At 65.4% G+C, this 57069-nt stretch carries 54 protein-coding genes (1 of these 54 only partly in view); 11 read left to right on the top strand and 43 right to left on the bottom strand.

Going from position 1 to position 57069, the window contains the following annotated elements:
* The 9 genes from LH475_RS08205 to hrcA all read right to left on the bottom strand — a co-directional run.
* A protein-coding gene (locus LH475_RS08205) for an alpha/beta hydrolase-fold protein (protein ID WP_196843767.1) crosses the window boundary here: on the bottom strand, window positions 1–1099 show its 5' portion. Its footprint begins 242 nt before the window's first position; 1099 of the gene's 1341 nt are visible here — the first part of the coding sequence; the start codon lies at window positions 1097–1099; the stop codon falls past the left edge of the window.
* A 157-nt stretch (window positions 1100–1256) separates the two neighbouring features.
* On the bottom strand, window positions 1257–2174 hold the full coding sequence (era, locus tag LH475_RS08200) for a GTPase Era (RefSeq protein WP_196843768.1): 918 nt from the start codon (window positions 2172–2174) through the stop codon (window positions 1257–1259).
* The gene (locus LH475_RS08195; RefSeq protein ID WP_196843769.1) at window positions 2171–3529 is read right to left on the bottom strand and encodes a hemolysin family protein; all 1359 of its coding nucleotides are present in this window, start codon (window positions 3527–3529) and stop codon (window positions 2171–2173) included. Before LH475_RS08195 ends, era begins: the two co-directional genes overlap by 4 nt.
* A complete protein-coding gene (ybeY, locus tag LH475_RS08190; RefSeq protein ID WP_196843770.1) occupies window positions 3529–3993 on the bottom strand; it encodes an rRNA maturation RNase YbeY in 465 nt (154 codons plus the stop codon). The genes LH475_RS08195 and ybeY overlap by 1 nt, the downstream gene beginning before the upstream one ends.
* On the bottom strand, window positions 3990–5003 hold the full coding sequence (locus LH475_RS08185) for a PhoH family protein (protein ID WP_297413395.1): 1014 nt from the start codon (window positions 5001–5003) through the stop codon (window positions 3990–3992). The genes ybeY and LH475_RS08185 overlap by 4 nt, the downstream gene beginning before the upstream one ends.
* 61 nt (window positions 5004–5064) lie before the next feature.
* Window positions 5065–5442 (bottom strand): HIT domain-containing protein, encoded by a 378-nt coding sequence (locus tag LH475_RS08180; RefSeq protein WP_297413355.1) that lies wholly within the window; start codon window positions 5440–5442, stop codon window positions 5065–5067.
* 19 nt (window positions 5443–5461) lie between these two features.
* Window positions 5462–6202, bottom strand: a complete 741-nt coding sequence (locus LH475_RS08175) for a 16S rRNA (uracil(1498)-N(3))-methyltransferase (protein ID WP_196843772.1) — start codon at window positions 6200–6202, stop codon at window positions 5462–5464.
* A gap of 1 nt (window position 6203) precedes the next feature.
* The gene (dnaJ, locus tag LH475_RS08170) at window positions 6204–7310 is read right to left on the bottom strand and encodes a molecular chaperone DnaJ (RefSeq protein ID WP_196843773.1); all 1107 of its coding nucleotides are present in this window, start codon (window positions 7308–7310) and stop codon (window positions 6204–6206) included.
* 69 nt (window positions 7311–7379) lie between these two features.
* The gene (gene hrcA, locus LH475_RS08165) at window positions 7380–8399 is read right to left on the bottom strand and encodes a heat-inducible transcriptional repressor HrcA (protein ID WP_196843774.1); all 1020 of its coding nucleotides are present in this window, start codon (window positions 8397–8399) and stop codon (window positions 7380–7382) included.
* A 227-nt stretch (window positions 8400–8626) separates the two neighbouring features.
* Between hrcA and LH475_RS08160 the strand changes: the two genes are divergently transcribed.
* Window positions 8627–9109 (top strand): DUF4870 domain-containing protein, encoded by a 483-nt coding sequence (locus LH475_RS08160; protein WP_196843775.1) that lies wholly within the window; start codon window positions 8627–8629, stop codon window positions 9107–9109.
* Between the two features lie 88 nt (window positions 9110–9197).
* The gene (locus LH475_RS08155; RefSeq protein ID WP_297413352.1) at window positions 9198–9569 is read left to right on the top strand and encodes a DUF4870 domain-containing protein; all 372 of its coding nucleotides are present in this window, start codon (window positions 9198–9200) and stop codon (window positions 9567–9569) included.
* A 28-nt stretch (window positions 9570–9597) separates the two neighbouring features.
* Here the strand turns inward: LH475_RS08155 and hemW are convergent, their stop codons facing one another.
* From hemW to LH475_RS08135, 4 genes are all read right to left on the bottom strand, one after another.
* Window positions 9598–10821, bottom strand: coding sequence for a radical SAM family heme chaperone HemW (gene hemW / locus LH475_RS08150; RefSeq protein ID WP_196843776.1), 1224 nt, complete (start codon window positions 10819–10821; stop codon window positions 9598–9600).
* Window positions 10822–10882: 61 nt separating this feature from the next.
* Window positions 10883–11533, bottom strand: a complete 651-nt coding sequence (locus LH475_RS08145; RefSeq protein WP_196843777.1) for a DUF1990 family protein — start codon at window positions 11531–11533, stop codon at window positions 10883–10885.
* Between the two features lie 5 nt (window positions 11534–11538).
* Window positions 11539–13389, bottom strand: a complete 1851-nt coding sequence (lepA, locus tag LH475_RS08140) for a translation elongation factor 4 (protein ID WP_196843778.1) — start codon at window positions 13387–13389, stop codon at window positions 11539–11541.
* Between the two features lie 222 nt (window positions 13390–13611).
* The gene (locus LH475_RS08135; RefSeq protein ID WP_196843779.1) at window positions 13612–14841 is read right to left on the bottom strand and encodes an amidohydrolase; all 1230 of its coding nucleotides are present in this window, start codon (window positions 14839–14841) and stop codon (window positions 13612–13614) included.
* A 78-nt stretch (window positions 14842–14919) separates the two neighbouring features.
* Here LH475_RS08135 and LH475_RS08130 point away from each other — a divergent pair, with 78 nt between their 5' ends.
* From LH475_RS08130 to LH475_RS08115, 4 genes are all read left to right on the top strand, one after another.
* Window positions 14920–15645, top strand: coding sequence for an alpha/beta hydrolase (locus LH475_RS08130; protein ID WP_196843780.1), 726 nt, complete (start codon window positions 14920–14922; stop codon window positions 15643–15645).
* A gap of 52 nt (window positions 15646–15697) precedes the next feature.
* Window positions 15698–16729, top strand: coding sequence for a S66 peptidase family protein (locus LH475_RS08125; RefSeq protein WP_297413346.1), 1032 nt, complete (start codon window positions 15698–15700; stop codon window positions 16727–16729).
* A 339-nt stretch (window positions 16730–17068) separates the two neighbouring features.
* Window positions 17069–17332 carry a 30S ribosomal protein S20 gene (gene rpsT / locus LH475_RS08120; protein ID WP_104191850.1) on the top strand — a complete coding sequence of 88 codons (264 nt, stop codon included), beginning with the start codon at window positions 17069–17071 and terminating at the stop codon, window positions 17330–17332.
* 193 nt (window positions 17333–17525) lie between these two features.
* Window positions 17526–18227 (top strand): hypothetical protein, encoded by a 702-nt coding sequence (locus LH475_RS08115; RefSeq protein ID WP_196843781.1) that lies wholly within the window; start codon window positions 17526–17528, stop codon window positions 18225–18227.
* 63 nt (window positions 18228–18290) lie between these two features.
* On the opposite strand, the gene holA is transcribed toward LH475_RS08115, so the two are convergent.
* The 5 genes from holA to LH475_RS08090 form a co-directional block, all read right to left on the bottom strand.
* Entirely contained in the window at window positions 18291–19346 is a 1056-nt protein-coding gene (gene holA / locus LH475_RS08110; RefSeq protein WP_196843782.1) for a DNA polymerase III subunit delta, read from the bottom strand.
* Between the two features lie 37 nt (window positions 19347–19383).
* A complete protein-coding gene (locus LH475_RS08105) occupies window positions 19384–21855 on the bottom strand; it encodes a ComEC/Rec2 family competence protein (protein ID WP_297413339.1) in 2472 nt (823 codons plus the stop codon).
* Window positions 21852–22562, bottom strand: a complete 711-nt coding sequence (locus tag LH475_RS08100) for a helix-hairpin-helix domain-containing protein (RefSeq protein WP_196843784.1) — start codon at window positions 22560–22562, stop codon at window positions 21852–21854. Before LH475_RS08100 ends, LH475_RS08105 begins: the two co-directional genes overlap by 4 nt.
* A gap of 135 nt (window positions 22563–22697) precedes the next feature.
* Entirely contained in the window at window positions 22698–25256 is a 2559-nt protein-coding gene (leuS, locus tag LH475_RS08095) for a leucine--tRNA ligase (protein ID WP_297413393.1), read from the bottom strand.
* 120 nt (window positions 25257–25376) lie between these two features.
* Complete coding sequence (locus LH475_RS08090; protein WP_297413336.1) at window positions 25377–26909, bottom strand: anthranilate synthase component I family protein; 1533 nt, start codon at window positions 26907–26909, stop codon at window positions 25377–25379.
* 90 nt (window positions 26910–26999) lie between these two features.
* On the opposite strand from LH475_RS08090, the gene LH475_RS08085 reads away from it, so the two are divergent.
* Entirely contained in the window at window positions 27000–27635 is a 636-nt protein-coding gene (locus tag LH475_RS08085) for a DedA family protein (RefSeq protein WP_196843786.1), read from the top strand.
* Between the two features lie 3 nt (window positions 27636–27638).
* On the opposite strand, the gene cydC is transcribed toward LH475_RS08085, so the two are convergent.
* The 4 genes from cydC to LH475_RS08065 all read right to left on the bottom strand — a co-directional run bounded on the left by cydC (window position 27639) and on the right by LH475_RS08065 (window position 33591).
* Window positions 27639–29348 carry a thiol reductant ABC exporter subunit CydC gene (gene cydC, locus LH475_RS08080; RefSeq protein ID WP_297413333.1) on the bottom strand — a complete coding sequence of 570 codons (1710 nt, stop codon included), beginning with the start codon at window positions 29346–29348 and terminating at the stop codon, window positions 27639–27641.
* Complete coding sequence (gene cydD / locus LH475_RS08075; protein ID WP_297413331.1) at window positions 29341–31056, bottom strand: thiol reductant ABC exporter subunit CydD; 1716 nt, start codon at window positions 31054–31056, stop codon at window positions 29341–29343. Before cydD ends, cydC begins: the two co-directional genes overlap by 8 nt.
* A gap of 95 nt (window positions 31057–31151) precedes the next feature.
* Window positions 31152–32156 (bottom strand): cytochrome d ubiquinol oxidase subunit II, encoded by a 1005-nt coding sequence (gene cydB, locus LH475_RS08070; RefSeq protein ID WP_196843789.1) that lies wholly within the window; start codon window positions 32154–32156, stop codon window positions 31152–31154.
* A gap of 22 nt (window positions 32157–32178) precedes the next feature.
* Window positions 32179–33591, bottom strand: a complete 1413-nt coding sequence (locus tag LH475_RS08065; protein ID WP_196843790.1) for a cytochrome ubiquinol oxidase subunit I — start codon at window positions 33589–33591, stop codon at window positions 32179–32181.
* Between the two features lie 129 nt (window positions 33592–33720).
* On the opposite strand from LH475_RS08065, the gene LH475_RS08060 reads away from it, so the two are divergent.
* The gene (locus LH475_RS08060; RefSeq protein ID WP_297413329.1) at window positions 33721–34107 is read left to right on the top strand and encodes a BlaI/MecI/CopY family transcriptional regulator; all 387 of its coding nucleotides are present in this window, start codon (window positions 33721–33723) and stop codon (window positions 34105–34107) included.
* 27 nt (window positions 34108–34134) lie between these two features.
* Window positions 34135–35124 carry a M56 family metallopeptidase gene (locus LH475_RS08055; RefSeq protein WP_196843792.1) on the top strand — a complete coding sequence of 330 codons (990 nt, stop codon included), beginning with the start codon at window positions 34135–34137 and terminating at the stop codon, window positions 35122–35124.
* Here LH475_RS08055 and LH475_RS08050 read toward each other — a convergent pair.
* The 5 genes from LH475_RS08050 to LH475_RS08030 form a co-directional block, all read right to left on the bottom strand.
* Window positions 35121–36044: an ABC transporter substrate-binding protein gene (locus LH475_RS08050; protein WP_196843793.1), complete on the bottom strand. Its 924-nt coding sequence runs from the start codon at window positions 36042–36044 to the stop codon at window positions 35121–35123. The genes LH475_RS08055 and LH475_RS08050 overlap by 4 nt on opposite strands.
* Complete coding sequence (locus LH475_RS08045) at window positions 36028–36783, bottom strand: ABC transporter permease (protein WP_196843794.1); 756 nt, start codon at window positions 36781–36783, stop codon at window positions 36028–36030. The genes LH475_RS08050 and LH475_RS08045 overlap by 17 nt, the downstream gene beginning before the upstream one ends.
* Window positions 36780–37466 carry an ABC transporter permease gene (locus tag LH475_RS08040; protein ID WP_196843795.1) on the bottom strand — a complete coding sequence of 229 codons (687 nt, stop codon included), beginning with the start codon at window positions 37464–37466 and terminating at the stop codon, window positions 36780–36782. The genes LH475_RS08045 and LH475_RS08040 overlap by 4 nt, the downstream gene beginning before the upstream one ends.
* Window positions 37463–38398, bottom strand: a complete 936-nt coding sequence (locus LH475_RS08035; protein ID WP_297413325.1) for an ATP-binding cassette domain-containing protein — start codon at window positions 38396–38398, stop codon at window positions 37463–37465. Before LH475_RS08035 ends, LH475_RS08040 begins: the two co-directional genes overlap by 4 nt.
* Before the next feature lie 205 nt (window positions 38399–38603).
* Window positions 38604–39281, bottom strand: a complete 678-nt coding sequence (locus LH475_RS08030) for a TetR/AcrR family transcriptional regulator (RefSeq protein ID WP_297413323.1) — start codon at window positions 39279–39281, stop codon at window positions 38604–38606.
* 147 nt (window positions 39282–39428) lie between these two features.
* Between LH475_RS08030 and LH475_RS08025 the strand changes: the two genes are divergently transcribed.
* A complete protein-coding gene (locus LH475_RS08025; RefSeq protein WP_196843877.1) occupies window positions 39429–40451 on the top strand; it encodes a phosphatase domain-containing protein in 1023 nt (340 codons plus the stop codon).
* A gap of 137 nt (window positions 40452–40588) precedes the next feature.
* Here the strand turns inward: LH475_RS08025 and LH475_RS08020 are convergent, their stop codons facing one another.
* The 7 genes from LH475_RS08020 to hisD all read right to left on the bottom strand — a co-directional run bounded on the left by LH475_RS08020 (window position 40589) and on the right by hisD (window position 47436).
* Window positions 40589–41398 (bottom strand): ABC transporter permease subunit, encoded by an 810-nt coding sequence (locus tag LH475_RS08020; RefSeq protein WP_196843798.1) that lies wholly within the window; start codon window positions 41396–41398, stop codon window positions 40589–40591.
* Complete coding sequence (locus LH475_RS08015; RefSeq protein WP_297413320.1) at window positions 41395–42207, bottom strand: ABC transporter permease subunit; 813 nt, start codon at window positions 42205–42207, stop codon at window positions 41395–41397. Before LH475_RS08015 ends, LH475_RS08020 begins: the two co-directional genes overlap by 4 nt.
* Window positions 42204–43016: an ABC transporter ATP-binding protein gene (locus LH475_RS08010; protein WP_196843879.1), complete on the bottom strand. Its 813-nt coding sequence runs from the start codon at window positions 43014–43016 to the stop codon at window positions 42204–42206. The genes LH475_RS08015 and LH475_RS08010 overlap by 4 nt, the downstream gene beginning before the upstream one ends.
* A 153-nt stretch (window positions 43017–43169) precedes the next feature.
* Window positions 43170–44210 carry an ABC transporter substrate-binding protein gene (locus LH475_RS08005; protein ID WP_297413318.1) on the bottom strand — a complete coding sequence of 347 codons (1041 nt, stop codon included), beginning with the start codon at window positions 44208–44210 and terminating at the stop codon, window positions 43170–43172.
* A 310-nt stretch (window positions 44211–44520) separates the two neighbouring features.
* Window positions 44521–45558: a quinone-dependent dihydroorotate dehydrogenase gene (locus LH475_RS08000; protein WP_297413316.1), complete on the bottom strand. Its 1038-nt coding sequence runs from the start codon at window positions 45556–45558 to the stop codon at window positions 44521–44523.
* Between the two features lie 6 nt (window positions 45559–45564).
* Window positions 45565–46095: a transcriptional regulator NrdR gene (gene nrdR, locus LH475_RS07995; protein WP_196843801.1), complete on the bottom strand. Its 531-nt coding sequence runs from the start codon at window positions 46093–46095 to the stop codon at window positions 45565–45567.
* A gap of 12 nt (window positions 46096–46107) precedes the next feature.
* Entirely contained in the window at window positions 46108–47436 is a 1329-nt protein-coding gene (gene hisD, locus LH475_RS07990) for a histidinol dehydrogenase (RefSeq protein ID WP_196843802.1), read from the bottom strand.
* A gap of 159 nt (window positions 47437–47595) precedes the next feature.
* Between hisD and LH475_RS07985 the strand changes: the two genes are divergently transcribed.
* Window positions 47596–48117 carry a flavin reductase family protein gene (locus tag LH475_RS07985; protein WP_366145592.1) on the top strand — a complete coding sequence of 174 codons (522 nt, stop codon included), beginning with the start codon at window positions 47596–47598 and terminating at the stop codon, window positions 48115–48117.
* Between the two features lie 66 nt (window positions 48118–48183).
* Here the strand turns inward: LH475_RS07985 and LH475_RS07980 are convergent, their stop codons facing one another.
* The 9 genes from LH475_RS07980 to LH475_RS07940 form a co-directional block, all read right to left on the bottom strand.
* Entirely contained in the window at window positions 48184–48993 is an 810-nt protein-coding gene (locus LH475_RS07980; protein WP_297413311.1) for a lysophospholipid acyltransferase family protein, read from the bottom strand.
* Window positions 48994–49057: 64 nt separating this feature from the next.
* Complete coding sequence (dnaE, locus tag LH475_RS07975; protein ID WP_297413309.1) at window positions 49058–52588, bottom strand: DNA polymerase III subunit alpha; 3531 nt, start codon at window positions 52586–52588, stop codon at window positions 49058–49060.
* A 48-nt stretch (window positions 52589–52636) separates the two neighbouring features.
* A complete protein-coding gene (locus LH475_RS07970) occupies window positions 52637–53587 on the bottom strand; it encodes an RluA family pseudouridine synthase (protein ID WP_297413307.1) in 951 nt (316 codons plus the stop codon).
* Complete coding sequence (lspA, locus tag LH475_RS07965) at window positions 53584–54228, bottom strand: signal peptidase II (RefSeq protein ID WP_297413305.1); 645 nt, start codon at window positions 54226–54228, stop codon at window positions 53584–53586. The genes LH475_RS07970 and lspA overlap by 4 nt, the downstream gene beginning before the upstream one ends.
* Window positions 54218–54844 carry a DivIVA domain-containing protein gene (locus LH475_RS07960; protein ID WP_196843806.1) on the bottom strand — a complete coding sequence of 209 codons (627 nt, stop codon included), beginning with the start codon at window positions 54842–54844 and terminating at the stop codon, window positions 54218–54220. Before LH475_RS07960 ends, lspA begins: the two co-directional genes overlap by 11 nt.
* 157 nt (window positions 54845–55001) lie before the next feature.
* Window positions 55002–55295: a YggT family protein gene (locus LH475_RS07955; protein WP_196843807.1), complete on the bottom strand. Its 294-nt coding sequence runs from the start codon at window positions 55293–55295 to the stop codon at window positions 55002–55004.
* A gap of 8 nt (window positions 55296–55303) precedes the next feature.
* Window positions 55304–55846: a cell division protein SepF gene (gene sepF, locus LH475_RS07950; RefSeq protein WP_196843808.1), complete on the bottom strand. Its 543-nt coding sequence runs from the start codon at window positions 55844–55846 to the stop codon at window positions 55304–55306.
* A 32-nt stretch (window positions 55847–55878) separates the two neighbouring features.
* Window positions 55879–56586 (bottom strand): YggS family pyridoxal phosphate-dependent enzyme, encoded by a 708-nt coding sequence (locus tag LH475_RS07945; protein ID WP_297413302.1) that lies wholly within the window; start codon window positions 56584–56586, stop codon window positions 55879–55881.
* 92 nt (window positions 56587–56678) lie between these two features.
* Complete coding sequence (locus LH475_RS07940) at window positions 56679–56921, bottom strand: hypothetical protein (protein WP_297413300.1); 243 nt, start codon at window positions 56919–56921, stop codon at window positions 56679–56681.
* Between the last annotated feature and the right edge of the window lie 148 nt (window positions 56922–57069).

Genomic DNA, 57069 nt, shown 5'->3' with positions numbered 1-57069 from the left:
GCGCGGCGAGGAGAGCGGTCGGTGCTGCTGCGGCGTAGGCGGCGGCGCTGCCGCCGAAACCGGCTGCCACCGTATGCGCCTCGCTTCCGTATTTGGGAACGAGCTCTCCCGCGATGTCTAAAATCGTACCGAACAGCTGCGGATGCGCGGCTCCAAGCTGAATTGAACACGTGCCACCCTGGGAGAATCCGGCGATGGTCCAGCCATTCGGCTGGTCCCTCACATGCAGGTGCGCGCGGATCCAGGCCGGAACATCGATGGTGAGATAGCTGTCTACCTGGCCGAGCGCAGAATCCACGCACATTGGATTGCTTTTAGGAGAACCGAGCTGGTCGGGAACCACGACGATGGGGGCCAGGCCGGAGTGTGCCTGGGCGTACCGGTCGAGAATATCGGCCAGACCGCCGGCCGTGAACACGTCGCTCGGGCTGCCGGGTTGGCCCGAGAGCATCTCGACCACGGGTAGCGCGGGCGCTTTGGTGCCCGTTGCCGCTGGCGGCAGGTAGACCATGGCGGAGCGGGCGGCGAATCCTGAAACCGTCCCCGGGATGGTGACGGTGCCGACGGTGCCGGTTGAGGAACCGGTGCTGCCAGTGGTGCCGGCCACGTGCGTGCCGCCCTGCCCGCTGGCGAGCGCCCGGTCAAGTGGTGCGTAGGTGGCCAGACCGAGAGCCACGCGCAGGGTGGGAAACTGGCCAACATCGGCGTTGATACCGGTCGCGGCGCTCAGCAGGCAGAGCGGTAGGGCACAGATGGCGACTACTTGCCGCCATCGAACCTGACCGCGCAGGTTCAGCAGCACAATCGCGACGCTGGCAAACAGAGCGGTGGTCCAGAGCCGGGTGCCGATGGACAGTGACACTCCCCACGGATCCCAGACGTCACTGACGAACCAGGCCAGCACCCAACCGGAGGCTGCACCGATCACGGCGCCGATAACGGTAACGACGGCGCGACGCACGCCGGTCGGACCGAGCAGCACGAGCAGTAGCGCGAGGCCGGTGACGCCGTAGAGCGTCGCGAGGAACGGAGCGTCGGTGAGGTTGACATCGAGCGGACTGACATCGAGCGGACTGACATCGAGCAACAGCGAGTTCATCCGGGGCCTCCGAATTCATTGTGGCATTGCGGAGTCGTTCCGCGCCCCTCGCGGCTACTTTGTCGGCCGCAACCCGGGTAAGCCACGGCTCGATTGCAGCCTACTCACAGCCAGAGTACGGAAGCCGCCCAGCCGCGGGTACCAACCGGCTGATTCGCTAGAAGCCGAGGCGGCCGAGCTGCTTCGGATCGCGCTGCCATTCCTTGGCGATCTTTACCCGCAGCGACAGAAACACGCGCTTGCCAACGAGCGGTTCGATCTGCTTGCGGGCGCGGGTGCCGACATCCTTCAGTCGGCTGCCCGACTTGCCGATGATGATGCCCTTCTGGCTGTCTCGTTCCACGAACAGGTTGGCGTAAATCTCGACCAGTTCCTGATCGTCCCGCTCAATGATGTCGTCGATGGTCACCGCGATCGAGTGCGGCAGTTCGTCGGTGACACCCTCCAGAGCGGCCTCGCGGATAAATTCGGAGATGCGCGATTCGAGTGTCTCGTCGGTGACCGCGTCAGCCGGGTAGAGCGGTGCATCCGCGTACGGCAGGAGGCGCAGCAGTTCGGTCGCGAGGGTATCCAATTGGATGCGGCTGGTCGAGGAGATCGGCACGATCGCCTCCCAATCCCGCAACTGCGAAACGGCGAGCAGCTGATTGGCGACGTTGGTTTTGGAGGATGCGTCAATCTTGGTGACGATGGCGACCTTTTTGGCTCGCGGGAAGGCATCCAGTTGCTCATTGATGAATTTGTCGCCCGGGCCGATCGGCTCGTTGGCCGGAACGCACAGACCGATCACGTCGACGCCGGCGAGGGTCGCCGTAACGAGGCTGTTGAGGCGCTCGCCGAGGAGAGTGCGGGGGCGGTGGATGCCGGGGGTGTCGACCAGAATGAGCTGACCGTTCTTCTGATGCACGATGCCGCGAATGGCGCGGCGCGTGGTTTGCGGCTTCGACGAGGTGATCGCAACTTTCTCACCCACCAGTGCGTTCGTCAGGGTGGACTTGCCCACGTTGGGGCGTCCCACGAACGAGACGAATCCCGCACGGTACCCGGCGGGGTGGGGCTCAATTGTTGCGGTCATGACCGTTCTCCTTCATCATCTGACACGGTGCGTGCGCCTGTGTTGCTACTGCTGCTGTAACTGCTCGGCGCCGTGAGGAATGCGGTCTGCGCCTCAATCAAAGCTTCATCGCGTTCCACCAGCACGGTGCTGATGCGCTTGCGGCGGCCTTCGGTGCGCTCGGCGGTGAGGTTCAAGCCACTCACCGTGGCGACCGACCCGGCCACGGGCAGTCGTCCGAGGGCCTTGGCCAGCAGGCCACCCACCGAGTCGACATCGTCGTCGTCGAGTTCGAGATTGAACAGCTCGCCCAGCTCGTCGACCGGCAGTCGGGCGCTCACCCGAAAATGCCCGTCACCGAGGTCTTCGAACTCGACCACGTCGCGGTCGTATTCGTCGGAGATATCGCCGACGAGCTCCTCAATCAGGTCTTCGAGGGTGACCAGTCCCGCGATTCCGCCGTACTCGTCAACCACCATGGCCAGGTGGTTGGACTCCAGCTGCATCTGCCGCAGCATGTCGTCGCCCTTCTTTGACTCGGGCACGAAGACGGCCGGCCGGGCCAGATCGGCCACGGTGAGCTGGAGGGCGTTCATCGGTCGCTCAAACACCAGCCGGGCGACGTCGCGCAGGTACAGAATGCCGGCGATGTCGTCGACCTCACCGCCCCGAACGGGCACGCGGGAGGTGCCGCTGCTCAGGAACAGGCCCATGGCCGCATCAATGCTCGCGTCGGCGTCGATGGTGATCATATCGGTGCGGGGAATCATCACTTCGCGCACGACCGTCTCGCTGAACTCAAAGATGGAGTGGATGAGTTCGCGGTCGTCTTCCTCGATCACGTCGAGCTCGGTGGCCTCGTCCACCATGCTGAGCAGCTGGTCTTCGGAGGTGAAGGTGGCGAGCTTGGTGCGGCCGGGAGTGACCCGGTTGCCGAGGGCGACGAGGGCGTTGGCGATCGGGCCGAGCAGCACGCGCACGAAGTGCACGACCAGGGCGCTTGCGGTCAGCAGGTTGATCGGATGGGCACGTCCAACGCTGCGCGGGCTCGCGCCGACCAGCACGAACGATACCGAGGTCATGATGAGCGCCGAGAGCATGAGGGCAAGCCAGAGGGCGTCGATGGTAGTCGCGAAAACCAGGGTCACCAGAACAGCCGCCGTGGTCTCGGCGGTGATTCGAATGAAGTTGATCGCGTTCAGGTGCGCGCCGGTATCGTCGGCGATGGCCTGCAGCGACCGTTTGGCGCGATGATTCGCCACCAGGCTCGCGATATCGGCCCGAGATTGGGACGTGATCGCTGCGTCAACGGCCGCCATGAGCCCGGCGAACACCACCAGGATCACGGCCGCATAAATAAACCACACGATGTGCATCAGGGGCGTTGTCGTTCCTGCACGGAGAAGCCGATGAGAATGTCGCGCTGGATGCCGAACATCTCTTTCTCTTCCGCCGGTTCCGCGTGGTCGAAGCCGAGCAGGTGCAGCACGCCGTGGGTCGTCAGCAGCAGCAGCTCGTCGAGGGTGCTGTGGCCGGCGGTCTCGGCCTGGGACTGGGCGACCTGCGGGCACAGCACAATATCACCGAGCAGTCCGGGCGGGGTCTCCTGCTCCTCGGTACCGGGGCGCAGTTCGTCCATCGGAAAGCTCAGCACGTCGGTGGGACCCGGTTCGTCCATCCACTGCACGTGCAGCTGCTCCATGGCCCCCTCGTCGACGAGCACGATGGCGAGCTCCGCGTCGGCGTGTACGTGCATGGTGTCGAGCGCGAAGGCAGCGAGACGCAAAATGGCGGACTCATCGACCGGAATGGCCGACTCGTTGTTGATTTCGATGCTCAACTGGAACTCCGTTTCGGGTTGCGGCCGGGCGTGCCGACGCGCTGGGCGCCGCGGGTGGCAAATTCTCGGGCTTCAGCACTCTCCTGGCGAAGAGCCTGCTTCTGCGCGTCGTACTCGGTATAGGCGTCGACGATGCGGCCGACGAGCGAGTGCCGCACCACGTCGGCGCTGGTCAAATAGGCGAAGTGGATGTCGTCGATCCCGTCGAGCACGCGGGTGACCAGTTTCAGGCCGCTCGTGCCAGCCGGCAGGTCGATCTGGGTGACGTCGCCGGTGATGACCATCTTCGAGCCGAAGCCGAGGCGGGTCAGGAACATCTTCATCTGTTCCGGCGTGGTGTTCTGGGCTTCGTCCAGCACGACGAAGCTCGCGTTGAGGGTACGGCCACGCATATAAGCGAGCGGGGCCACCTCGATCGTGCCAGCGGCGAGCAGCTTGGGTATGAGTTCGGGGTCGAGCATTTCGCCGAGTGCGTCGTAGAGCGGCCGCAGGTAGGGGTCGATTTTGTCGGTGAGGGTACCCGGCAGAAAGCCGAGCCGTTCACCGGCCTCAACGGCCGGCCGGGTCAGGATGATGCGATCGACCTCCTTGTTCTGCAGGGCGCGCACCGCCTTCGCCATGGCGAGGTAGGTCTTGCCGGTACCCGCCGGGCCGATGCCGAACACGATCGTGTTGTCGTCGATCGCGTCGACGTAGTCTTTCTGGCCAACCGACTTGGCCCGGATACTCTTGCCCCGCGCGGTCAGAATGGGGGCGCCGAGCTGCGCGGAGGGGCTCACGGAGCTGTCCGCGGCGAGCATCCGTGCAGCCGTGACGACCTCGGTCTCGTCGAGGTCGTGGCCGGTGCGGAGGGCCATCTGCATTTCTTCGATCAGGCGCCGCACGGCCAAAACGTCGTCGGCCCTGCCGGCGAGGGTGACCTCGTTGCCGCGCACGTGCACATCGACGTTCGGGTACGCGCCCTCGATGGTACTCAGGTAGCGGTCTTCGGGCCCGAGCAGGCGCACCATGGCGACGCCGTCGACGGTGAAGCGCAGTTCGGTGGTGTTGTTGGAGCCGGCGTTGCCGGGTTTAGAGGGCGCCAAGGGAGTCCTCCCCCAGCGAGTCGGCCGGTTCCGGGCTGCCCAGGACGTGGGCGTGCACGTGGAATACGGTCTGGCCGGCGGCCGCGCCGGTGTTGAAGACGAGGCGGAACTGCCCGTTGGTTCGTTCTGCGGCGATCTGCTCGGCCACGGCGACGAGTTCGACCAGCAGGGCCGGGTTGCCGGCCGCGAGCTCGGCGACATTCTGGTACTGCGGGTCTTTCGTGGTGACGACGACGTGGACCGGGGCTTTCGGGGCGATGTCGAGAAAAGCGATGATGTGTTCGGTCTCGGCCACGATCGTCGCCGGAATCTCACGCGCGACGATACGGCTGAAAATGGTCGGTTGGGCACCAGAAGAAGACATGCCTCTATCTTAAGCGGCGCTACCAGCGGCCAAGGGTCGCATTGAGGATTGCGAGGGCGGCCGGTCCGGCGGTCGACGTGCGCAGCACGGTGTCGCCGAGGCGCACCGGGGTCGCGCCGGACTGTTCGAGCAGGATTAGTTCGGCCGGGGAGATCCCGCCCTCCGGGCCGACGACGAGCAGAATGTCGCGGTCGTCGGTGGGCGCGGCCACCTCGGTGAGGCGACCGGTCGCGAACGGGTCGAGCAGCAGCATCCGGGTGGTGGCGGCCAGCCCGGCCAGGTGCTTGGTGCTGGCGAGCGGAGCGACACCGGGCAGCCAGGCCCGAATCGACTGTTTGCTGGCCTCGCGCACGATGCTGCTCCAGCGTTCGTGGCCCTTGGCGATCTTGGGCCCCTCCCATTTGGTGATGGAGCGGGCAGCACTCCAGGGGATGACTCCATCCACGCCGAGTTCGGTGGCGGCCTGAATGGCCAGCTCGTCACGGTCGCCCTTGGCGAGGGCCTGCACCAAACGGATGCGCGGCGTCGTCGCCGCCGTCTCGATCGCGTCATCGACGCGCAGGGTCAACACCATAGCCTCCGCAGAAAGCACCGTGCCTTCCAGGAGCAGCCCGGCTCCATTACCCAGGCGGAGCCGGTCCCCGGGACGAACCCGGCTGACCGTGACCGCGTGGCGCGCCTCCGCGCCGTCGACGGTCACGACCTGCCCCGGGCGGCTGTCCGCCGCCCGGAGCGTTTCCTGCAGGTAGAAATGTGCCACGTTAGCCGAGGAACCGGTCGCGCAGCTTGGCGAACAGTCCCTGCTGGTACTGGCTCAGGCTGGGCGCGGGGGCCGCATATCGGGCGGCGAACTGCTCGATCAGATCGCGTCCCTTGTGGTCCAGTTTGGTCGGCGTGACCACGTGGATGCCGATCTTGAGATCGCCACGGCCGCTGCCGCGCAGCTTGGTGATGCCGCGGTCCTTGATCGTGAGCACCTCGGCGCTCTGCGCGCCGGGGCGAATCTCCACCTCGATGTCGCCGTCGAGCGCCTTCACGGTGACGCTCGTGCCGAGTATGGCGCTGGTCATGGGCACGTCGAGCGAGCACATCAGGTCGTCGCCGTCGCGGCTGAACACGTCGTGGTGGCGCACCTTCATTTCGAGGTACAGGTCGCCGTTGGGACCGGCGGCCGGGCCGGCTTCGCCACTGCCGGGCATCTGCAGGCGCAAGCCGGTATCGACCCCGGCGGGGATGTCCACCGGAACAGTTCGGCGGGCCCGCACGCGGCCCTGGCCGGAGCAGGTCATACACGGCGTCGCGATGATGGTGCCGTAGCCGCGGCAGGAACCGCACGGGCTCGACGTCATCACGTTGCCGAGCAGGGAACGCACCGCACGCTGGATGCTGCCGGTGCCGTGGCAGATGTCGCAGGTGATGGGTGACGTGCCCGGGGCACAGCAGGAGCCCTTGCAGGTGTCGCAGACGATTGCAGTGTCGACCGCGAGGTCGCGGTGCGTGCCGAAGATGACCTCATCGAGGTCGAGTTCCACCCGAATCAGGGCGTCCTGGCCACGTTCGCGGCGGGAGCGCGGGCCGCGGCCGCTGCCTCCGCCGCCCCCGCCGAAGAATGTCTCGAAGATGTCACCGAAGTTGCCGAAGTTCTGGCCGTCGAAGCCACCGTTCTGGCCGCCCTGGTCGTACTTTTGGCGCTGTTTGGCGTCGCTGAGCACGTCGTAGGCGTGGGTGATGCTCTTGAACCGTTCCGAGGCTTCGGCGCCGGGGTTCACGTCGGGGTGCAATTCGCGGGCGAGGCGGCGGTACGCCTTCTTGATTTCGTCGGTGGTCGCGTCGCGGCTAACGCCGAGAGCTTCGTAGTGGTCAGCCAAAGGGTGGCTCTCCTTGTTGTTCTGATGGTTGTTCGAAATGGTGGCGGTACCGCGCGGGCGGCGAAAGTTTTAGGTCTCGCCGAGCAGGCGGGAGAGGTAGCGGGCGACGGCGCGCACCGCCGCCATGTTGTTGGAATAGTCCATGCGGGTCGGCCCGAGAACCCCGAGACGGGCGAGGTTGCCGTTCGCGGTGTAGCCGCTGGTGAGCACGCTCGCCTCGGGCAGGCCGAAGGCCGCATTTTCGCGGCCGATGCTCACCGACACGCCGTGCTGGTCGGTCTCCATCTCGCCGAACAGGCGCAGGAGCACCACCTGCTCTTCGATGGCTTCAAGGACCGGGTAGATGCTGCCGGAGAAGTCGTCTTCGGTGCGCACCAGGTTCGCTGCGCCGGCCATGACGAGTTTGTCCTGGCGATTGGCGCCGACCTGGTCGGCGAGGGTACTCGTGATCAGGTCGACGATCGGCTGCAAAGCGGGCGCACCCGGCCAGATGCTCGCGGCGAGGGCAGCGCTCGCTTCGGCCATGCACAGTCCGACGACCGCGACATTGAGGCGGGCACGCACCTCGCCGAGCGTCTGCTCGTCGAGTGCACGTGGCAGGTCGATCACTCTCTGTTCCACCCCGCCAGAATCGGTGATCAGCACCGAGAGGATGCGTGTCGCGGTCAGCGGGACGAACTCGATGTGGCGCACTTTGGCGCGCGACAGCGAGGGGTACTGCACGAGCGCGACCTGGTGGGTGAGCTGCGAGAGCAGTCGCACGCTGCGCACGAGCACCTCGTCGAGGTCGGCGGAATGGCCCAGAAACGTTTCGATCGCCTGGCGCTGGGCCGAAGTGAGCGGGCGCAGATCAGCGAGATGGTCGACAAAAACGCGGTAGCCCTTGTCGGTCGGAATGCGCCCCGACGAGGTGTGTGGCGCCGCGATCAGCTCTTCTTCTTCGAGCAGGGCCATGTCGTTGCGAATGGTGGCGGCGGAGACGCCGAAAGAGTGCCGGTCGACGATGGATTTGGAGCCGACGGGTTCACGGGAGGCGACGTAGTCCTGCACGATGACGCGCAACACATCGAGGCCACGGTCGGAAACCATTGCGCCCGCCTTCCTGATTCTCCGGTATCGCTTCAGTTGAGCGGATGCCGCAACCTCGCGCCCTGGTGGGCACGCTGGAACGCAGCTTTGCCGGCACATCGTTGGCACTCGCATCCACTGACTGCCAATCCTATCGCGACCGGCTGGAAACGCCCATTGCCAGTATCCCGAACCAAGCGTTAAATTACCGATGTATGCTCCCATTGTTTTTAGCGAAAGGCACGATCATGAGTGATCCACAGGCACAACCTCCCGGAGATTCCAACTATCGTGAGCCGAATGCCGGCCAGCCGGGATACGGCCAGCAGCCCGGCGGGCAACCCGCGGGAAGCCCGTACGCCAACCCGGTGGTCGCGGCACCACTCTCCGAGGCCGACGATCGACAGTGGGCCTCCTTTGCGCACCTCGGCGGCATCCTGAGCTTCCTGCCCTCCCTGATCATTTGGCTGGTCTTCAAGGACCGCGGTCGCCTCACCAATATCGAGGCGAAGGAGGCGCTCAACTTTCAGATCACCCTGCTGATCGGCTATGTCGCGATTAATGTACTATCGTTTATTCTCGCCATCGTCACCTTCGGAATCGGTGGACTGATCATCGGGCTGGCCTGGCTGCTCTGGGTGGCCGGGGTCATTTTTTCGATCATGGGCTTCCTGAAGGCCAAGGAAGGCCAGAATTATCGGTATCCGTTCGCCCTGCGTTTGATCAAATAACAGTTCGCAGTGCTTTTCGACAGGGGGCGATTACTCTGGGAGTCACTGGCACTGCCGTGCCGGCGCCCGGTCGTAATCAGGAGCACCCATGTCTGAGCAGAACCCATACCAGTCGACACCTCCCACCCCCATGAGTCCCGCCGACGAGAAATTGTGGGCGACACTGATCCATGTCGGCGGCATCCTCTTCAGCTTTCTGCCGGCGCTGATCGGCTACCTCGTGCTGCGGGATCGCGGACCCTTCATCCGCGCGCACACTGCGACCGCGCTGAACTTTCAGATCTCGTTCTACATCTACGCCGCCGTGCTGGTGCCCATCAGTATCGTCACACTCGGCATCGGCAGCGTTCTTTACGCACCGCTCTTCATCATTGCGCTCGTATTCATGATCATGGCGGCCCTGGCGGCCAACCGTGGCGAGGGCTACAGCTATCCGCTCACCATCAGGTTCGTCAGCTGACAGCGCGCAAGCATGAGTGGTGCGGGCGCTAGTCGCTCAGCCGCCGCACCACGGCGTCGGCCAGCAGCCGTCCGCGCAGGGTCAGTTCGATTGTTCCGGCGAGGGCGGCCCGCGCGTTGACGAGCTCATCGGCGATGAGCCCAGCGACCTCGGTGCGGCCCGACGCCGACAGCGACGCGACCAAAATACCGGTGCGGATGCGGCTTTGCAGCAGGATACGCTCGAGCTCACGGGTCGGCGCGTCGAGCGTCTCGCGCCCGGCGGCCGGCGAGAGGCCCCCGAGGGTGCGTTCGGCGTAGGCCGCCGGATGCTTGACGTTCCACCAGCGCACGCCGCCGACATGGCTGTGCGCGCCGGGGCCGACGCCCCACCAGTCCTGGCCGGTCCAGTACGCGAGGTTATGGCGGGACCGGTGCGCGTCCGTCGCGGCCCAGTTGCTGACTTCGTACCAGTCGTAGCCGGCGGCGGCGAGGAGTTCGTCGGCCAGCTCGTAGAAGTCGGCCTGCTGGTCATCGTCGGTCGGCGCGATCTCGCCGCGGCGAATCTGCCGCGCCAGCTTGGTGCCGTCTTCAACGATCAGCGCGTACGCGCTCAGGTGGTCGGGGTGCAGACTGAGAGCCTGCTCGAGGCTCGTGCGCCAGTTCGCGAGCGACTCCCCCGGCGTGCCGTAGATGAGGTCGAGGCTCACGTCGAGGCCGGCGCCGCGGGCCCACTCGACGACGAGCGGTACCCGCTCGGGATCGTGGGTGCGTTCGAGCGTCGCGAGCACGTGCGGCACCGCGGACTGCATGCCGAACGATACCCGGGTGAATCCGGCGTCGGCGAGGGCGCCGAGGTAGGCCGCGTCGACCGAGTCGGGGTTCGCCTCGGTGGTGACTTCCGCGCCCGGCTGGAAGCCCCACTGGTCGCGCACGGCACCGAGCATGCGGGTCAGGTCGGTCACCGGCAGTAGTGTCGGCGTTCCTCCCCCGAAAAACACCGTCGAGACGGGGCGTTCCGGCACGCCCGATGCGGTCAGGATGCGTGCGGCCGCCTCCACCTCGAGCATGGCCTGGCTGGCATAATCGCTCTGTTTGACCCCGCGCAGTTCGGTCGCGGTGTAGGTGTTGAAGTCGCAGTAGCCGCAGCGTACCCGGCAGAACGGCACGTGCAGGTAGACGCCGAAATCGCGCCCGAAGGCGTCAACGGCCGCCGAGGCGGGAAGGAGGCCATCGTCGGGTGCTGGATCGCCGACGGGGTGGGGTCCGGCCATGGGTAGTGCTCCAGTACGTCGAGGTTGTGCAATGTTTTGGCACTGCTATTTGATGGCGCTGCTACGTGATAGCACCCACGGGATGCAGGGCCCGCAGGTACAGCCGGGTGAATTTGGCCTGCTGAAAGCGCAGCATTGGCCAGGCCAGGCGGTAATACCACGTGCTGGCCTTCGAGAACGAGCGAATGGTCAGCCAGACCGAATCGTCGTCCCGGTGTTCGACGATGAAGGATTCCTCGCCGCTTTCCGGATGACCGGCCAGGGTGCCGTAGGCGAACCCGATGCGGGCGACCTCGTCGATCACGTAGACAACGCGCACCGGCGCGGTCACGCTGAACAGCCAGACCTTAATTTTCAGCGTCGCCGTCATGCCGTTGGCAATATACGGCGTGCCGTCATCCGCAAAAGTCGCCTCGTTGACCGGATGCTGCTGGCCGGCTGCCGGGGTGCCGTCCGGCTGAAAGGTCACCGGCGTGTACTGCACACCGGTACCGCTTTCGAGGTCGGTGACCTCCATGCCGCTGCCGCGCTGGATTCCCCACGTCATCAGCAACTTGGTCGCGGCTTGAAACCGCTCCTGGGAGCTGCCGAGCTTGACGCTCTGCTCCATCGGGCGGTAGCCCCGGGGCGGATAGCTCATCAGGTCGGGAGCGAGCGTGCCACCGATGGCGGCATAGCTGACGGCGGCGTCGGTGAAGGTGGCCCTGCGCACGCGCTTTACCTCTTGTCTTTCGTCTCGATGTCCCCCGAGAGCGCGGCGATGAAGGCCTCTTGGGGAACTTCGACGCGACCAACCATCTTCATGCGCTTCTTGCCTTCTTTCTGTTTCTCGAGCAGCTTACGCTTGCGCGAGATGTCACCGCCGTAGCACTTGGCGAGCACGTCTTTACGCATCGCCGAGATGCTCTCGCGGGCGATGATGTGGGCGCCGATCGCGGCCTGAATGGGCACCTCGAACTGCTGGCGCGGGATCAGCTTGCGCAGGCGTCCGGTCATGAGGGCTCCGTAGGCGTAGGCCTTGTCGCGGTGCACGATGGCGCTGAACGCGTCGACCTGCTCGCCCTGCAGCAGAATGTCGACCTTGACCAGGTCGGCTTCCTGCTCGCCGGAGGGCTCGTAGTCGAGTGAGGCGTAGCCGGCGGTGCGCCCCTTGAGCATGTCGAAGAAGTCGAACACGATCTCACCGAGCGGCATCGTGTAGCGAATCTCGACGCGGTCTTCGCCAAGGTATTCCATACCGAGCAGGGTGCCGCGGCGGCTCTGGCAGAGCTCCATGATCACGCCCACGTAGTCTTTCGGCGCGAGGATGGCCGCCTTGACCATGGGCTCGAGTACCTTGGCGATCTTGCCGGTGGGATACTCGCTCGGGTTGGTGACCGTAATGGTGCGCTTGTCGTCGGTGGTGACCTCGTAGGGCACGCTCGGTGCGGTCGTGATGAGATCGATGTTGAATTCGCGCTCGAGGCGTTCGGTGATGATCTCGAGGTGCAGCAGGCCCAGAAAGCCGCAGCGAAAGCCGAAACCAAGGGCGACCGATGTCTCCGGCTCGTATCCAAGACTCGCGTCGGAGAGTTTGAGCTTGTCGAGGGCTTCGCGCAGCGCCGGGTAGTCGCTGCCGTCGATCGGGTACAGCCCCGAGAACACCATGGGCTGGGGTTCGTTGTAGCCGGGCAGCGCGTCGGTGGCCGGGCGCAGGGCGGTCGTGATGGTGTCGCCGACCTTGGACTGGCGCACGTCTTTCACGCCGGTGATCAGGTAGCCGACCTCGCCGACCCTCAGGCCCTTACTTTCGATCGGTTCGGGCGAGATGACGCCGATCTCGAGGATCTCGTGGGTCGCCTTGGTCGACATCATCTGAATTTTTTCGTGGGCCTTGAGGTGCCCGTCGATCATGCGTACGTAGGTGACGACGCCGCGGTAGCTGTCATAGACCGAGTCAAAGATCATGGCGCGCGCGGCGGCATCCGGGTTGCCCTGTGGTGCGGGAATCATCCTGGTCGCGAGGTTGAGAAGTTCTTCCACACCGGCGCCGGTCTTGCCGGAGACGCGCAGCACGTCTTCGGGGCGTCCGCCGATCAGGCTCGCGAGCTCGCGGGCGTACTTCTCGGGGTCTGCGGCCGGCAGGTCGATCTTGTTGAGCACCGGAATGATCGTGAGGTCATTCTCGAGGGCAAGATAGAGGTTGGCCAAGGTCTGGGCTTCGATGCCCTGGGCCGCGTCGACCAGCAGAATGGCACCCTCGCAGGCGGCGAGGCTGCGGGAGACCTCGTAGGTGAAGTCGACGTGGCCGGGGGTGTCGATCATGTTGAGTGCGTAGGTGACGCCGTCCATTTCCCACGGCATGCGCACGGCCTGGCTCTTAATGGTGATACCGCGTTCACGCTCGATGTCCATGCGGTCCAGGTACTGGGCGCGCATGGAACGTTCGTCGACGACGCCGGTGATCTGCAGCATCCGGTCGGCGAGCGTCGACTTGCCATGGTCGATGTGGGCAATGATGCAGAAGTTGCGGATGAACTCGGGGGCCGTGGCGGCCGGTTCCAGCGCGTGAAGGGCTCTCGGTGACATAGTTCAATTATTCTCCCATGCTCGGCCGGGTTGCCGGTCTAGGCGAGTCGCCCCGGCTCGGCATCTTCCTACCCACCTGTTGTCGTCGACGCATGCACGATGCGAACTGTCGAGGGGCTCCGAGGCGCTGTGGTTGCACGCGTGTGCGGGCCGCAATCGACAACCGGTTCAGAAATTTCTGCGTTCGTCAGGGGATGGCGTCAGGGCATGGTCTGGGCGTGGTCAGGCGCCGAGGCGGTGGGCGCGCTCGACGACCTGGCCGAAGCCGTTGCTGTAGCGGTAGACCTCGATGCCGTCGATGAGAACGAGCTCGGCGCGTGAGCCGAGGTCGAGCGGGTCGCCCGACCAGATCACGACATCGGCGTCGAGGCCCACGGTGAGCGACCCGACCCGGGTATCGAGCCCGAGGATGACGGCCGGATTGATTGTGAGGGCCTCGAGCGCGGTCTGTACCGGCAACCCCTCCTTCACCGCAAGGGACGCCTGGTGCACGAGAAAGTTCACCGGAACGACGGGGTGGTCTGTCGTGATGGCGACGCGCACGCCAGCGGCGGCGAGCACGGCAAGGTTGCCGATGGCACGGTCACGCAGTTCGACCTTGGTACGCGCGGTGAGCATCGGCCCGAAGATGACGGGAATGTTTTTCTCGGCCAGCACATCGGCGATCTTGTGCCCCTCGGTGCCGTGGTTGATGACGAGGCGGTAACCGAATTCTTCGGCCAGGCGAATGGCCGTGGCGATGTCGTCGTGACGGTGCACGTGCTGGTCCCAGGCCAGTTCGCCCGTGAGCACCCGGGCGAGGGCTTCCTTGCCGAGGTCGCGGGTGAAGGCGTCGCCCTTGTCGAGGGCGGCATCGCGCGCCTCCACATAGTTCTGGGCGTCGACGAAGGCCTGGCGAATGATCAGGCTCACGCCGAGTCGGGTGCTGGGGGTCTGCAACTTGTCGCCGTAGACCCGCTTCGGGTTCTCGCCGAGCGCGCTCTTGATGCTCACCGACTCGCTGATGACCTGCTCGTCGATGGTGCGACCGCCCCAGCTCTTGATCGCGACCGACTGGCCGCCGATCGGGTTGCCGGAGCCCGGCTTGACGACGATCGTGGTGACGCCACCGGAGAGCGCGTCCCGAAAGCCCTCGTCGTCAATGTTGATGGCGTCAATGGCGCGCACCGCGGCCATATTCGGGCCGGTCATTTCGTTGGTGTCGTTGCCGGCCCATCCGTTTGCTTCTTCGTGAATGCCCACATGGCCGTGAGCCTCGATGAAACCGGGAAGCACCCATTTGCCGGTCGCATCAATGATCTGCGCGCCGCTCGGCACGGTCACATCGGCGCCAACAGCGCTGATGCGACCCTGCTCGATCAGAACAGTGCCGTTCTCGATGGTCTGGCCGAGAACCGGCACGACGCGAGCGTTGATGATGGCGGTCTGGGTAGTCGCGGGTGCAGTTGTCATGCCTTCAGCCTAGGCATGTTGACTGATCAGAGCCGATAGTCAGCCCGTTTACCCCTTTGGCTGGCTAGGCTCACGGGCATGGAGACTGCCAAGGCCCGTGTGCCTGTTTTACTCGTGCACGGCATTCGCGCCTCGGCCTCGATGTGGCGTTTTCAGGAGCAGAAGCTTCGTGCCGCCGGACACCCGGTACTCGCGATCGATCTGCCCGGCCACGGACAGCGGATGGGCGAGCCCTTCACTGTGCCGGCCGCGCTCGCCGCCATCGATGACGGGGTGCTGGCCTTGGGCGGCCGGGTTCTGCTCGTCGGGCTGTCGCTGGGTGGATACTACGCGGTGGCGTACGCCGCGAAGCACCCCGATCGCGTGGCAGGGCTCGTCGCCGCGGGCTGCAGCGCCGAACCTAAGGGCCTGCTGCTCGAGGGGTATCGACTTCTGGCCCGAATGATTCACCGTCTACCCGATCGGGGTTTGTGGCTGCATGAGACCATGGCCCGCCGATTGTTGCCCCCTGCCGGAGCTCGCGATGTGCTGACCGGCGGCGCCGCGCTCGACGTGATGGATGCCGGGCTCCACGCGACCTCGACGTTGACTCCTCTGACCAGCCTGGCGGAGTATCCGGGCCCGATCTGGCTGGTCAATGGTGCCCTGGATCACTTTCGACTGAACGAACGTCGCTTTCTCGCAGCCTGCGCCAACGGGGAAGTCGTCGTGGTCCCGGGGGCGACCCATCTCGCGAGCCTGGCCCAGCCGGAGCGTTTCACGACGATTCTGTTGCGGGTCGCAGAGCAGGTATCCGCCGCCTGACACCCAGCACCCGATGCCGGGTCGATTCTGCAGTGAGAGCCTGCCACTATGAATGATGGACATCCGTTACCCCCGACCACTTGTCGCCGGCGATCTGATCGGAGTAACGGCGCCGTCGAGCGGTGTCGCCGAACAGCACCACGCTCGCCTGAACTTCGCGATTGAGACGCTAACGGAACAAGGATTTCGCGTTGAAGTCGGTGACTGCATGGATGGCGCGACTCACATCAGTGCGCCCGTGGAGCAGCGGGCGGCCGAATTCATGCGGATGCTCCTCGACCCGCGAGTGCGCGCCATCGTGCCGCCGTGGGGCGGTGAGACGGCCATCGACCTCATTGCGCACCTGGATTTCGACGCCATCGCCGCCGCAGAGCCGACCTGGGTGATCGGCTACTCCGATATCTCGACGCTGCTCACACCGATCACTCTCCTGACCGGTGTCGCCACCATTCACGGCAGCAACCTCATGGATACGCCGTATGCGACACCGTCGTCGCTCGTGAACTGGCTCATTGTCGCGGGCCAGCCGATCGGCTCGTCGTTTCGCCAGTCGTCGCCCAACGTGCACCGCATCAATGACTTTGACGATTGGCAGGCCAACCCCGAGGTCACCGACCACACTTGGAATGGCACCGGGCAGTGGGTGCGCCTCGACGGCGGTACCAATCCTGTCGACGTCTCGGGTCGCTTGATCGGCGGCTGCATCGAGACATTGGCCAATCTTGCCGGAACGCGATACGCCGACACCAGCCGCCTGCGCGGTGAAGCGGATGCCTCGCTTCTCGTCTACATTGAGGCTGCCGGCGAAGAGGCGACCGCCATTTGCCGCTACCTGCACGGGATGCGCCTGGCCGGCTTCTTCGACGGTGCTGCCGCCGTGCTCGTCGGTCGCACGGGAGCGAACGACTCCCCCACTCTCACGCAGTCGGAGGCGGTGCTGGACGCCCTCGGCTGGCTCGGTATCCCCATCATCGGAAACGTCGAATGCGGACACGTTCCCCCGCAGCTACCGATTGTGAATGGTGCCCTCGGCCGACTGGTCTTCACAGATTCTGAACGCTTCCTCCAACAAACGCTGACGTAGCGACGGAGATTTCATGCTGCGCGGGAGCTGCGCCAGTGCGCGGGAGGCGCAACTGGGGCGCATCGGCGCACTTCCCGCGCGACGCGTGGCGCGGGAGTTCTGTCCGGACCCGATATCCCGCGCAGCGGCGCAACTCCTGCGCAGGGCGATCCGGCGTGCGCTCAGCGGGGCGGCGGCATCCGCTCGGCGGGGCGGGGACGGTTTTGGGGTGGGGGCAATTGCTGGTAACGTTGGTGGTTGGCTTGCGTGTTGGGTCCCACCCCGCACGATCTTCGCCGCTGAAGCGCCCTCTACCGCTGAGCGGCTGTCCGTACAAGAATCTAACGAAAGCGTAAAAACGTGGCAAATATCAAGTCGCAGATCAAGCGAATTGGCACTAACAAGAAGTCTCAAGAGCGCAACAAGGCCGTCAAGAGCGAGTTCAAGTCCGCCATTCGCGCGACACGTACCGCTATTGCCGCCGGCGACAAGGACAAGGCCGTCGTTGGTTTGGCCTTTGCGTCCAAGAAGCTCGACAAGGCCGTCAGCAAGGGTGTCATCCACCAGAACCAGGCTGCGAATAAGAAGTCGGCCATCGCGAAGGCCGTTTCCGCACTCGTCTGATCGACACTGGTTCCGCCTGCACCCGGTGTGACCTCGTCGGGTGTGATCGCACCGGCTCGTGCGAGCAGATGCGCTTGCCTCTGGCACGAAAACCCCTGCCATGTCGGCGGGGGTTTTCTGGTGCGTGGCGGCCTGCAGCTCACGCCGTCGGTGGACAGCGTGGCGCGGTCAGCGTGCCCACTATACTGGCGCGGTGAAGAGTACCCCACCGGCACGTTTCATCCCCGACGGCAACCGAGACGATCGTCATACGCACCCTCGTTTTGTCGCCGCGCTGCTCAGTGCAGCGACATTGGTTCTGGCAATATGGCTAGCGTTCAACACGAGCGATGGAGAGTCTGGCACCACGCGGCTGCAGCTGCTGGTAGCGGTGGCCGCCCTGGCACTTCTCATCATTGGAATCACATTCCACCTCGCAGCGGCGGCCGCGGGACTCCACGGCGGCATTGAAAACGGCGGCGCTCAACACGGCGGTATTGACCACGGCGGTATTGACCACGGCGGCGTTGACCACGGCGTCGGCCAATTCGATACAGACCGATTTTTGCGAATCAGTCGCCGCATCCTCGTACTATCGCGAATCGGAGCGGTGTTCGCGGCCGCTGCCGTGCTGGCGATCGCCGGGCTCGGAGCGCTGCGCGTTCTCGCTCCGCCGGCCGAACGGCCGGTGTCGGTACAGTTCTCCGAGATCACCGGCCGTGTGCAGCTTGAATACTGCCCGAACCTGCCCGGCTCATTTGATGCCCTGGTCAAGCCGACCGACCTGGCCAGTTCGTCTACCCTGCTGCCCGTCTGGGTCGCCAGCCGGGTCTGCGGCAACCCGAGCTTTCAGCATGGAGTATGGCTCCACCTCAACCGCTCCACCATCACGGTCGCTGACGCCGGCTACCGCTGACGCCCGCGACTGCTGCCGCCTAAAACTGCTGACGCCTAAAACTGCTGACGCCGGCGAAATGGGCTATCGTTCGCCGCGGCGGGCGATCACGCCGATCAGACGTTCGAGGGCGAAGACGGGGTCCCGCCCCGCACCCTTCACCGCGGCATCCGTTTCGGCGAGCACCAGAATGCACCGGGCGAGCCCTTCGTCACTCCACCCGCGCAGGTCTTTTTGCGCGCGTTCAACCTGCCAGGGAGCCAGCCCGAATTGGGCGCCGAGCTGGGCTGAACCGCCGCGGGCCCCGAAAACCTTGGCCATGGTACGAATCTTCATGGCAAACGCAGCGACGATCGGCACCGGGTCGGCACCGGAGGCGAGGGCGTGTCTCAGGGTGATCAACGCCTCGCCGTTGCGGCCGGCGATGGCCCAATCAGCGACCTTGAACGCATTGGTTTCGACCCGACCGCCGTAGTACCGGTCAACCGTGGTTTCGGTGACCTCGCTCGTCGCATCCGCAATGAGCTGCTGGCAGGCAGCGGAGAGTTCGGCCAGATCGTCGGAGAAGGCGGCAACGAGCTGGCGCAGGGCACTGACCGTGACGCGTTTACCGACCGCCTTGAACTCGTTCGCGGCGAATTCGTACTTTTCGGTGTCCTTCTTGAGTTCGGTGCAGACGATTTCGATAGCACCACCGAGACCGCTGCGGATCGTGTCGAGCAGTTTCTTGCCGCGCACTCCCCCGCCGTGCCGCAGCACGACATAGGTGTCATCGGCCGGGTTCTGGAGGTAGTCCAGTGCCTCGGTCAGAAAGGTGTCGCTGCTCTTCTCGACGTTGCTGACTCGAATCAGGCGCGGCTCGCCGAACAGCGAGGGGCTCGCAAGGGTGAGCAGCTCACCGGGCGCATAGCTGTCGGCCTGGACGTCGCTGATTTCGAGGCTCGGATCTTCCAGCTTGAGAAAATCGCGCAGCTGACGAATGGCCCGTTCGGCGAGAAACGTTTCGGTGCCCGAAACAAGCACGATCGGTGCCGGACGCACCTGGTGCCAGCCGAGCTGGGGAATGACGGTGCCCTTGGCCGTGCGGGCGGGGGACGTCGTGCCGGCCCGGGGACCGGTTGTGGCGGGTCGTGCGGCCAAAGCGCTCTCCTCGGGTTCGTGCTGGGGTCAATCAAGCCTAACCCGCACCACCGACCCGCCAGGCAGCATTCGGTGCACCGGTCGGTGTTGGTGCGGGGGCCCTGGGCGGACCAAGATCGACGACCTTCTCCGTCCACACCACGAACGTGCCGTTGGTTCCCGGCGCGACCACGGCAAGACCCTCCCGGTCCGTTCGCAGAGACAGCGTGCCCACCGACCCGAGAAGATTCAGCAGCGTGTCGGTCGGGTGCCCGTAGGTGTTCTTCACCCCGACCGAGATCAGCCCCACCCGCGCTCGCAGTTCCGCGTACAGTTGTGGGCTTTGGTCGGCCGAGCCATGGTGCGCCACCTTGACGACGTCGACCCGGCCGGGTGGTGACACGCGGCGCAGGGCATCCTGTGCTTCTTGCCCGAGATCGCCGAGGAAGATCGAACGGATGCCCTGCCCGTCGAACATGATCGTGACACTTCCCGGATTGCCCACCTGCATCGTCGTCGCTCCACGAATGGGCCAGAGAATGTTCCAGCGCAGTCCGCCGAGGGTACCAGCGTCGCCGCGCGCGGCTTGGCGAACGGTGGCGCCGCCGGCTGTCAGACGCTCATGCAGGCGTTCGTCCTGGGCGTTCTCGGGTACGCCGACCAGCGCGGTGTCCACCCGTCCGATGACCGCATCGACCCCGCCGATGTGGTCGAGGTCGTAGTGGGTGAGCACGAGCAGGTTGATGCGGGTGATGCCGAGGGTCGCCAGGCAGGCGCTGAGCAGCTTCGGGTCCGGTCCGACGTCGACTACTCCATACTGATCGCCATCCCGCACGACGACGGCGTCACCCTGGCCGATGTCGCAGGCGGCGATCTGCCAGTTGGGCGGAAAGGTGACGAGGCGGCCGATTCCGGTGCCGATGAGCGACCCGGCGTAACCACCCAGGCCGACGAACAGCAGGGCCAGCGCCGCCGCGGGCCATCGGGCCGGGCGTGCGGCCGGGCCACGCAGTACGACCATGAGGGTGAGCAGTGTGACGACCACGAGCAGCAGCACTCCGGGCGCACCACCAGGCCAGGGCAGCCGGGTTCCCGGCAGCGTTGACACCCCCTGGGCGACGGCGGCGATCCACGCCGACGGCAACCACGCCAGGGCGAGCAGCCCCGATGCCACGCCCGGGAGCAGCGGCAGGGTCAAGCAGGCCATCAGCCCGACCACGGTCGCGATCGGCGCGGCCGGACCGGCCAAAATATTGGCCGGAACGCCGTAGAGCGGCAGGCTCGGGTTCAGCAGGATCAGCACGGGCTGGCAGGCCAGTTGGGCGGCCAGTGGAATTGCGATGATGACGGCGAGGGCCGTCGGTATCCACTGGGCCAGCACGCGAGCGAGGGGACCGGCAAGTATCAGGAGCCCCGCCGTCGCGAGCACCGAGAGGGCGAAACCATAGTTGCGGGCCAGCCACGGATCGCTCACCAGCAGCCCGATCACGACACCGAGCAGGGTCGGGAGGCCCCGACCGGGTCGGCCGACGCCGATCGACACCAGGGTGAGCGCGGCCATGACCGCCGAGCGCAGCACGCTCGGCTCCGGCGTGACCAAAACGGTGAAGCCGAGCAGCGTCACGAGCGAGAGCAGGATACGCCACGAACGACCCAGCCGAAGATAGCCGCCGAGCAGCATGATCGAGGCGATGACAATGGCGCAATTGGCCCCGGACACGGCGGTCAGGTGGCTGAGCGAGCTGGTTTTCATGGTGGTATCGAGGGCGGGGCTGACCGCGCTCGTATCGCCGATGGCCAGTCCGGGCAGCAGGTCTCCCCCGTCGCCGGCGAGACTCGTCGCCGCCGTCGCGAACCCGGCCCGCAGCTCGTTGGCCCAGCGCAGCCACCACGGCGGTGCGGCGACATTGCGCGCCGTCTCGGTGGCGAACAGAAGGGCGACCGCGGCGTCGCCCAGTTCGGTGGCGCGCAGCGTGCCGCGCATCTCGAGGCTTGACCCGATTTCTGGTTCAATACCGCCCCTGGCCGCTTCGGCGAACACCACGACGGGGCTCGAGACGTGCGCCGTCTCGCCACGGCTGTCGATTTGGGTCAGGGTGGCCCGATAACGCACCCGCCCCGAGGCGCCGCTGCCGATGAAGGCCTTCGCCGCAACCGGAACCGACCACACGGTGACGGTGGCCGTGATCGTTGCCTGCGATTCTGCGGCGGCACTCAGCTCTGGCGGCAGCCGCACCGGCGCCCAGGCTCCGACGGAGGTCGCCACGAGCGCCGCGCCAGCGCAACAGAGCACCACGCTGCTGCCCAACGCCTGCCAGCGTCCGGAACGCGGCGCCGCGTTCCTCCGGGTGGGCAACTCGAAAGTGCCGTGCCGCGGCATCCGGCTAGCGACCAGCAGGACGGTGCACCCGCCAGCCACCAGCCACAACGTCACGGCAACAGCCACGGCTTGGTGGGGCGCTCCGATCAGCAGGCCGGCCGTCAGCCACACGACGACTGCCGGAAGCGCCAACCGCAGGTCGAGGCTCATACCGTGATGAGGTCTTTGAGAGCCTCGAAAGTTTTGTCGCCGATCCCCGCGACGTCACGGAGGCCATCAACGCTGGTGAACCGGCCGTTCGTCGTGCGATAGTCGATGATGCGCTGGGCCATGGTCGGGCCGATACGGGGCAGGGAATCCAGATCGGCGACCGTTGCCGTGTTGAGGTTCACCTTGGCCGCGGGGGCGTTCGCTCCCGCGGAGCCGGCCGGCGCTGCGGTGAGTGCGGGCGGCACCTCGCCCTGGCGGGGGACATAGAATTGCTCGCCATCACTGAGAATGCGGGCCAGGTTCACGCCGGCCGGATCGGCCTCGGCGGTCACACCACCGGCGGCGGCAATGGCATCCATGACTCGGGCGCCGTCGTGCAGCTGAAAGAGCCCCGGCCGGACCACGGCGCCGAGAACGTGTACGAAAATGATGATCACGCCAGTGTCTGAACCGCCCGACGCTGGGCTCGCACCCGCGTCAAACGGCCCAAGTGGTGGAGTAGACGCCTGGCCGGACGGGATCGACACTGCCCCGGACCCGACCGCGCGTTGTCCCGCCTGCTGGCCGATGGCCGACACGATGACGGCGACCACGAGGGCGAGCAGCAACAAGACGACGGCCGCACCGACGCCAACCCGAAGTCGTGGGCGCCCCCGGGCTGCGGGAGCGAGTCGCTCCAGATCGAGGGGGGAACGGTCTGGTTGCATGCTCGCAGGCTAGGCCGCGCGGGGCATCCGTTTGTCGTCGGCCGACCTATCTGTGTACGGCCCGGTGAATTGCAGCCCTGTGGAGAAGGCCCGACCGATCAAGGAAATCGACCGGGGCCGGTTGTTCGTTGAACGCTAGGCGCGCGTGACGAACGAGACGAGCTTGGGTACGCGCACGATCACCTTGATGATCTCGCGGTCGCCGATAGACCGGATGACCGCCGCCGCGTCTCGCGCCATTTTTTCGAGGTCTTCGCTGGAGATCTTCGGCGAGACTTCGAGCAGGGTACGCATTTTGCCGTCGACCTGCACGACCGCGGTGACCGACTCCTGAACGAGCAGGGTCTGCTCGGCCTTGCGCCACGGGACGAGGGCGATGCACGGCTCGTAGCCGAGATGCGCCCACATGTCCTCCGCGGCGTAGGGCGCGAACAGATTCAGCGCCATAGCGGTGGCCTCGGCGGCTTCGCGCACGGCAGCATCCGCTGGACCGGCACCGGTGTCGATGGCCTTGCGGGTGGCATTGACCAGTTCCATCAGTCGTGCCACGACGACGTTGAACTTGAACGATTCGACCAGGCCGGGGGCGTCGGCGAGGAAGCGGTGGGTGACGCGGCGCAGCGTCACGTCGCCGCTCTTCCACTCCACGTCGGGTGCGCTCGTGACGTCGCGGGCGACGCGCCAGGCGCGGGCCAGGAACTTGGCCGAACCAACCGGGGAGACGTCCGACCAGTCGATGTCGTCTTCCGGCGGGCCGGCGAACGCCATCGTGAGGCGCACGGCGTCAACGCCGTGGGTCTCGACCTCTTCGGTGAAGTAGACGAGGTTACCCTTGCTCTTGCTCATCTTGGTGCCGTCGAGAATGACCATGCCCTGGTTGAGCAGCGCGGTGAACGGTTCGGTGAAGCTGACATAGCCCTCGTCGAACAGGAACTTCGTGATGAAACGTGCGTAGAGCAGGTGCAGAATGGCGTGTTCGACGCCACCGACGTACTGGTCGACGGGCGCCCACTTCTCGGCGTTCTTGGGGTCGAAGGCCTTGGTGTCGTCGCCGGGGTTCAAGAACCGCAGAAAGTACCAGGAGCTGTCAACGAAGGTGTCCATGGTGTCGGCGTCACGTCGGGCCGGGGTGCCATCGATCGGGTTGGGCACGTTGACCCAGTCCGTTGCTCCGCCGAGCGGGCTCGTGCCCTTGGGCTTGAGGTCGAGACCCTCGGCCTCGGGCAGCAGCACGGGCAGCTGGTCTTCGGGCACGGGAATCTCGGTGCCGTCTTCGCCGTGGATGATGGGTATGGGTGTGCCCCAGTAGCGCTGGCGGGAGATGAGCCAGTCGCGCAGGCGGTAGTTCTTGGCTGCGCGGCCGAGGCCGTCGGTGGCGAGCTTCTCGATGATGCGCTTGATGGCGGTGATCTTGCTCAGGCCGTTGAGCGGCCCGGAGTTGATCAGGCGACCTTCGCCCGCCAGGGCGATGCCGGTGCTGAGCGGGTCGAGCGCGGGCAGCTCTTCGATGCCGTCGAGCATGGCCTGCGTGATCACCGGAATCATGCCGGTGGCCGGGGAATTGGTGTCGACGACGACACGCACGGGGAGGTCGAAGGCGCGGGCGAAGTCGAGGTCACGCTGGTCGTGGGCTGGCACGGCCATGATCGCGCCGGTGCCGTAGTCGGCGAGCACGTAGTCGGCGGCCCAGATGGGGAGGCGTTCGCCGTTGACCGGGTTGATCGCGTAGCGGCCGAGGAACACACCGGTCTTTGCGCGGTCAGTGGCCTGGCGTTCCATCTCGGTGCTGCGCTGCACGCGCACGAGGTACTCCTGGAATGCTTCCTGCACCTCGGGGGTCGACTCGGCGACAAGTTCGGTGGCGAGGTCGCAGTCCGGTGCGACGACCATGAAGGTGGCGCCGAACAGCGTGTCGGGGCGGGTCGTGAACACGGTGACGCGTTCAGTGCGGCCCTCAATCGCAAAGTCGACATCCGCTCCGATGGAGCGTCCGATCCAGTTGCGCTGCATGTTGAGCACCTTGGCCGGCCAGGTGCCTTCGAGCTGGTTGAGGTCGTCGAGCAGGCGGTCGGCGTAGTCGGTGATTTTGAAGTACCACTGGGTGAGTTTCTTCTTCACAACGACGGCGCCACTGCGGTCGCTCGTACCGTCGGCCAGGACCTGCTCGTTGGCGAGCACGGTCTGGTCGATCGGGTCCCAGTTGACCCAGCTGTCCTTGCGGTAGGCCAGGCCCTTCTTGTAGAGCTGCAGGAACAGCCACTGGGTCCACTTGTAATATTCGGGGTCGCTCGTATGTAGTTCGCGGTCCCAGTCGAAGCTGGTCGCGTAGAGCTTCATGCTCTTCTTCTGCTGCGCGATGTTGTCGTAGGTCCAGCCGCGCGGGTCGATGCCCCGCTTAATGGCGGCGTTTTCGGCGGGTAAGCCGAAGGAGTCCCAGCCGATCGGGTGCAGCACGTTGAACCCCTGGTGGCGCCAGTAGCGGGCGACGACGTCGCCGAGTGCGTACACCTCGGCGTGACCCATGTGCAGGTCACCGGACGGGTAGGGGAACATGTCGAGTATGTACTTGCGGGGGCGGGTGTCGCCCTCGTCGCTCGTACTGAACGGAGCCAGCTCTTCCCAGACGGGTTGCCACTTCGCCTGGATCGCCGCGAAGTCATAAATTTCTTCGTCGCTCTCATCGCGCTCGTCAATGCGTAAGCTTTCGTGCTCGTGTGCCACGTGACTCTCATTCATTGCAGGGGTAGAGCATGGTCTGTGCCGAACTTTCGCTCGGGTGCGATCGCGATAAAGCGCGCGTGCACATGTTCTAGATTACTCGGGCGCAGTGACCCCGAGGCCCGCGAGCAGTGCGGCCGCCTTGATTCGGGTCTCCTCGATCTCTTCGGCGGCGTCGGACAGGGCGGTGATTCCACCACCCGTGCCGATGCTCGCCCCGTTTGAATCGAGCACGATGCTGCGGATGACGATGGCCAGGTCCGCTGCACCGCCCCGCCCAATGTAGCCAAAGGCCCCGGAATAGATACCCCGCGGGCCCCGCTCGAGCGACTGGAGAATGGTCATCGCGCTCTGCTTTGGAGCGCCCGTCATGGAACCGGCCGGAAAGCACGATTCGATGGCGTCGATCACGGTGACGCCCGGTAACAGGTGCGCCTCGATGGTGCTGACCAGCTGATGCACGTGGGGGTAGCTCTCCACCGCGAGCAGGGTGGAGACAGCGACAGTGCCGAGCTTGGCGATTCGTCCGAGGTCGTTGCGCATGAGATCGACGATCATCAGGTTCTCGGCACGTTCCTTGTCGCTGTGTTGCAGCTCGAGTTTCAGCCGGTCGTCTTCTCCCGGTTCGTCTGAGCGCGGCCGGGTGCCTTTGATCGGTTTGGTGCGAATGCGCCGATCCCGGCCCACGTGCAGAAACTGCTCCGGGCTCGCGCTGAGCAGCGCCACGTCACCGAATCGCAGCAAACCGCCGTGGTGGCTCGGGCTGCCTGCGCGCAGTGCGCCATAGGTGTCGACCGGGTGCCAGCGGCCCGCCACCCGAATCTCGTTGGTCAGGCACAGTTGGTAGGCATCTCCGTCGTGGATGGCGGCCAGACAGGTTTCGACCAGAGCGGCATAGTCGGTGGGGTGGTGACGCCAGCGCGGGACAGCGGATGCCCGCGGCGGGGCAACGCAAGCCGGCTCGGGCATTTGTGGGGTCGCCGCCAGTACCGCGGTCATTCGATGGAACCAGTGCGTCACGATCGCGGGCGGTTCGGTTGCGCTCGTGCGTGCCACGAGGGTCACCGTGCGGTCGCCGTGGTCGAACCGGATCATGCGGTCAATCTCGAGCAGGGCGGCATCGGGGTAGCGCGACTCGTGCACCGGGGCACCGACGGTTTGTGCGCCGAGTTCGTAGCCGAGCCAGCCGACCCAGCCGAGTTCGAACCCGCTGTCCTGAGACGCGCTGTCCTGAGACGCGCTGTCCTGAGACGCGCTGTCCTGAGACGCGCTGTCCTGAGACCCGCTGTCCTGAGACGCGCTGTCCTGCGAAGCGCTGTGGGAAGACGGGCCATCGTCGCCATGCACGGTCAGGTCGCGCCGCAGAAACTCGAAGACCGTCTCGTGCGTGATATCGGGCGGCGCAGCATCCGCTGTCTGAACGTACCGGCTGGTCACCGTGCCCTCCGCCACCGACGCTGTGACGAAACGGGAGGTGGGCGAGGCCGCGCCAAGGTAGCTGACGCCCGTGCGCGCGTTCGGGCCGGCATCGAGCCAAAAGGCGTACCGGTCGCTGGCATAGAGCGCCGCGAATGCCGCTGCGGGGTCCGTCCAACGGGTCAGGAGCTTACTCTGCACGGTGCCGGTCACCAGAACAGCCTAGCTTTGCCGAGCGGGCACCCGGCGACGGCCAAAAGGCCTGACCTTGTTGAATTTCGCGCAGCACGTATGCTGGGCGAAATGAATGACATCCTGACGTGGATCCTCGACACCGTCTCCGGCGTCGACCCGGTCATTCGAACGCTTCTGGCCTTTCTGGGCATGCTGCTGGAGACCTCGGTGCTGGTGGGACTGGTTGTTCCCGGCGACACCATCGTCGTCGTGGCCAGCACGGCGGTAACCGGCTCGGTCGAGTTCGTCACCCTCGTTCTGGCCGTGATCGTGGGAGCCCTGGCCGGGGAGAGCATCGGTTTTGCCCTCGGACACCACTTCGGCCCGGTCATTCGGAGCAGCCGGCTCGGCCGCCGCATTGGCGAACACAACTGGATTCGCGCCGAGAACTACCTCGACCGGCGCGGCGGTGCCGCCGTTTTCATGTCCCGATTTCTGCCGGTCTTGCACTCGCTCATTCCGCTGACCGTCGGCGCGAGCGGCATGCGCTACCGCACCTTCATGGCCTGGACTGTTCCCGCCTGCATCATCTGGTCCCTCGCCTATGTGAGCGTCGGGTCGGCGGCAGCGGAAGGCTACCGCGAACTGAGTGGTCGCCTGCACTTCGCCGGTTACCTGTTCGTCGGTGTGATCGCCCTGTTCGTGCTCGCGGTGTTCGTCATCAAGAAGTGGCTGCACCGCCGCGAGCTGCGCCACATGGACTGAGTCTTACGTGCGGGCGGGCAGGGTCACCCGGGCGGTCACGAGCTCGTCGGGCACGGGGATGTGCGAGATGAGCAGCACCGCGCGATGGGCGTCGGCCGCCGCCGTCAGGATGTCGCGCACGAGGGCATCCGCCCCCGCGCTGTCGACATTGGCGGTGGGCTCGTCGACGATGAGCACCGGAAAATCTGCGAGCAGGGCTCGCGCCAGCGCGATGCGCTGAGCCTGACCGCCGGAGACGAGCGCACCGCGCTCCCCCACTCGGGCGTCGAGGCCACCGCGCCGGGCGGCCCAGTCAGCCAGGCCGACGCGGGCCAGCACGGCGTCGAGTTCGGCATCGCTGGCCGTATCGCGTGCAAACAGCAAATTCTGACGGATGCTGTCATCAAACAACCACGGGCGCTGCTCGCACAGTCCGACCACCCGCCGCAGGTCCGTCTGGGAGAGCAGCCGTGCTTCGACCCCGTTGAGCCGGTACGAGCCGGTGTAGTCGAGAAAGCGCACGAGGGTCTGGGCGAGGGTGGTCTTGCCCGCGCCGCTGGGGCCGGCCAGGTGCACGCGGTCCCCCGGCGCGAGCCGCAGTGTCACGCCGGCCACGCCCGGCTGAGCCTGCCCGGGCCAGCGCGCTCCGAGATCGGACAGTTCGAGCACGACCGGTATGGCAGCGTGGTCGGCCGGAAAGAGCATCTGCGGGTTCACGACGTCGGCGGGGATCTCGGCCGGCGGAGACGCCGGAACAACGTTGGCGACGCGCCCTGCGCTGACCTGCACCTGACGCCAGGCGACGGCGGCGAGCGGAATCATGCCGAACACCTCGAACACGGCCATCGGCACGAGCACGGCGACGACCAGGGTCGGGGCGAGCAGTTGCGGGCTCAGCAGGCCACCCGTACCGGTGAGCTCGGGGATGCCGAAGTAGAGCGCGCCGAGCGTTGCCGCACCGGCGAACAGGGACACGACGGCCGACTGCACGCCGACCCCGACCGACCGTCGCAGCGAGGCCCGACGCAGGCGATGATCGGTGCGAGCGAGAGCCGCGAGACGCGGGCTCAGGGCGTCGAACGCGGTCAGGACATCGAGGTTTTCGACGATTTCCAATACCTCGTCGGCCAGGGCGCCGCGCAGCGGTGCGAGCTCCCGGTCGGCCCGTGCGGCCAGCCTGCCGGAGAAGACCGTTCCAAGTAATCCCGCCAGCAGCAGGCAGACCAGCACGATGAGCCCGGCAGCCGGTACGATCAGCCAGATACCGATCACGCCGAGTAGGGCGGTTATGCCCGCCACCAGGAGCGGTTGCACGACGCGCAACGGTAGGTCTTGCAGGTCGTCGACGTCGCGCACCAGGCGGGTGAGCAGATCGCCGCGCCCGGTATTCGCGAGCCCCGCGGGAGCCACCGGAACGATGCGACAAAAGATGCCCAGCCGCAGTTCGGCGAGTTGTCGGAACGCGGCATCGTGGCTGGCCAACCGTTCCAGGTAGCGAAATGCCGAACGCCCAATGGCGAAGGCGCGCACACCGACGACAGCCAGACCCAGAAAGGCCAGGGACGGCATTTCGGCCGCGCGGGTGATCAGCCAGGCCGAGCAAGCCAGCAAGGCCACCGCCATGAGGGCACTCCCGATCCCGGCCAGCAGGCCGGGAACAAACCAACGCGGGCGTGGCTGGGCGAGGCGCAGCACATCATGGGCAGCCGCCGTCGTCGTCGTGGCGTCAGACATGAATCCGCTCCTGCAGTTCGATCACCCGGTCTGCTGCGGAAACAACAGCCGGTCGGTGACTCACCACGATCACGACGCGGCCCTGATCGGCTAGCTGGCGCAGCCCGGCGAGAAGACCGGCCTCGGCGTCGGCGTCGAGGGCTGAGCTTGGTTCGTCCAGGATGACCACGTGGCACTCGGTCGCCAGCGTTCGGTAGATGGCCCGGGCTGCAGCGACGCGCTGTGCCTGACCGCCCGAGAGACCGTCGCCATTCACACCGAGAACCGTGGCCGGTGACACCTCGGAGGCGCCCGCCCAGTCCAGCGCCTGCGCGACCAGTCGCGGGTCAGGGACCGTCCGGCCACGCACGCCTCGCGCAGCGGATGCCGCCCCGAGAGCCACATTCTCGGCCACCGTTCCGCGGAACAGGCCAGGGCGCTGGCCGGCCCAAGCCAGCCACGGCCGAGTTGCCCCGGCCACCACCGGGGCGCCGCCGAGCGTGATCTCACCGGTCACGGGCACGAAACCGAGCAGAGCGGCCACGAGGGTCGATTTGCCCACCCCGCTCACTCCGCGCAGCACGCTCAGTTCGCCGGGAGCAAATTCCGCGTCCAGCTGGTCGATCACGACGGTGTCGCCGCGCCGAACGGTGACGCCGGCCAGTCGAAGGGCGCCTGATCCGGAGCCGAGTTGTTGGGTGGGCCCGGCCGCACGACGGGCCGAAGCTGCCTGACCGGCGATGACTGCGGCATCCGCTGTTGGAGCAGCGGGAACGGTATCGTCGTCGAGAATCGCGAACAGCTCGTCGGCGGCGGCCAGGCCGTCGGCCGCGGCGTGAAATTGTGCGCCCACCTGGCGCAGCGGCAGAAACGCCTCCGGCGCGAGTAGCAGAACGAACAGGCCGACGCCGAGCAGCAGTGTGCCGTCGACGAGTCGCAGGCCGATCGACACGGCGATGAGCGCGACCGAGAGGCTCGCTGCCAACTCGAGCACGAAGCCGCTGAGAAAAGAGACCCGGAGTACCGTCATGGTGCGGGTGCGGTATTCCTGCGTGATGGAGCGGATGCGGTCGAACTGGCGTCGTTCCCGACCATAGATCTTCAGGGTGCCGAGGCCCCCGACAACGTCGAGAAACCCCGTGGAGAGGCGTTGCAGTGCCTGCCACTGTTTGTGCTGAATCGATTGGGTGGCTCGGCCGATGAGAATCATGAACACGGGAATGAGCGGAATCACGATGATGACCGTGAGGCCGCTGGCGAGGTCCTGCCAGAGGATGGCCGCGATCAGAATCGGCGTTGCGATCATGGTCAGCAGCAGCTGCGGCAGGTAGCGGGCGAAATAGTTGTCGAGTTCGTCGAGGCCGGTTGTGACAACGGTCGCCAGGCGTGCACTCTGCCGGGCGGCGACCCAGTCGGGGCCACGCTCGGCCAGCTTGGCCATGACCCGGGCTCGCAACTGGCTCTTGACCCGTGCCGCGCCTCGATTGGCCGAGACTTCGAGCAACCAGATCAGCACAGACCGCAGCACAACGACCGCGGCAAGGGCGGCCAGGGTCGACACAATCTCGCGCAGGGGCTTCCCCGCCACCATGAGGGTGATTGCTCGGGTCAGCAACCACGCGAACGCGATGACAACGAGGGTTTGAGCAAACCCGAGCAGCGCGCCAATGAGAAGAAACCGGCGCGCTGCTGAGGCATAACGAAGAAGGCGAGGATCCAGGGGGCGCACTGCCTCAGTCTCCCACAGCGCTGGTATACGGCGTGCTGGTCAGCGTTGTTATAGTCAGCGTGGTCGTAGTCAACGTGGTCGTAGTCAACGGCGTACTAGTGAACAGCGACCGCAATGTGGGCCCGGCCGATGCGTTTGCGGAACACCCAGTAGGTCCAGCCCTGGTAGAGCAGAATGACGGGCATCCCGATCAGCGCGGTCCAGCTCATCACGCCGAGTGTGTACGTCGACGAGGAAGCGTTGGCAATCGTGAGGCTGTTGGCCGGGTCGTTGCTGGCCGGCATGACGTCGGGAAACAGCGACGCGAACAGGGTCAGCACGGCGAGACCGATCGTGCCGGCCATGAGAGCGAACGCGAGCCGTTCGGCGCCGCGCAGGTTGGCCAGGAACGATGCGATCAGCGCGACCGCGGTCAGGGCGGCGAAGAGAGCGGATGCCACGGTGCCGTACGCGAAGGTCGTCCAGACCAGGAAGCAGGCCGCGACGACGATCGTCACGATTCCGGCCCTGGTGGCGAGTTTGCGCGCCCGCATTCGGATGTCTCCCTCGGTCTTGAGCGAGACAAACACCACCCCGTGCACGAAGAACAGCAGCAACGTGGTGAGGCCGCCGAGCAGGGCATACGGGTTGAGCAGGTCGAAGAACGTGCCGACGTAGTCGTGGTTGACGTCGAGGTTGACGCCGCGCACGACGTTGGCGAAGGCCACGCCCCAGAGCAGCGCCGGAACGGCCGAACCGACGATGATCATGCCGTCGAACCACTTCTTCCACGATGATTCGGGGCGCTGGTGCCGGTATTCGAACGACACCCCGCGCAGAATCAGTGCCACCAGAATGAGCAGCAGCGCGAGGTAGAAACCGCTGAACATCGTTGCGTACCACTCGGGAAACGCCGCGAACAGCGATGCGCCGGCCACGATGACCCAGGTTTCGTTGAGGTCCCAGACCGGACCGATGGTGTTGATGAGAACGCGGCGATCGGTGTCGTCCTTGCCGAGGAAGGGAAGGGACATGCCGACCCCGAAATCGAAGCCATCGAGTACGAAGTACCCGATGAACATCGCAGCGATGATCCAGAACCAAAGAATTGTGAGATCCATCTTGTATTCCTGTTGACCCGTCCTAGTAGACCGTGACAGTTTGCGTGAGTTCGCCGGATTCGGCGTCGGGGACCGGAGCATCGTCCGGACCCTTTTGAACGGCCTGAAGGATGAGTCTGAACTCCACCACCGCGAGGATGCCGTAAAGCAGGGTGAAGACGATCAACGAGATCAGGATCTCCACACCGGTCACGCCGGGCGAGACGCCGTCCTGCGTTTTCAACAGGCCGAAGACCAGCCACGGCTGTCGGCCCATCTCGGTGAAGACCCATCCCACGGTCATGGCGAGTAGCGACGCCGGGAAGCTCCAGATGGCCAGGCTCCAGACCCACTTCTGTGTCGGCATCCGTCCCTTGCGGGTGAGGAACAGGCCGACAACGGCGACGAGCATGTGCAGGAGTCCGAGAGCGATCATCCAGCGGAACGCCCAGTAGGTGATCCAGATGGTCGGGGTGTAGTCCCCCGGCCCGTATGTGGCAACGTACTGCGCCTGCAGGTTGTTGATACCCTGCACGGTGCCGTCGAAGGTATGGGTCGAGAGGAACGACAGCAGGTACGGGATCCGGATGGAGAACAATTCGTGCACGCCGTCCGGGGTGCCGAGCGTGAACAGTGAGAACGACGCGTTGGCTCCCGTGGCCGTGTGATACAACGCCTCGGCTGCGGCCATTTTCATTGGCTGCACCTCGCCCATCACGAGGCTGAGCTGATCACCGGCGAGTGTCGTGCCGATGCCGGCGATGACCATCATCCACATGCCGAACTTGAGCGCGGGACGCATGGTCTCGAAATGCTGGTTGCGCGCCAGGTGCCAGGCTGCGACCGAGATGATCAGTCCCGCCGACACCATGAAACACGCGAGGATAGTGTGCGGGAACGCCGCCAGCGCGATCGGGTTGGTGAGCAGCTCGCCGATGCTGGTCAGCTCGGCCCGGCCCTTCTCCGCGTTGATGGTGTACGCGATCGGGTTCTGCATGAAGGCGTTGGCCGCGAGGATGAAGTAGGCCGACGTGATACTGCCGATAACGGTCAGCCAGATGGTTGCAAGATGCACCTTCTTCGGCAGCTTGTCCCAGCCGAAAATCCACAGGCCGATGAAAGTGGCCTCGAGGAAGAACGCGAGAATGCCCTCGAAGGCGAGCGGGGCACCGAAGACGTCGCCGACGAAGCGCGAGTAGTCCGACCAGTTCATGCCGAACTGAAACTCCTGCACGATACCGGTCACGACGCCCATGGCGAAGTTGATCAGAAAGATCTTGCCGAAGAAGTGCGTCAGCTGCAGATACTTGGCTTTGTCGGTGCGTACCCAGGCCGTCTGGAAGATCGCCACAGTGAGGGCCATTCCGATAGTGAGTGGGACGAAAAGAAAATGATAGATGGTCGTCAGACCGAACTGCCACCGTGAGAGGAGTAAAGGGTCCAGCCACTCGTTCATATGCCCTCCAGCATTGTTGCTACCGCGCAAACTTTCTACGCTGTGTAGAACATTACACTTCTACGCTGTGTAGAACATTAGACTTCTACGACTCGTAGAAATCACAGTTTCACAGCGTAATATGCTGACATGGCAAATTTGGGCGTGCTCGAGAGGCTGTTGATGAATGTCCTGTGGGACTCCCCGGCACCGTTGACTGCCAACGAACTCAAGGAGTCCCTGGTACGCCGTGAGAGAGGGGCCATGCCGACCAAACCGCCGGCGACGACGACAGTCCTGACGGTGCTGTCTCGACTCGAAACAAAGGGCTTCGTCACCCGCGACCGTAGCGTCCGGCCGCACGCCTACACCGCCGTTATGACCCGCGCGACCCACACGGCGGGACTCATGCACGAGGTGCTCGGGCAGGTACCCGACCGCCAGGCGGCCTTGGTGCGCTTCATCGGAGGCGTCACCCCTCAGGAGGCAGACACACTGCGCCAGTTGCTCGGAGTCGTGAATTCCGACAACGCCTAACGCCGCCAGAGCTCACCCGCGATACCCATGATCACCGCCGCCGTCATGCTCGGCATCATCGCCGTTCTGCTGGCCTGGCCCGTACCGCTCGTGCTGGCCCGCTCAGACTGGCCGGCTCGCTCCCCCGGCGTAGCCCTCGTGCTCTGGCAGGCTATCGCCCTGTCCGGCGGTATGTCCATGATCGGCTCGCTGCTGCTCTACGGCCTCGTTCCGTTCGGCGACACCCTTCCGCAGAGCATCGTCGTGCTCGTCGGCGACCTGCGGGCCGGCACACTCCCGGCCGGAACGAGCTTCACCCACGTGCTCGCACTTGGCAGCGCCATTCTGCTTGGCACCCACCTATTGTTGAATCTTCTCGCGACTTTCGTTCGTGCCGAGCGCCAGCGCCGCCGTCACCACACTCTTATCGCCCTGCTCAGCGATCCCCTGCACGGCCAGCCGGGAATGCGGGTCATCGACCATCCGGCCCCGGTCGCCTATTGCCTGCCCGGAGCCGGGCATTCGGCAACGGTCCTCTCGAATGGACTGCTCCGACTACTCGATACCGACCAGGTGCGTGCGGTGATCGCCCACGAGCAGGCACACCTCGTGCAACAGCACCACCTGGTGTTACTCGCCTTCAAGAGCTGGCACAGCGCATTGCCGTGGTTCCCGATCGCCAACCGCGCCGAGAACGCCGTCGCCCTGCTGGTGGAGATGCTCGCCGATGATCATGCCCGGCGCGTGGTCGACGATCACACCCTGGCCCGCGCGATCGCCCTCACGGGGTTCGCACTCGCCGGGTTCACCACACCCTTCATGAGCGAAGCGGATGCGGCGACGAGCGCCATCGCATCCGCTTCACACACTGACAAAGGACGAGCTGCAGAACCCGAGCATCCGGCACACCAGGTGACGCCACGAGTGGCCCGGCTGGTGAACCCGACCGTGCCGCTGGGCTACACGGCCACGATAGGAGCACTCACCGTATCGGCGGTGCTCCTGACCGGGCCGGCCCTCATTCTGTTCGGTGCCTAGACGAGCTTCTCCTGAGTCAGCCAGGCCGTCGCGATCTTGTCGGCCGAGAGCTTGTCGTTGAAGCTCTGCGAGTTCAGATCGACCAGCATGTCGGCTGTGAGGGCCGCACTAACCTTGTTGAGAATCGCCGCGGCGCTGTCATCGACCTTCTGGGAGACGACGGGCACGATGTTGTCCGGAAAGAACAATCCGTCGGGGTCGGTGAGGGCGACCAGACTGTTGGTTTTGATGTTCGGGTCAGCCGTGTAGATGTTGGCGAGCTGAATGTCACCGTCGACGAGCGCCTTGACGGTCAACGGTCCGCCACTGTCCTCGACCGGCACGAATCCGGCAATCTTGATTCCGTACTTCTCCTTGAGGGCAGTCGGCCCGTAGGGACGCGTCTCGAGCTCCGAGTTGCCACCGACGGTGATCGGTTCGGTGACGTTGGTCAAAGAGGCGATGTCGGTGAGGCTGTACTTGCTCGCGACGGCGTCGGTGACGGTCCAGGAGTTCTGGTCGGAGGCCTCGGCCTTGTCGAGAACACGCAGGTTGTCGGGCAGGGCGGCCTGGAGTTCCGTGTAGGTCGCGTCGCTGGTGCCGCCGACGGCGGCCTTGTCGAGGGCCTGCAGCAGGCTTCCGGTGTATTCCGGGAAGACGTCGATCTTGCCGTCTTCGATATCGGGCAGGTAGACCTCACGCTGGCCGATCTGGAACTGTCGGTCGACGGTGAAACCGCCGGCTTCGAGTGCCTGCGAGTAAATTTCGGCGATGATCTCGTTGGAGTAGTACGCCTGCGACCCGACCACGATGGTGGAGTCGGTGGCGCTACTCGACGGTTCCGCCAGGGGGTCCCCCGACGCACACCCTGCAAGGGCTACGACGGCCCCAACCGCGACGGCGCCGATGAGCGTGAGCCGGCCTCTATGTGCTGTGAACATTGCTGTTTCCTTTCTCGATGGTGGTTTCCATCACCGGGCGGGATCGGGATGACCCGTCGCGGATATCTGTGGGGAGTCCCTCGGTGACGCCGCGGGGAACGACCAATTTTTGTATGAGGGCGAACACGCCCTCCAACACGATCGCGAGCAGGATCACGAGAACCGAACCGCCGAGCATTTCGCCGTAGTCGCGAATTCGCAGGCCTTCAAAGAGGTAACGGCCCAGGCCGAAATTTGCGATGTACGCGGCGAGGGTGGCCGTGGCCACGACTTGCAGGGTCGCGGAGCGTAACCCGCCTATCAGCAGAGGAAGGCCGAGCGGCAGCTCGACCTTGAGCAGGATCTGTGCCTCCGACATGCCCACGGCCCGCGCCGCATCGATAATCTTGCGATCAATCGCTTCAAATCCGGTGTACGCGCCGGCCAGTATGGGCGGAATGGCGAGCACGATCAGCGCAACGAAGGGGGCGCTCAAGCCTATTCCCACCCAGAGGGCCACCAGGGTGAGCAGGCCCAGGGTGGGAATGGCCCGGAACGCGCCCGAGATCGCCACGGCCAAGCCCCGGCCGCGACCGGTATGCCCGATAACAAAGCCGATCGGTACGGCAATCACCGCGGCAACGATAAGGGTCACGAGTGTGAAAAGCAGGTGTTGGGCGAGACGCGTCGGAATGCCACCGGCTCCGATCCAATTCGCGGGGTCGAGCAGCCAGGCCAGAGTTTCGATGAAAAAGCTCATGTGGTCACCCCCGCGACGACGGCACTGTTGCGAGCCGCGACGCCGATCGCGCTGCGCCGGGTCCACGGCATCAGCAGCCGTCCGAACAGCACGAGCGCCGCATCCAGTACGAGGGCGAGCAGCACGGTCGCCACGATGCCGGCGATGATCTCTTCTTGGATTCCCCGCTGGATCCCGTCGGTGAACAAGCTGCCGAGGCTCTGAGCGCCGATCACCGCACCGACCGTGGCGAGACTCACCGTGCTGACCGCCACGACGCGCAGGCCAGCCAGAAGCACGGGACCGGCCAGGGGCAGCTCGACCTGCCAGAAAACGGTCCACCCCGAAAATCCGACGCCCGTTGCCGACTGTTGCACGTCGCGGTCGACGGAACCGAGGCCATCCGCTACCACCCGCACCATCAGGGCCACCCCGTAGAGAGTGAGCGCGATGATCAGGTTCAGTGGCGAGCGGATGCTGGTGCCCACGATGAAGGGCAGCACGATGAACAGCGGCAGCGACGGAATGGCATAGAGCAGCCCGACCGTGGTCAGAATAACCGCCCGGCTCGCGCGGTAGCGGTGCGCCAACCAGCCGAACGGGAGGGCGATGACGAAACTGAGGATGATCGAGGGCACGCTGAGCACGAGGTGATCGAGCGTGCGATCCCAAATAAGGTCCATATTCGACCAGATCCAGGTCACCGCGAATCCCCACCCTGCGCCGAAGCACCCGGTCCGCGAGGACCGGCCTTTGACTCTGACCCACACTGTGACTCTGACCCAGACTGTGACGCGGCGCTGGCCCGGGACGACGTGGTCGACGAGCCGACGAGCACCCCGGCCAGACGACCTGTTTCGTCGACGACAATGTCGCCATCGCCGTGGTTCTCGACGTGTAGGGACCGCTTGCCGCGATCGGCACCGACGAAGGTCGCGACGAACTCATCGATCGGATTCGCCAGGATCTCGGCGGGCGAACCCACCTGGGCGACCTTTCCGCCGGTACGCAGGATGACCACCTGATCGCCGAGCAGGAAGGCTTCGTCGATGTCGTGGGTCACGAAGACCACGGTCTTGCCGAGTTCGCGTTGCAGCCGCAGCAGCTCCTGCTGCAGTTCGGCGCGCACGATCGGATCCACCGCGCCGAACGGTTCGTCCATGAGCAGGATATTAGGGTTGACGGCCAGCCCACGGGCAACGCCCACGCGTTGCTGCTGGCCGCCGGAGAGTTGGCTCGGATACCGATTGGCCAGGGACCGGTCGAGGCCGACCGTGTCAAGCAGTTGGAGTGCCTCCTCGCGGGCTCTCTTCTTCGGCATCCCCCGCAGCATCGGTACGGTAGCGACGTTGTCGATGACTTTGCGGTGGGGAAGCAGCCCCGAGTTCTGCATGACATAGCCGATGCCGCGTCGCAGCTTGACCGGCTCGAGCGTACCGATGTCCGCTCCGTCAATGTCGATGGACCCGCTGGTCGGATCCACCATCCGGTTGATCATGCGCAGCAGGGTTGTCTTTCCCGAACCGGAGGTTCCGACAAACACGGTCGTTTTGTAGGACGGCAGGACGAGGCTGAAGTCGTCGACGGCGAGGGTGCCGTCGGGGAACCGGTTGGTCACCGCGTGGAATTCGATCATCCTGGTGCCTCGCTCCTCGCATCGGTCGGGTCAACACAAACCAGATGCTAACCCAACCACTTTTCGAGGCGACAGGCAAAACAGATTGCGTAAAAAGGATTCATCCCGGAGCGAACGAGCAAAACTGACGCACCAGCCAACGCCACCCACAGAGCCGGGCAACCCATCGGGTCGACCGGCTCGCAGTGGAGGGTACGGGCGGACGCTACGACGCAGTGGCGAGAAAACTGAGCGCCTGCGGGCTGTAATAGCGGTCGAGGTAGTCGCGCAACACCAGACGGCACTCGGCGATAAAGCGCTCATCACCGACCGGGTCGGTGTGAAAAGCACGGGCGAGTAGTGCGTCGGCCATCTCGACGGCGACCTCGAGTCGAAAGATCAGTTCCTCGCCGGCCGGCAGGTCGAACTCGTTCACGAGAACATCGGCGAGGCGTTGGGCGAAGAAATCGGCATCCGCCACGGCGTCAACGGCGGGAGCGCCGTCGCGGTCGTCGAAGTTCACGATGCGAAAGCCGGGCTCGGAGCGGTACAGGCCGACAAAGGCGGTCACAACGCAGTCCACAGCGTCCCACCAGCAGCTGAGGGTGCTGGCACTGAGCTCGTCGACGACACGCTGCCGAAAGCGCACCACGGCGCGCTCGTGCAGCGCGTGCAGAACGGCCACCCGGTCTGGGTAGTAGCGGTACACCGTGCCGATGGAGGCACCAGCACGGTCCGCGATCATCGCGGTCGTGATGCGGTCGAAACCGACCTCGTCCACAACGGCGGCAGCTGCATCGAGCAAACCGGACAGTCGTGCAGCGCTGCGCTGCTGAATCGGCTCGGTGCGCACCTGTTGCAGTGCTACACCGGTCTCTTCACCCAATAGGCCACCTAGCGACATTTCTCCCCCTTGAATATAAATCACCATCCTATTGGGTAAAACCCCATTCCCACAGCCCTGATCGGGGATGCACAGCAAACATGGCAGAATGGGGGGGTGCCACAGTCCCCAGACGCCTCGCCGAGTGCGCCCAGTCCCGAGCGGATCATGCACCGCGCAGCCCGCATCGAGGACTGGCTCCACGACCGCCGCGAACACTCCGCACGTCGTCGCGGCTATCAGCCCACCGTCATCCCGTACACCGGTTACGGCTCGACGGCGTGGGTTCGCATTCTCTGCCGGGTACTCCTGACCAAACCGATCAAGCCCGACAAGCGCCAGAAGCGCCCCCGACCGGATGGCCTTGACCCCGGCATTCGCGGCTGGCGCAGCTTCACGAGCGTGCCCGTGAACGACGTGACCGTCACGATAGAGATCGACGGACAGAGGCATCACGTACAGGCTGACCGCGGCGGCGTCGTTGACACCGTCGTTCCGGCATCACTGCCCGCCGGTTGGCACGTGGCCCGACTGCACACCGAATTCTCGGACGTGGCCGAAGCCCCGCTGTTCATCGTGGCGCCCACGGTCGGCTACGGCGTCGTCTCCGACGTCGACGACACGGTGATGGTCACCACGCTCCCGCGCCCGCTGTTGGCCGCCTGGAACACATTTGTGCTCGACGAGCATGCCCGGGTGCCGACCCCAGGGATGGCCGTGTTTCTGGAACGACTGGCGTCGTTCACCCCCGGCGCCCCGGTCATCTATCTCTCCACCGGCGCCTGGAACGTGGCCCCCACCCTGTCACGCTTTCTGTCCCGCAACCTCTACCCGGCCGGGGCACTGCTGCTGACCGATTGGGGCCCCACCCACGACCGCTGGTTCCGCAGTGGCAGCGCGCACAAACGTGACAACCTGCGTCGGCTCGCCGAGCAGTTTCCGCACATGCGCTGGATTCTCATCGGCGACGACGGCCAGCACGACGAGGCCATCTACAGCGACTTTCAGCGTGACTATCCGGGTAGTGTCGCAGCCGTGGCCATCCGTCAGCTCTCCCCGAGCGAAGCGGTGCTCGCCGGTGGGCGCTCGCGCGACGCCGTCTTGATCGAGGGCGGCCCGGAAGGCCCCTGGGTCTACGGGCCAGACGGGTCGAGCCTGGCCAATCAACTGGCCGAGCACGGGCTGCTGTAGCCCGACTGATTTACAGCACCGCTGAACGACAGCCCCACTGAATTCCAGCCCCACGGAATTAGAGCCCCCCGGAACTACAGCCTTACTGCGGGCTGCGACCGGGCAGTGACAGGGCGGTGCGTCAGCTCATCCAGGCGTCAGCTCGCGGTGCTCTGCTCCATGCCCATGCGACGCAGCACCAGGTTCTCGCCTACCTGGGCCAGGCCGTAGAGTGCGAGGGAGACGATGGTGATCACCACGACCGACGCCCACACCTCGGAGTTCTGCACCTTGGCGACAGCGGCGACAATCGAGTTACCGAGGCCCTGACCGGTCGTGAGCCATTCGGCCAGCAGCGCGCCGGTGATGGCCCCCGGCACCGAGATCTTCACAGCGGCGAAGAACGACGGCAACGAAGTAGGCAGCGCCACCTTGCGCAGGGTCGTCACGGCGCTGCCGCCGTAGACGGTGATCACATCGCTGATCTGCGGCGACGAGGAACGGAGTCCGAACGCAATGTTCACGAGCGCCGGAAACAGCACGACGATGGCACCCATCACCACGGCGGTCGTGAGTCCGCGCCCGGTGATGAGACTGATGACGGGCACGAGGGCCACCAGGGGCACCGAACGCAACAACAGAGCAATGGGCATGAGGGCATGTTCGATGCCCCGCACCAGGTTGAAGGCCACCGCAAGCACCAGGGCACAGGTGAGACCGGCGATGAAACCGAGTAGGGCATCGTTCAGGGTCACCAGGAGGTTGCTGAGGATCAGGGCGCGATTATCGGCCGCTTCGGGAACGCTGGCGAGCCACGTCCAGACGTCAAGGGGACCCTTGGCCAGGAAGGGCGATACGTCCAGCAGCAGCAGCAGTCCCTGCCAGGCGACCAGCACGAGTGCGAGGGTGATGAGCCCGGTCAGCAGACCGCGGGTCACGGTCACGAGCGCCACCCGTGCAAAGCTCATCGGCCGCTCCGTCCGGTAGTCCACGGCGTCGCAAAACGCAGGATGACAGCAAAGATCGCGTACCCGAGGCCCGCGGTGACACCGGCGACGAGCGCGAGACTCCACACCCGGTCGACGTTGGCCGTTGAACCGGCCACGAGCATGGCAATGCCCAGGCCACGGCTGACTCCGCCGAGGTACTCCCCCAGAATGGCACCGATGAAGGCGGCCGGCGCGGCGACCTGCAGCGCCGTCAACACGCTGGGCAGACCGGCGATCAGGCGCACCTTACGCAGTTGGGTGAACGTGCTGCCGCCATAGACCGTGATGAGATCAAGGCTCGCGCCATCCGCTGCTCTAAGGCCAACGAGCGAGCCGATCACGGTCGTGAAAAATACCGACATGGCAGCGAGAAAGACCGCCGTTCCCGCCGGGTCGCCCGCGCTCGGCGCCCCGATCACGATGTAGGCGATCGGGCCGATGGCAACGATCGGAACACAGTAGGTGATCACGGCGATCTGCATCGCGATCCTCTCGATGCGCGGCAGCAGCAGCACGACGGCCGCGAGGGCCAGGGCGAGCCCGTTCCCCCAGGCAAAGCCGATGAGCGCTTCGAGCATGGTGACACTGACGTGGGGCAGGTAGAACGCGGGTCCATCGCTCCCGAGCTGCATGAGCACATCGAGCGGGGTCGGCACAGCCCCGCCGGGCAGGGAGCCGACCTCGGCAAAGACGGTGACGGCGCCGATCCACCACAGCGCAATGACGATCGCGCCCCCGATCAGGCCGGTCGCCCAGGCGGGCAGGGCGCGCAGCGAGCTTCGGATCACCGTTCGTCGCCCCCCACGGCGACACCGCTGAAGAGCAGGTCGGAGGCGCGGTCATGCAGTGCATGAAATTCGGGCGAACGCATCATCTCGGGCAACCGGGGCCGCGGAAGGTCGACGTCGATGACTTCGTGGACCCGGCCGGGGCGCGCGCTCATGACCGCGACGTGGTCGGAGAGGAAGATGGCTTCGGCGATGCCGTGGGTGACCATGAGGGTCGTGGCCGGCTTCTGCGTCCAGATGCGCAACAACTCGAGGTTGAGCCGCTGGCGGGTCATGTCGTCGAGGGCTCCGAAGGGTTCGTCGAGCAGCAGCACCGAGGGCTTGAGCACGAGCGATCGGGCGATGGACACGCGCTGTTTCATGCCACCGGAGAGCTGCGCCGGTTTGGCCTTCTCGAAGCCCTGCAGACCCACGAGGGCGATCAACTCGTCGATATAGGCGTCGTCGACAGGAATGCGAGCGACTTCAAACGGGAGACGAATGTTCGAGCGCACGCTGCGCCAGGGCAGGAGGGCGGAATCCTGAAAGGCAATGCCGAGTTGGTGCCCGCGACGCAGTTCCTGCGGGCTCTTGCCATCGACCCGGGTCGTGCCGCTCGTGGGGTGCTCCAGGCCGGCCAGAATGCGAAGAATGGTCGATTTTCCGCAGCCGGACGGTCCGAGCAACGAGAGAAAACTACCCTTTTCGGTGTGCAGATTGGCGTCGTCGAGGGCGACGACTTCTTTACGCCCCACGGCGAAGACCTTGTGCAACTGGGAGATATGCAGGCCGGTGCCCGCAGTTGCGCCGCTGGCCCCGTCATTCGCCACCGAATCACGAACACCGGCATCAGCACTGCTCACGTGGGACGCTCCTTAGCGATGGCATAACTGGGGTGGATTGCAGGGTTAGGTGCCTATTTTACGTACAGGTCGGGCATCCGCTGGAACGCTGGCACGTTCCCCCGGATGCCCACCCGGCTGCTACTTGCTGTAGGCGAGCAGGTCCGGGTTCTCGGCGTAGACCTCTGTGAGCAGGCTCATGTCGAACAGCTGGCTCGCCGTGATCGTCAGGCCGGTCGCCTTGAGCGTGTCGATGCTCTGCTGCTGCAACTCTGTGCTGATCGTGAACAGGCCGTTGGCCAGCGTGTCCGCGCTCACAATGAGGTCGCTGGACTGAATCTCGGCCTGGCGGGTCTCCTTGTCGATGGTGAGGTCGAAGGTGGGTCCATAGGTGTCGACGGTGAGTTTCGCCGCTGCATCCGGGTCGTTGATCGCGTCGGTCCAACCGCGAATCTCGGCAACGAGGAGGGCTTTGAGCTTCTCCCGGTCGTTCTTGATCGCGTCGTCGGTGACCGTGAGTGTCTCGGCCACGAACGGCAGGCCGAAGTCGGCCAGCGGCAGGTTGACCGGGCCCAGTCCGAGCAGCTCGGCATCGATGGATTCATTGGTCAGGTAGGAGAACCAGCCGTCCACCTCGCCGTTGAACAACGGCGTCGGGTCGTACTGCACCGGAAGGGTGGTCAGTGAGCTCTCGTCGATATTGTTGATCTTGAGGAAGGCTTCCCACAGGCTCAGGTTGCTCGCCTGAACGCCGATGGTCTTGCCCTTCAGATCGTCGAGAGTGGCGATGTTGCCCTTGTCGGCGAGAGACAGAATGGTGAAGGGGTTCTTCTGATACGTGGCACCGATGATCTTCAACGGCGCACCCTCGTTGGCAATGATGGTTCCGGTGGAAATCGCATTGCCGATGCCCATGTCGACGTTGCCGGAGATGACGGCCGCTTCGATCGAGGCCGGCCCCTCAACCATGTCAACGGAGTCGAAGCCGGCCTGGGTGAAGTAGCCGTTCTTGTCGGCGAGGTACTCGCCCATGAATTCTGCGTTCTTGATCCAGCTGAACTGAATGCTGGCGTCACCGAACGATGCCGCCGCGCCGGCCGACGCCGCCGGGCTCGCGTCATCGCCGCTCGCGCACGCGGCGAGCGAGAATGCCAGAACCGCAGCGACCGTGACGCCGCGCACCAACCGCCTTGCCGATCGAGAAGTGAAAGAGCCTCTGGATGGTGTCATTGCAAGAATTCCTCTCGAGGGTGCAAGGGCGCTGTAGGAATACAGCTGCTGTCGTTAACAAGCGCTGTGCTCAGGGTTGAAATCCGGGCCGTGATAGAGCCCAGAAGGAGCAGTGTAGGCGTGTCATATATCAATTCCAGTTCGATTTTGTTTCGAACGGATGTCCAGAAGGGGAGGACACCCTTCGCCAGACCCGCGCAACATCTGTGAGCTCGACGCAGCGGGTGCGCCGAATGGGCGGCATCGGGTAAATGACCGGGTGCTAACCGGTTACCGCCAGGATGCGGTCGAGGCCACGGTTGACCTGACGGGCCCAGAGTGGGCCGCGGTAGAGGAACGCCGTGTAGCCCTGCACCAGGGTTGCTCCGCCCGCGAGACGCTCGGCCACCTGGGCGGCCGTGTCCACCCCACCGACGGAAATGACGCAGAACTCGGGCGGCACGACGGCGCGAATCTGCAGCAGAATGGCGAGCGAACGGGCGTGCAGCGGAGCGCCGGACAGGCCGCCGGCTCCGGCGGCCTCGATGGTAGCGGCATCCGTTCGCAACCCGGTGCGGGAAATCGTGGTGTTGGTGGCGATGATGCCGTCGAGGCCGAGTTCGACGGCGAGGGTGGCAATGCGTACGACTTCGGCATCGTCGAGGTCGGGGGCGATCTTGACGAGCAACGGGGTGGCGCCGGCGGCACGCTTGACGGTGGTCAGTAGCGGGGCGAGCTGGTCGAGCTCCTGCAGTCCGCGCAGGCCCGGCGTGTTGGGTGAGCTCACGTTGACCACGAGATAGTCGGCGAGGGCGGCGAGGGTCTCAGCGCTTCGCAGATAGTCGGCCGTCGCGTCCCCGACGGCGGTGACGCGGCTCTTGCCGATGTTGATGCCGAGCACTGGGCGGCCGGCGACGGCACGCACCCGGGTCAGACGGGCGACGGCTGCGGCGGCGCCCTGGTTGTTGAAGCCCATTCGATTGATGACCGCGCGGTCGGCCACGAGCCGAAACAGGCGGGGTTTCGGGTTGCCGGGTTGAGCGACGGCGGTGAGCGTGCCGACCTCCACGTGCCCGAACCCGAGCTGGCCGAGGCCGAGCACGGCCTCACCGTCCTTGTCGAAACCGGCCGCGACGCCGAACGGTGACGTGAAGTGCAGGCCGAGGGTGTTCACGCCGAGGTCGGTGCGAGGACGAGTGAATCGGTGCACGAGGCGGCCGAGTCCGAGGTTCGGCAGCAGCCGAATGACGGTGAAGGCGAGGAGGTGGGCGCGCTCGGGATCCATCCGGGCGAGCACGAGTTTGAAGAGCAGCGGATACATCGGGCCCTATGGTTTGTTGGAAGTGGGGGGGGCTGTGCCGACCGATGCCTGGCCGGCATCCGCTCCGGCACCCGGGATTTTCGAGCGCGCCGTGTGCTCGGTGCGCAGCTGGATGATGGCGCTCTCAAAATCGTCGAGTGAGTCAAAGCCCTGGTAGACGCTCGCGAATCGCAAATAAGCGACCTCGTCGAGGTCACGCAGCGGCGGCAGAATGGCCAGGCCGACGTCGTTGGCATCGACCTGGGAGGCACCGGTCTGGCGGACGGTTTCCTCGACTTTCTGGGCCAGCATGGCGAGGTCGGAGTCGGTGACCGGGCGTCCCTGGCAGGCTTTACGCACGCCGGAGACGATCTTCTCGCGGCTGAACGGTTCGACCACGCCGCTGCGCTTGATGATGTTCAGGCTCGCCGTCTCGGTGGTGCTGAAGCGGCGGCCGCATTCGGGGCACTGCCGGCGGCGCCGAATCGACAGTCCGTCGTCGCTCGTACGCGAGTCGACGACTCGGGAATCGGGGTGACGACAGAACGGGCAAAACATGGTGGTCCCAGCCTAGCGGTCGGCTGTGAAGCGAGCGGTCTCGAACCGGGCAGCCACGGCGTCTCCGTGCGCTGGCAGCGCCTCGGCGTTGGACAGCGCCGCGATGTGATCGGCGACAGCTTCCAGCGCCTGGCGGCTATACCGCACGACCTGCTGCGGCCGCAGAAACGTGTAGGCGCCGAGGCCCGACGAGAACCGGGCCTGTCCGCCGGTCGGCAGCACATGGTTGGATCCGGCGACATAGTCACCGAGGCTCACCGGCGAGTAGGGGCCGAGAAAAATCGCTCCGGCGTTCTCGATCTGCTCGAGCACGGCGTCGGGATCGCTCGTCTGAATCTCGAGGTGCTCCGGTCCGAAGGCGTTGCTGAACGCGGCCGCGACCTGGAGGTTGTCGACGAGCACGATCGCCGACTGGCGGCCACCCAACGCTGCGGTCACCCGTTCGCTGTGGGTCGTCGATGCCGCCAGCACGGCCAGACGGGCCTCGACGGCCCCCGCGAGTTCGGCGGAATCGGTCACGAGCACGGCCGCGGCGAGTTCGTCGTGCTCGGCCTGGCTGACCAGGTCAGCGGCGACGAGCAGCGGGTCGGCGGCGGCATCGGCGATCACGAGGATGTCGGTGGGGCCGGCCTCGGAGTCGATACCGGCCTGCCCGCGAATGAGCCGCTTGGCGGCGGCGACGTAAACGTTGCCGGGGCCGGTGACAATTTGCACCGGCTCCAGGCCGATGTCTTCAACACCGTAGGCGAGGGCACCGATAGCACCGGCGCCGCCCATCGCGTAGATCTCGTCCACCCCGAGCAGGCCGGCGGCGGCGAGGATGGTCGGGTGCACGCGGCCGTCGAAGTGGCTTTGCGGCGGCGAAGCGAGGGCGATCGAGCGCACGCCAGAGACCTGCGCGGGCACGACGTTCATCACGACGCTCGAGGGGTAGACGGCCTTACCAGCGGGAACGTACAGTCCGACCCGGTTCACCGGCTGCCAGCGTTGGGTGACGGTGGCTCCGGCCTCGATCGTGGTCGTCGCGTGCGGCGGCACCTGCGCGGCGCTGGCCAGGCGCACCCGGCGAATGGTTTCGCTGATGGCCATGCTTACGGCCGGGTCGAGCCCGGCGACCGCGTCGGCAATGTGGCTCGCCGGAACTCGCACCTGGCCCGGGCGCACCCGGTCGAGGCGTTCAGCCTGGTCGAGCAGGGCCGCCCCGCCGCGCGCTCGCACATCGGCGATCAGCTCGGCCGCGATGTCGGCGGCGACGGCAACGCTGGTGAGGGCGCGCGGAACGGAAGCCAGAAGCGCGGCCGGTGTCGGCTCGCTCCCGCGAAGGTCAATAGTCTGGATCATCGTACCCAGCCTATCCGTCAACACGACGTAACAATCAGCGCGCGGCAATAGGCTGATGCTGAAACAGATTGTTGGTTGAGTATGCAAAGCAACGTTGAACCCCCCGTGACTATTCGGCCTGTGACGAGCCCGCCCCTGGCTACTCGCCCCACGACTACCCTGCCCGCCAGCCCGCCGCTCGCCCCCGACCCCCATGCCCCCGATGACCTCGCAGCGTTCAAACACGCGTTTCGCCGTCATGCCGCCGGGGTCGCCGTGATCACGACGCTCGCGCCCGCCGGCGCCCCGGTCGGCTTCACGGCCACCTCCCTGGCGTCGCTCTCCGCGGTTCCACCGCTCGCGACGTTCAACATGGCCCGGTCGGCGAGCTCCTGGGCCGCGATCGCCGTCGCCGACCGCGTGGTCATTCACATGATGGGTTCCCACAACCGGGCAGTCGCCGAAAAACTCGCCGGCCCGCACGCCGATCGCTTCGTGGGTGAGCACTGGCAGCCGGGGCCGTACGGACTCCCCGTGCTGACCGGCGTGACCAGCTGGATGGTCGGTCGCATCGTCGAACGGGTCTCGGTGCACAACAACGCCGTCGTGGTCGTGCAGATCGAGGGCGGCGGCATGGGCACCGACGATGAAGCCCTGCTGTACCACGAGCGCACCTATCGGGTTCCGGGCGTCGCCATCTAAGCCATCGTTCCCGGCCCAACTTCTCATCGTCGATGAGCCGATGGGTGCGGCATCCTGCTTCAGCTGCTACGAGTTCTTCTTTGCGGTCTTCAACCGCTCAGCGTTGAACTTTTCAGCGGCTTTGTGGCGCCGGCGTTCGGCCTCAAGGACCGCGGCCGCAGCCGGTGTGGGCGCGGTTCCGCCGAGATGCGCCGGCTGCCACCACTGGCCGGTGCCGGCAACGGGATACTCCTTCTGCACCGCATCAACGAGGTCCTGCAGCGTGTCGTGGAGCGCCAACGTGGCTGCCGCGACACCGGCGTTGGCAGCGTCACCAGCATTCGCGTGAAACGGCTCCCCACAGCGGATGCTGACCGGCACATCGAGCCGTTCCCGTAGCGTCGACCGGTGGTTCTTGGTCATCAGCCGATGCCCGCCCCACACTGCGACCGGAATGATCGGCACGTTCGCGGCCAGCGCCATGCGCACCGCACCGGTCTTCAGCTCTCGCACCGTGAACGAGGCGTTGACGCCGCCCTCGGGGAACACGCCGAGCAGCTCACCGGTGCGCAGTGCAGCAACGGCCTGGGCGTAGGCCTCGTGGCCACTCTCCATGTCGACCGAAATGTGCTTCATGCCGCGCAACAGGCGCCCGACCAGCGGCTGGTCAAAGGCACCCTTCTTAGCCATGAAACGAATGTGCCGGCGATTGTGCCGCCAGGTGACCCACTCGACCAGTGCGAAGTCCAGGTAGCCGAAGTGAGTGATCGCGAGCACCGCGCCGCCGGTGGCCGGCAGCTGCGCCAGCCCGGTCGTGGTCGGGCGCACCCGAAGAAGGGCGAACAAGGCGCGCCCGGCGCCGATAGCGGTCGAATAGATCGGCTCTCGCGTGTGCATGCTTTCAGCCTAGGCGGGCATCCTGACAGTGCACATCGATTCGACGCCGATCGATCGCCCCGGGTCAGGTCAGGCAGTTCGGGCCGAGAATACTCTTGAGTTCGCCGAACAGGTCGGCGCTCACCGTCACCCGGTGCGGCAGCTCAAATACCCGCGCCACGTCGCCCTTGACGAGCTTGAGCCGCACCTCGGCGTCGCCGGCGTGGCGCTTCAGAATCTCACCGAGCGCGCTCACGGTGTCGGTGGTCGCGCGGGGCTCCCCCACCGTGATCGAGACCAGACTCTGGTCGGAACCGTGGCCGAGCTCGGGCTGGAAGACGCTGAACGCGTGCAGGTTCATGCCGTCGTCCCGCAGGCTCACCCGACCGCGCACCACGACGACCGAGTCGCTGATCAGTTCGGGCGCGAACTCGAGGTAGGCCTTGCCCATGAACATCGCGGTGATCTCACCGCCGAAGTCCTCGACCTGGATCATGCCGTACTGGTTGCCCGATTTCTTGGCGATGCGATGCTGCACGCTCGTGATCAGGCCGGCCACGGTCACCGTGTCGCCGTCTTCGGTCGATTCCGACGCGATCAGGTCGGCGATCGTGGTGCTCGCGTGCTTGGCGAGCGGAATCTCCAGCCCGGCGAGCGGATGGTCGGACACGTACAGCCCGAGCATGTCGCGTTCGTAGGCGAGTTTCTCTTTCTTGCTCCACTCGGGTCGGTCGGGCACCTGCTCGGTGTCCTGAGGTTCGTCAAACAGGCTGTCGAAGTCGAACCCGATGTTGCCGTTGCTCTCCTCCCTTTTGATCTTGACGGCCGATTCGACGGCGGATTCGTGGATCTCGACCATACCGCGCCGGGTCGCACCGAGCGAGTCGAACGCCCCCGCCTTGACGAGCGATTCGATCGTGCGCTTGTTGGCTACCGGCAGCGGCACCTTGTGCAGAAAATCGTGAAACGACTCGAAGCGGCCCTTCTCCTCGCGGGCGCCGCGAATGGCCTCGACCACGTTGAAACCGACGTTGCGCACCGCGCCGAGACCGAAGCGAATGTCCGTGCCGACGGCTGCGAAGAAGCCGATCGACTCGTTCACATCGGGGGCCAGCACCCGGATCCCCATGCGGCGGCACTCGTTGAGGTAGAGCGCGAGCTTGTCACGGGAGTCGCCGACGCTCGTGAGCAGGGCCGCCATGTACTCGGCCGGGTAGACGGCTTTGAGGTACGCGGTCCAGTAGGAGAGCACCCCGTAGGCCGCCGAGTGGGCCTTGTTGAACGCGTAGTCGGAGAACGGCAGCAGAATGTTCCAGACCGTGGTGACGGCATCCATTGAATAGCCGCGGTCCTGCATGCCCTGGGAGAAGCCCTCGAACTGCTTGTCGAGCTCCGACTTCTTCTTTTTACCCATGGCGCGGCGCAGCAGGTCGGCCTCACCGAGCGAGAAGCCGGCGAGCTTCTGCGCGATCGACATGACCTGCTCCTGGTATACGATCAGGCCGTAGGTGTTGCCGATGACGTCCTTCAGGGGCTCTTCGAGCTCCTGATGAATCGGAATGATCTCCTGAACACCGGTTTTTCGCAGCGCATAGTTCGTGTGCGAGTTGGCGCCCATGGGCCCCGGGCGGTACAGGGCGATGACGGCCGAGATGTCTTCGAAGTTATCAGGCTTCATGAGCCGCAGCAGTGCCCGCATCGGCCCGCCGTCGAGCTGGAACACGCCGAGGGTGTCACCGCGCGCGAGCAATTCGTAGGCGGCGGGGTCGTCAAGCCCGAGGTCTTCGAGCACGGGCCGGTGGCCGCGGTTCACCGCGATGTTGTCGAGGGTGTCATCGATGATGGTGAGGTTACGCAACCCCAGAAAGTCCATCTTGATCAGTCCGAGGGCTTCGGAGGCCGGGTAATCGAATTGCGTGACGACCTGGCCATCCGCTTCACGCTTCATGATCGGAATGATGTCGATCAGGGGGTCGCTCGACATGATCACGCCGGCGGCGTGCACGCCCCACTGGCGTTTGAGGTTTTCCAGGCCGAGGGCGGTGTCGAAGACGGTGCGGGCCTCGGGATCGCTGTCGATTACCGCGCGAAAGTCGGCCGCTTCGCGGTAGCGCGGGTGATCCTTGTCGAACATACCGGTGAGGGGCACGTCCTTGCCCATGATCGCCGGCGGCATGGCCTTGGTCAGTTTGTCGCCCATGCCGAAGGGAAAGCCGAGCACCCGCGAGGCGTCCTTCAGGGCCTGCTTGGCCTTGATCGTGCCGTAGGTGACGATCTGCGCGACGCGTTCCTCGCCGTACTTCTCGGTGACGTACTTGATGACCTCACCGCGGCGACGCTCGTCGAAGTCGACGTCGAAGTCGGGCATGGAGACGCGGTCGGGGTTGAGAAAACGTTCGAAGATGAGTCCGTGCACGAGTGGGTCGAGGTCGGTGATGCCCATCGCATAGGCGACCATCGAGCCGGCACCGGAGCCACGACCCGGGCCAACCCGAATGCCCTGCTGCTTGGACCACATGATGAAATCGGCGACAACGAGAAAGTAGCCGGGAAAGCCCATCTGCACGATGATGCCGATTTCATAGTCGGCGCGCTTGCGGACGTCTGCGGGGATTCCCTTCGGGTAGCGTTTGGCCAGCCCGATCTCGTTCTCCTTGATGAACCAGCTCTCCTCGTTCTCGCCCTCGGGGCAGGGAAAGCGGGGCATGTAGTTGGCTTGGGTGTTGAACTCCACCTCACAGCGCTCGGCGATGAGTAGCGTGTTGTCGCATGATTCGGGGTGGTCGCGAAACAGGTGTCGCATTTGCGCTGCCGTTTTGAGGTAGAACTCGTTGGAGTCGAACTTGAACCGGTTGGGGTCGTCGAGGGTGGACGCCGACTGCACGCAGAGCAGGGCGGCGTGCGCGGTGGCGTCGTGCGCGTGCGTGTAGTGCAGGTCGTTGCTGGCCAGCAGCGGCAGGTCAAGTTCTTTCGCGAGCTTGAGCAGGTCGGTCATGGTTCGGCGTTCGATGTCGATGCCGTGGTCCATGATCTCGCAGAAGAAGTTCTCCTTGCCGAAGATGTCCTGAAAATCGCCGGCGGCCTTCTTGGCCTCCTCGTACTGGCCGAGGCGCAGGCGGGTCTGTACTTCGCCACCGACGCAGCCGGTCGTGCCGATCAGGCCCGTGGAGAACTGGCTGAGCAGTTCGCGATCCATTCTTGGTTTGAAGTAGTAGCCCTCAAGGCTCGCCTTCGACGACAGCCGGAACAGGTTGTGCATGCCCGCGGTGTTCTCGGAGAGCAGCGTCATGTGGGTGTACGAGCCGGCGCCACCGACGTCGTCCCGGTTTTGGCCGCTCGTGCCCCACCGCACCCGGGTCTTGTCGCGGCGGTCGGTACCGGGAGTGATGTACGCCTCCGTGCCGATGATGGGCTTGATGCCGGCGTCGGTCGCACTCTTCCAGAAGTCGAAGGCACCGAACACGTTGCCGTGGTCGGTGATCGCGACCGCCGGCATCCCCTGCTCCACCGCTGCTTCGATGAGGGGTTTCACCCGCGCTGCGCCGTCGAGCATGGAATATTCGCTGTGCACGTGCAGGTGGACGAACGAATCGGTGGCATTTACCGGGTTGCTCACAAGGACTCCGACGAGTTGATGTAACGGTTAGGGACGAGTCGGCCTCGGTCAGTCTCCGCGCAGCACCGCGAGGGCGTGGGTGAGATCGGCCGGATAGTCGGCGTTGTAGCTGACCCACTCATGACTGTCCGGGTGGGTGAAGGCCAGCTGTTTGGCGTGCAGCCACTGGCGTTTCAATCCGAGCCGGGCGGTGATCGACGGATCGGCGCCGTACATGGCGTCGCCGACACACGGGTGCCGTTGGGCGGTCATGTGCACGCGAATCTGGTGGGTGCGCCCGGTCTCGAGGTGCACCTCGAGAAGCGAGGCCGAGGGAAAAGCTTCGAGGGTCTCGTAGTGGGTGATCGAGTGCTTGCCGTCGGCCATGACCGCGAATTTCCAGTCCGACCGGGGGTGGCGGCCGATCGGCGCGTCGATGGTGCCGGTGAGAGGGTCGGGGTGGCCCTGCACCACGGTGTGGTAGATCTTCTCCACCTCGCGGTCGTGGAACGCCTTCTTGAGGGCGATATAGGCCGTCTCCGACTTCGCCACGACCATGAGACCGCTCGTGCCGACGTCGAGCCGGTGCACGATGCCGGCGCGTTCGGCCGCACCGGAGGTCGCGATGCGGTAGCCCGCGGCCGCGAGGGCGCCGGGAACGGTCGGACCGGTCCAGCCGACGCTCGGGTGGGCGGCGACCCCGGCAGGCTTGTTGATGACGACGATGCTTTCGTCGTCGTGCACGACGGTCAGGTCGGGAACAGCGATGGGGATGATGCGCACCGGCTGCTTGGGCTGCCAGGTGACTTCAATCCAGCTGCCGGCCCGCAAGCGGTCGGATTTGCCGACGACGGTGCCGTCGAGTACGACGCCTCCGGCCTCGGAGACCTCGGCGGCAAAGCTGCGAGAGAACCCGAACAGCTTGGCCAGTCCGGCGTCAACGCGCACGCCATCCACACCGTCCGGGAGGGGCAGAGATCGCCGCTCAGGGGGGATGGTCAGGGCGAGGGGACCGGTCACGGCAGGGCCTCGGCCCCGGGGGCCGGCCGGTCGCGGGTCGCAGCGTCGCGGGTGGATGTATCGGGGGTCACGGCGTCCGTTTGATCGAGGGGTGCTTCGAGGGCCGGCGTGGCGGTCTTGCTGACGGCCGAGACCTTGTTGCCATCGAGGCCGATGCCGCGGATGGTCAGAATCATGAAGATGACCATGCTGGTCACGATGGCCATGTCGGCGACGTTGTAGATGGCCGGCAACAGCCACGGAGTCGAGATGAAGTCGACGACGTGCCCGACCCCGAAGCCGGGTTCTCGCAGCAGGCGATCGGTCAGGTTACCGAGCACACCGCCGAGCAGCAGCCCGAAGACGAGACCCCAGGCCAGGGAGCGGATGCGTCGGGCTAACCAGACGATGAACACCACGACGACGGTGGCGATGATGGAGAAGATCCAGGTGGATCCGCTCGCGAGGGAGAACGCCGCGCCCGGGTTCCGAACAAAGTGCAGTTGCAGCACATCGTTCAGAACCCGAACCACGGAACCCTCCGCCATCGAGGCGACGACGAGGTACTTACTGAATTGATCGAGCGCGTAGACGCCCAGCGCGACGAGGGCTAGAACGATAAGCGCTCGCGAACGCTTCTTCGTTCGTGCCCTAGGCTCCAAAACCCTGGAAGCTGGGCTTCGGCGTGTTGCCGGCATCGGCCGTGGAGCCGACCGAACTTGCATCGAGGTCGTGCAGCTGACCCTCGATGTAGCTCTTGAGCTTCAGGCGGTACTCGCGCTCGAACGTGCGCAGTTCGTCGATCTTGCCTTCGAGCGTGGAACGCTCCTGGTCGAGCTTCTGCAGCTGAACGCGCTGTTGGGTCTCTACTTCGGCAATGACGCGTGCCGCGGTGGCGTGGCCTTCGGCGATCAGGGCGTCGCGCTTCTCGGCGCCTTCCTTCACGTGCTCTTCGTGCAGGCGGCGAGCCAGTTGCAGAAGGTTGGTCGTGCCGGCCGTCTCGTCGATCGGCGCGGCGGCAACGGCGGCAACCGGAGCGGCGACGGGTTCTACGGCCGCTACCGGCTCAGGCACCACGGCGGCGACCGAAGCGGACTCGGCTGCGGGCGCGGCATCAGAGCCGACCTGGCCGCGTAGTTCCTCGTTCTCCTTGGTCAGGCGACGCAGTTCGACTACGACCTCGTCGAGAAAGTCATCGACCTCATCCTGGTCGTAACCCTCACGAAACTTGGTCGACTGGAACCTTTTGTTGACTACATCTTCCGGAGTTAACGCCATGGCTTTCCACCCTCAAAACTTATATTTAATGTGAACATTTGACTGACTTGAACCGCTTGGTGACTCAAGTATTGGATTGATTACGGGCTGTCGACGAGCGAGTACAGGCTCACGGCGAACCAGTCATCCATTAAGAATACATGCCCCGGTCGGGCGATTACAGTAAGCCGGACAGAGACATGCCAATGATGCAGCACAGCATCGTCAGGGTGAAGCCGAAATCCAAAGCGATGGGCCCGATGCGAAGCGGCGGGATCAAGCGGCGGAAGAAACGTACCGGCGGATCGGTCAGCGTGTAGACGAACTCGACGACCACGAGCAGGAAGCCCTGCGGCCGCCACCCCCGGTTGACACCGCGCACGAGATCAATGATGAATCGACCCCAGAGCACGAGGAAGTACATGAAGAACAGGAAATAGAGAAGATTCCCCAGGATCGGTATACCAGTCACACTTGAGTCTAGCCTTGCGCGAAGAAGGAGCTGTCCTCTGCGCCCTCGTCGGTGGTGCTGTCGCCGGAGACGACGACGTGGGACGGCGAGAGCAGAAAGACCTTGGCAGTGACGCGCTCGATCTTGCCGTACAGCCCCTGCGACAGGCCGCTCGCGAAGTCGATGAGGCGGCGCGCATCGCCGTCACTCATCTGCGACAGGTTGATGATGACCGGGATGCCTTCGCGGAACGATTCGGCGATGATCTGGGCGTCTTTGTAGGCGCGCGGGTGAACCGTGAGAATTTCATTCATTTCAGACGCAGCCACATTCTGGGGGGTCGATGTCTTGCGCAGGGGGGTGACCGGTGCACGACCGGCAGAGTTCTGGGCCGCGTTGGCGTGGGCGGTATTGCCGTGCGGCGCATTGTCGTGCCCCCGTGCCGGAACGGCGGACACGTGGTTGGTGGAGCCGTTGTTGGCAGCACCCTGGGCACCGGCGGGTGCCTGGTACTCCAGCTCTTCGTCTGCCAGACCCAGGTAGACCATGGTTTTCTTGAGCGGGTTGGACATGTCGACCTCCGTGTTGGTTTGCTACTTCGAGATTAACCGAGCACCGGGCGATTGCCGGTGATTGCGGCGCCAATTCTTAGGTGTGTCGCCCCTTCGAGCACGGCCGCCGCGTAGTCCTGGCTCATACCCATGGACAGTGCGGTGGCCGTCGGCGCTTGTGTGCGAACCTGTTCGCCGAGTTCGCGCACGCGAGCGAAGGCCCGACGAGGTTCAGCACCGAGCGGAGCGACAGCCATGACCCCGAGCAGTTCGAGGCCCGGCGTGGCGAGAACACGCTCGACCAAGGCCGGCAGGTTCAGCGGATCCACGCCGCCGCGGGCCGCGTCATCGGTGAGGTTGACCTGAATAAAACAGTCGATGCTCGATTCCTCCGAGCCGAGCGCGGTCACCAGAGACTCACGATCGACCGAGTGGATGACGTCGGTGTAGGCGCGAACCTGGCGGGCCTTCTTGCCCTGCACCTGACCGACGAAATGCCAGGTGAGGTCGAGATCGGCGAGCAACGCAGCCTTGGACTGCGCTTCCTGGTGCCGGTTCTCCCCCACGTGGTGCACGCCGAGGGCATAGAGCGCTTCGATCAGTGACACCGGATGAAACTTGGTAACCACGATCATGGTGATGTCGGCCGGGTCGCGCCCGGCCTCGCGTGCGGCGTCGATAATGCCGTTGTGCACCGCGCCCAGACGGGAAGCCAGATCGCCCGGGGGCGTCTCGGAGGATGCCGCGTCATGAAGTGCCATGCTTATGCTGCTCTGTTCGTTACGTGCGGAGAAAACGATGCTTCCCGGGGTCGACACGACTGGCGTCGGCCCCGGGGCTGCTGGAACTCGACCTACTTGAGAAAGTCGGGGATATCCAGGTCGTCGGCCTCTTCTTCAAAGGCCGGGTCGGCCACGGTCACGCCGTTGGCGGCGTCGGAGCCGCCCCAGACGGAGGCGGCGAGCTCGCCATCACTGTAGCTGCCCGAGTCGGTCGCCGGGGCTCCCTTGGCTCTGCCAGCGGATGCTGTCGCACCGGCCATGGCCGAACCGGCACCGGCCGCAATTCCCGCAGCGACGAGGTCGGCACGCCGCACCTCGACCGCTTTGGCGCCGGGCTCGGGGGCCGCGGCGCCCGGGGGCGGGGCGGGGGCCCCCGCCCCCGCACCCACCGGGGGGGGGGGGGGGGGGCCGGCGCAGGTGGGGGGGGTGGGGGGGGGCGGGGGGGGGGCGCGGCGGGGCGGG

The sequence above is a fragment of the Cryobacterium sp. genome (assembly GCF_026786305.1).
Classification (GTDB): Bacteria; Actinomycetota; Actinomycetes; order Actinomycetales; family Microbacteriaceae; genus Cryobacterium.
Note: the sequence above shows the minus strand (reverse complement) of the source record. Positions and strands in the feature narration are given on the sequence as shown.

Bases quoted from the DNA above. Each gene is read 5' to 3' on its own strand.
- era (WP_196843768.1), bottom strand. From the start codon at position 2,174: ATGACCGCAACAATTGAGCCCCACCCCGCCGGGTACCGTGCGGGATTC.
- LH475_RS08195 (WP_196843769.1), bottom strand. From the start codon at position 3,529: ATGCACATCGTGTGGTTTATTTATGCGGCCGTGATCCTGGTGGTGTTC.
- LH475_RS08185 (WP_297413395.1), bottom strand. From the start codon at position 5,003: ATGGTGCGCCTGCTCGGGCCCGAAGACCGCTACCTGAGTACCATCGAG.
- LH475_RS08180 (WP_297413355.1), bottom strand. From the start codon at position 5,442: ATGTCTTCTTCTGGTGCCCAACCGACCATTTTCAGCCGTATCGTCGCG.
- hrcA (WP_196843774.1), bottom strand. From the start codon at position 8,399: ATGGTTTCCGACCGTGGCCTCGATGTGTTGCGCGTCATCGTGCAGGAC.
- LH475_RS08160 (WP_196843775.1), top strand. From the start codon at position 8,627: ATGAGTGATCCACAGGCACAACCTCCCGGAGATTCCAACTATCGTGAG.
- LH475_RS08155 (WP_297413352.1), top strand. From the start codon at position 9,198: ATGTCTGAGCAGAACCCATACCAGTCGACACCTCCCACCCCCATGAGT.
- hemW (WP_196843776.1), bottom strand. From the start codon at position 10,821: ATGGCCGGACCCCACCCCGTCGGCGATCCAGCACCCGACGATGGCCTC.
- lepA (WP_196843778.1), bottom strand. From the start codon at position 13,389: ATGTCACCGAGAGCCCTTCACGCGCTGGAACCGGCCGCCACGGCCCCC.
- LH475_RS08135 (WP_196843779.1), bottom strand. From the start codon at position 14,841: ATGACAACTGCACCCGCGACTACCCAGACCGCCATCATCAACGCTCGC.
- LH475_RS08130 (WP_196843780.1), top strand. From the start codon at position 14,920: ATGGAGACTGCCAAGGCCCGTGTGCCTGTTTTACTCGTGCACGGCATT.
- LH475_RS08125 (WP_297413346.1), top strand. From the start codon at position 15,698: ATGATGGACATCCGTTACCCCCGACCACTTGTCGCCGGCGATCTGATC.
- LH475_RS08105 (WP_297413339.1), bottom strand. From the start codon at position 21,855: ATGAGCCTCGACCTGCGGTTGGCGCTTCCGGCAGTCGTCGTGTGGCTG.
- LH475_RS08100 (WP_196843784.1), bottom strand. From the start codon at position 22,562: ATGCAACCAGACCGTTCCCCCCTCGATCTGGAGCGACTCGCTCCCGCA.
- LH475_RS08085 (WP_196843786.1), top strand. From the start codon at position 27,000: ATGAATGACATCCTGACGTGGATCCTCGACACCGTCTCCGGCGTCGAC.
- cydC (WP_297413333.1), bottom strand. From the start codon at position 29,348: ATGTCTGACGCCACGACGACGACGGCGGCTGCCCATGATGTGCTGCGC.
- cydB (WP_196843789.1), bottom strand. From the start codon at position 32,156: ATGGATCTCACAATTCTTTGGTTCTGGATCATCGCTGCGATGTTCATC.
- LH475_RS08065 (WP_196843790.1), bottom strand. From the start codon at position 33,591: ATGAACGAGTGGCTGGACCCTTTACTCCTCTCACGGTGGCAGTTCGGT.
- LH475_RS08060 (WP_297413329.1), top strand. From the start codon at position 33,721: ATGGCAAATTTGGGCGTGCTCGAGAGGCTGTTGATGAATGTCCTGTGG.
- LH475_RS08055 (WP_196843792.1), top strand. From the start codon at position 34,135: ATGATCACCGCCGCCGTCATGCTCGGCATCATCGCCGTTCTGCTGGCC.
- LH475_RS08050 (WP_196843793.1), bottom strand. From the start codon at position 36,044: ATGTTCACAGCACATAGAGGCCGGCTCACGCTCATCGGCGCCGTCGCG.
- LH475_RS08045 (WP_196843794.1), bottom strand. From the start codon at position 36,783: ATGAGCTTTTTCATCGAAACTCTGGCCTGGCTGCTCGACCCCGCGAAT.
- LH475_RS08035 (WP_297413325.1), bottom strand. From the start codon at position 38,398: ATGATCGAATTCCACGCGGTGACCAACCGGTTCCCCGACGGCACCCTC.
- LH475_RS08030 (WP_297413323.1), bottom strand. From the start codon at position 39,281: ATGTCGCTAGGTGGCCTATTGGGTGAAGAGACCGGTGTAGCACTGCAA.
- LH475_RS08025 (WP_196843877.1), top strand. From the start codon at position 39,429: ATGCACCGCGCAGCCCGCATCGAGGACTGGCTCCACGACCGCCGCGAA.
- LH475_RS08020 (WP_196843798.1), bottom strand. From the start codon at position 41,398: ATGAGCTTTGCACGGGTGGCGCTCGTGACCGTGACCCGCGGTCTGCTG.
- LH475_RS08000 (WP_297413316.1), bottom strand. From the start codon at position 45,558: ATGTATCCGCTGCTCTTCAAACTCGTGCTCGCCCGGATGGATCCCGAG.
- nrdR (WP_196843801.1), bottom strand. From the start codon at position 46,095: ATGTTTTGCCCGTTCTGTCGTCACCCCGATTCCCGAGTCGTCGACTCG.
- hisD (WP_196843802.1), bottom strand. From the start codon at position 47,436: ATGATCCAGACTATTGACCTTCGCGGGAGCGAGCCGACACCGGCCGCG.
- LH475_RS07980 (WP_297413311.1), bottom strand. From the start codon at position 48,993: ATGCACACGCGAGAGCCGATCTATTCGACCGCTATCGGCGCCGGGCGC.
- LH475_RS07960 (WP_196843806.1), bottom strand. From the start codon at position 54,844: ATGGCGTTAACTCCGGAAGATGTAGTCAACAAAAGGTTCCAGTCGACC.
- sepF (WP_196843808.1), bottom strand. From the start codon at position 55,846: ATGTCCAACCCGCTCAAGAAAACCATGGTCTACCTGGGTCTGGCAGAC.
- LH475_RS07945 (WP_297413302.1), bottom strand. From the start codon at position 56,586: ATGGCACTTCATGACGCGGCATCCTCCGAGACGCCCCCGGGCGATCTG.